Source organism: Pseudomonadota bacterium (assembly GCA_037200975.1).
Lineage (GTDB): Bacteria > Pseudomonadota > Gammaproteobacteria > Steroidobacterales > Steroidobacteraceae > CADEED01.
In genome coordinates this window covers 1,202,509-1,258,267 of the sequence record JBBCGI010000001.1, presented here as the reverse complement: position 1 = coordinate 1,258,267, position 55,759 = coordinate 1,202,509, and the positions used below count along the sequence as shown (strand labels likewise).

The 55,759-nt window shown below is 62.6% G+C and carries 56 protein-coding genes (2 of these 56 running past the window's edge); 25 read left to right on the top strand and 31 right to left on the bottom strand.

Annotated elements, in window-relative coordinates; translation table 11 throughout:
• The 3 genes in view from WDO72_05625 to WDO72_05615 are tightly spaced (at most 42 nt apart) and all read left to right on the top strand, a layout consistent with a single transcriptional unit that may run on beyond the window.
• Positions 1-47, top strand: partial view of an Lrp/AsnC family transcriptional regulator gene (locus WDO72_05625; GenBank protein ID MEJ0085138.1) — the 3' end only. 427 nt of this gene lie to the left of the window's left edge; 47 of the gene's 474 nt are visible here — the last part of the coding sequence; the start codon falls outside the window, past its left edge; the stop codon is at positions 45-47.
• 42 nt (positions 48-89) lie between these two features.
• Complete coding sequence (locus WDO72_05620) at positions 90-857, top strand: TSUP family transporter (GenBank protein ID MEJ0085137.1); 768 nt, start codon at positions 90-92, stop codon at positions 855-857.
• Between the two features lie 37 nt (positions 858-894).
• A complete protein-coding gene (locus WDO72_05615; GenBank protein ID MEJ0085136.1) occupies positions 895-1,497 on the top strand; it encodes a histidine phosphatase family protein in 603 nt (200 codons plus the stop codon).
• Here the strand turns inward: WDO72_05615 and WDO72_05610 are convergent.
• From WDO72_05610 to WDO72_05595, 4 genes are read right to left on the bottom strand one after another with little or no spacing between them, the layout of a single operon-like run.
• Positions 1,494-2,987, bottom strand: coding sequence for an AcvB/VirJ family lysyl-phosphatidylglycerol hydrolase (locus tag WDO72_05610; GenBank protein MEJ0085135.1), 1,494 nt, complete (start codon positions 2,985-2,987; stop codon positions 1,494-1,496). The two genes, WDO72_05615 and WDO72_05610, sit on opposite strands and share 4 nt — an antisense overlap.
• A 13-nt stretch (positions 2,988-3,000) precedes the next feature.
• Complete coding sequence (gene mprF, locus WDO72_05605; protein ID MEJ0085134.1) at positions 3,001-5,559, bottom strand: bifunctional lysylphosphatidylglycerol flippase/synthetase MprF; 2,559 nt, start codon at positions 5,557-5,559, stop codon at positions 3,001-3,003.
• Between the two features lie 21 nt (positions 5,560-5,580).
• Positions 5,581-6,285 carry a hypothetical protein gene (locus tag WDO72_05600; GenBank protein MEJ0085133.1) on the bottom strand — a complete coding sequence of 235 codons (705 nt, stop codon included), beginning with the start codon at positions 6,283-6,285 and terminating at the stop codon, positions 5,581-5,583.
• A 9-nt stretch (positions 6,286-6,294) separates the two neighbouring features.
• Positions 6,295-7,578: an MFS transporter gene (locus WDO72_05595; GenBank protein MEJ0085132.1), complete on the bottom strand. Its 1,284-nt coding sequence runs from the start codon at positions 7,576-7,578 to the stop codon at positions 6,295-6,297.
• Positions 7,579-7,788: 210 nt separating this feature from the next.
• Here WDO72_05595 and WDO72_05590 point away from each other — a divergent pair, with 210 nt between their 5' ends.
• On the top strand, positions 7,789-9,039 hold the full coding sequence (locus WDO72_05590) for a sorbosone dehydrogenase family protein (GenBank protein ID MEJ0085131.1): 1,251 nt from the start codon (positions 7,789-7,791) through the stop codon (positions 9,037-9,039).
• Positions 9,040-9,101: 62 nt separating this feature from the next.
• Here the strand turns inward: WDO72_05590 and WDO72_05585 are convergent, their stop codons facing one another.
• The 5 genes from WDO72_05585 to WDO72_05565 all read right to left on the bottom strand — a co-directional run bounded on the left by WDO72_05585 (position 9,102) and on the right by WDO72_05565 (position 12,801).
• A complete protein-coding gene (locus WDO72_05585) occupies positions 9,102-9,641 on the bottom strand; it encodes a DUF4199 domain-containing protein (protein MEJ0085130.1) in 540 nt (179 codons plus the stop codon).
• A gap of 91 nt (positions 9,642-9,732) precedes the next feature.
• A complete protein-coding gene (locus WDO72_05580) occupies positions 9,733-10,146 on the bottom strand; it encodes a response regulator transcription factor (protein ID MEJ0085129.1) in 414 nt (137 codons plus the stop codon).
• 9 nt (positions 10,147-10,155) lie between these two features.
• Positions 10,156-11,082 carry a polyphosphate kinase 2 gene (ppk2, locus tag WDO72_05575; GenBank protein ID MEJ0085128.1) on the bottom strand — a complete coding sequence of 309 codons (927 nt, stop codon included), beginning with the start codon at positions 11,080-11,082 and terminating at the stop codon, positions 10,156-10,158.
• Between the two features lie 296 nt (positions 11,083-11,378).
• On the bottom strand, positions 11,379-11,720 hold the full coding sequence (locus WDO72_05570; protein MEJ0085127.1) for a UrcA family protein: 342 nt from the start codon (positions 11,718-11,720) through the stop codon (positions 11,379-11,381).
• 115 nt (positions 11,721-11,835) lie between these two features.
• Positions 11,836-12,801 carry an AraC family transcriptional regulator gene (locus tag WDO72_05565; protein MEJ0085126.1) on the bottom strand — a complete coding sequence of 322 codons (966 nt, stop codon included), beginning with the start codon at positions 12,799-12,801 and terminating at the stop codon, positions 11,836-11,838.
• A 141-nt stretch (positions 12,802-12,942) separates the two neighbouring features.
• Between WDO72_05565 and WDO72_05560 the strand changes: the two genes are divergently transcribed.
• Complete coding sequence (locus WDO72_05560) at positions 12,943-13,536, top strand: nickel-binding protein (protein MEJ0085125.1); 594 nt, start codon at positions 12,943-12,945, stop codon at positions 13,534-13,536.
• 101 nt (positions 13,537-13,637) lie between these two features.
• Here the strand turns inward: WDO72_05560 and WDO72_05555 are convergent, their stop codons facing one another.
• From WDO72_05555 to WDO72_05545, 3 genes are read right to left on the bottom strand one after another with little or no spacing between them, the layout of a single operon-like run.
• The gene (locus WDO72_05555) at positions 13,638-14,180 is read right to left on the bottom strand and encodes a DUF6438 domain-containing protein (protein ID MEJ0085124.1); all 543 of its coding nucleotides are present in this window, start codon (positions 14,178-14,180) and stop codon (positions 13,638-13,640) included.
• 9 nt (positions 14,181-14,189) lie between these two features.
• On the bottom strand, positions 14,190-15,575 hold the full coding sequence (locus tag WDO72_05550) for an L-serine ammonia-lyase (GenBank protein MEJ0085123.1): 1,386 nt from the start codon (positions 15,573-15,575) through the stop codon (positions 14,190-14,192).
• 42 nt (positions 15,576-15,617) lie between these two features.
• Positions 15,618-16,199: a DedA family protein gene (locus WDO72_05545; GenBank protein ID MEJ0085122.1), complete on the bottom strand. Its 582-nt coding sequence runs from the start codon at positions 16,197-16,199 to the stop codon at positions 15,618-15,620.
• Between the two features lie 85 nt (positions 16,200-16,284).
• Here WDO72_05545 and WDO72_05540 point away from each other — a divergent pair, with 85 nt between their 5' ends.
• On the top strand, positions 16,285-17,415 hold the full coding sequence (locus tag WDO72_05540; GenBank protein MEJ0085121.1) for a serine hydrolase domain-containing protein: 1,131 nt from the start codon (positions 16,285-16,287) through the stop codon (positions 17,413-17,415).
• Positions 17,416-17,422: 7 nt separating this feature from the next.
• On the opposite strand, the gene WDO72_05535 is transcribed toward WDO72_05540, so the two are convergent.
• Positions 17,423-18,496 carry a hypothetical protein gene (locus tag WDO72_05535; protein MEJ0085120.1) on the bottom strand — a complete coding sequence of 358 codons (1,074 nt, stop codon included), beginning with the start codon at positions 18,494-18,496 and terminating at the stop codon, positions 17,423-17,425.
• 163 nt (positions 18,497-18,659) lie between these two features.
• Here WDO72_05535 and WDO72_05530 point away from each other — a divergent pair, with 163 nt between their 5' ends.
• Entirely contained in the window at positions 18,660-19,394 is a 735-nt protein-coding gene (locus tag WDO72_05530; protein MEJ0085119.1) for an SDR family oxidoreductase, read from the top strand.
• 4 nt (positions 19,395-19,398) lie between these two features.
• Here WDO72_05530 and WDO72_05525 read toward each other — a convergent pair whose 3' ends face one another.
• The 4 genes from WDO72_05525 to WDO72_05510 form a co-directional block, all read right to left on the bottom strand.
• On the bottom strand, positions 19,399-20,034 hold the full coding sequence (locus WDO72_05525; protein MEJ0085118.1) for a YceI family protein: 636 nt from the start codon (positions 20,032-20,034) through the stop codon (positions 19,399-19,401).
• A gap of 65 nt (positions 20,035-20,099) precedes the next feature.
• Positions 20,100-20,744: an aquaporin gene (locus WDO72_05520; protein ID MEJ0085117.1), complete on the bottom strand. Its 645-nt coding sequence runs from the start codon at positions 20,742-20,744 to the stop codon at positions 20,100-20,102.
• Positions 20,744-21,259, bottom strand: a complete 516-nt coding sequence (locus WDO72_05515) for an arsenate reductase ArsC (GenBank protein MEJ0085116.1) — start codon at positions 21,257-21,259, stop codon at positions 20,744-20,746. Before WDO72_05515 ends, WDO72_05520 begins: the two co-directional genes overlap by 1 nt.
• Positions 21,260-21,272: 13 nt before the next feature.
• Positions 21,273-21,593 carry a helix-turn-helix domain-containing protein gene (locus WDO72_05510; protein ID MEJ0085115.1) on the bottom strand — a complete coding sequence of 107 codons (321 nt, stop codon included), beginning with the start codon at positions 21,591-21,593 and terminating at the stop codon, positions 21,273-21,275.
• 90 nt (positions 21,594-21,683) lie between these two features.
• Between WDO72_05510 and WDO72_05505 the strand changes: the two genes are divergently transcribed.
• Complete coding sequence (locus WDO72_05505; GenBank protein MEJ0085114.1) at positions 21,684-23,063, top strand: tryptophanase; 1,380 nt, start codon at positions 21,684-21,686, stop codon at positions 23,061-23,063.
• Between the two features lie 65 nt (positions 23,064-23,128).
• Here WDO72_05505 and WDO72_05500 read toward each other — a convergent pair whose 3' ends face one another.
• Positions 23,129-24,475, bottom strand: a complete 1,347-nt coding sequence (locus WDO72_05500) for a serine hydrolase (protein ID MEJ0085113.1) — start codon at positions 24,473-24,475, stop codon at positions 23,129-23,131.
• Between the two features lie 103 nt (positions 24,476-24,578).
• Between WDO72_05500 and WDO72_05495 the strand changes: the two genes are divergently transcribed.
• The 4 genes from WDO72_05495 to WDO72_05480 all read left to right on the top strand — a co-directional run bounded on the left by WDO72_05495 (position 24,579) and on the right by WDO72_05480 (position 31,561).
• Positions 24,579-26,480, top strand: coding sequence for a TonB-dependent receptor (locus WDO72_05495; protein ID MEJ0085112.1), 1,902 nt, complete (start codon positions 24,579-24,581; stop codon positions 26,478-26,480).
• Between the two features lie 123 nt (positions 26,481-26,603).
• Positions 26,604-26,993 carry a VOC family protein gene (locus tag WDO72_05490; GenBank protein ID MEJ0085111.1) on the top strand — a complete coding sequence of 130 codons (390 nt, stop codon included), beginning with the start codon at positions 26,604-26,606 and terminating at the stop codon, positions 26,991-26,993.
• A 76-nt stretch (positions 26,994-27,069) separates the two neighbouring features.
• The gene (gene pbpG, locus WDO72_05485) at positions 27,070-27,939 is read left to right on the top strand and encodes a D-alanyl-D-alanine endopeptidase (protein MEJ0085110.1); all 870 of its coding nucleotides are present in this window, start codon (positions 27,070-27,072) and stop codon (positions 27,937-27,939) included.
• A 130-nt stretch (positions 27,940-28,069) separates the two neighbouring features.
• On the top strand, positions 28,070-31,561 hold the full coding sequence (locus tag WDO72_05480; protein MEJ0085109.1) for a M12 family metallo-peptidase: 3,492 nt from the start codon (positions 28,070-28,072) through the stop codon (positions 31,559-31,561).
• Here the strand turns inward: WDO72_05480 and WDO72_05475 are convergent.
• A complete protein-coding gene (locus WDO72_05475) occupies positions 31,558-32,724 on the bottom strand; it encodes a benzoate/H(+) symporter BenE family transporter (protein ID MEJ0085108.1) in 1,167 nt (388 codons plus the stop codon). The two genes, WDO72_05480 and WDO72_05475, sit on opposite strands and share 4 nt — an antisense overlap.
• Positions 32,725-33,084: 360 nt before the next feature.
• Positions 33,085-33,840 carry a DUF72 domain-containing protein gene (locus tag WDO72_05470; protein ID MEJ0085107.1) on the bottom strand — a complete coding sequence of 252 codons (756 nt, stop codon included), beginning with the start codon at positions 33,838-33,840 and terminating at the stop codon, positions 33,085-33,087.
• A 193-nt stretch (positions 33,841-34,033) separates the two neighbouring features.
• Here WDO72_05470 and WDO72_05465 point away from each other — a divergent pair, with 193 nt between their 5' ends.
• Positions 34,034-34,378, top strand: a complete 345-nt coding sequence (locus WDO72_05465; GenBank protein ID MEJ0085106.1) for a toxin — start codon at positions 34,034-34,036, stop codon at positions 34,376-34,378.
• A complete protein-coding gene (locus tag WDO72_05460; protein ID MEJ0085105.1) occupies positions 34,375-34,692 on the top strand; it encodes a transcriptional regulator in 318 nt (105 codons plus the stop codon). The genes WDO72_05465 and WDO72_05460 overlap by 4 nt, the downstream gene beginning before the upstream one ends.
• A 66-nt stretch (positions 34,693-34,758) precedes the next feature.
• Here the strand turns inward: WDO72_05460 and WDO72_05455 are convergent, their stop codons facing one another.
• Entirely contained in the window at positions 34,759-35,367 is a 609-nt protein-coding gene (locus WDO72_05455; protein MEJ0085104.1) for an HAD-IA family hydrolase, read from the bottom strand.
• 123 nt (positions 35,368-35,490) lie between these two features.
• The gene (fusA, locus tag WDO72_05450) at positions 35,491-37,653 is read right to left on the bottom strand and encodes an elongation factor G (GenBank protein MEJ0085103.1); all 2,163 of its coding nucleotides are present in this window, start codon (positions 37,651-37,653) and stop codon (positions 35,491-35,493) included.
• Positions 37,654-38,265: 612 nt separating this feature from the next.
• Between fusA and WDO72_05445 the strand changes: the two genes are divergently transcribed.
• Entirely contained in the window at positions 38,266-39,987 is a 1,722-nt protein-coding gene (locus WDO72_05445; GenBank protein MEJ0085102.1) for an AIPR family protein, read from the top strand.
• A gap of 15 nt (positions 39,988-40,002) precedes the next feature.
• Here the strand turns inward: WDO72_05445 and WDO72_05440 are convergent, their stop codons facing one another.
• The 4 genes from WDO72_05440 to WDO72_05425 are packed head-to-tail and all read right to left on the bottom strand — an operon-like array spanning position 40,003 to position 42,442.
• Positions 40,003-41,232, bottom strand: coding sequence for a hypothetical protein (locus WDO72_05440; protein ID MEJ0085101.1), 1,230 nt, complete (start codon positions 41,230-41,232; stop codon positions 40,003-40,005).
• A gap of 7 nt (positions 41,233-41,239) precedes the next feature.
• Positions 41,240-41,530, bottom strand: a complete 291-nt coding sequence (locus tag WDO72_05435; protein ID MEJ0085100.1) for a hypothetical protein — start codon at positions 41,528-41,530, stop codon at positions 41,240-41,242.
• The gene (locus WDO72_05430; protein ID MEJ0085099.1) at positions 41,527-41,892 is read right to left on the bottom strand and encodes a hypothetical protein; all 366 of its coding nucleotides are present in this window, start codon (positions 41,890-41,892) and stop codon (positions 41,527-41,529) included. The genes WDO72_05435 and WDO72_05430 overlap by 4 nt, the downstream gene beginning before the upstream one ends.
• Before the next feature lie 7 nt (positions 41,893-41,899).
• Positions 41,900-42,442 carry a hypothetical protein gene (locus WDO72_05425; GenBank protein MEJ0085098.1) on the bottom strand — a complete coding sequence of 181 codons (543 nt, stop codon included), beginning with the start codon at positions 42,440-42,442 and terminating at the stop codon, positions 41,900-41,902.
• A 921-nt stretch (positions 42,443-43,363) separates the two neighbouring features.
• Between WDO72_05425 and WDO72_05420 the strand changes: the two genes are divergently transcribed.
• Genes WDO72_05420 through WDO72_05410 form a run of 3 tightly spaced genes read left to right on the top strand, consistent with a single transcriptional unit; the run spans position 43,364 to position 45,911 of the window.
• Positions 43,364-43,876, top strand: coding sequence for a hypothetical protein (locus WDO72_05420; protein ID MEJ0085097.1), 513 nt, complete (start codon positions 43,364-43,366; stop codon positions 43,874-43,876).
• Between the two features lie 20 nt (positions 43,877-43,896).
• A complete protein-coding gene (locus WDO72_05415; protein MEJ0085096.1) occupies positions 43,897-45,330 on the top strand; it encodes a hypothetical protein in 1,434 nt (477 codons plus the stop codon).
• A gap of 29 nt (positions 45,331-45,359) precedes the next feature.
• Positions 45,360-45,911 (top strand): hypothetical protein, encoded by a 552-nt coding sequence (locus WDO72_05410; GenBank protein MEJ0085095.1) that lies wholly within the window; start codon positions 45,360-45,362, stop codon positions 45,909-45,911.
• A gap of 49 nt (positions 45,912-45,960) precedes the next feature.
• Here the strand turns inward: WDO72_05410 and WDO72_05405 are convergent, their stop codons facing one another.
• Positions 45,961-48,075: a TonB-dependent receptor gene (locus tag WDO72_05405; protein ID MEJ0085094.1), complete on the bottom strand. Its 2,115-nt coding sequence runs from the start codon at positions 48,073-48,075 to the stop codon at positions 45,961-45,963.
• Between the two features lie 96 nt (positions 48,076-48,171).
• Between WDO72_05405 and WDO72_05400 the strand changes: the two genes are divergently transcribed.
• Positions 48,172-49,161 carry a VOC family protein gene (locus WDO72_05400; protein MEJ0085093.1) on the top strand — a complete coding sequence of 330 codons (990 nt, stop codon included), beginning with the start codon at positions 48,172-48,174 and terminating at the stop codon, positions 49,159-49,161.
• Positions 49,162-49,171: 10 nt separating this feature from the next.
• On the opposite strand, the gene WDO72_05395 is transcribed toward WDO72_05400, so the two are convergent.
• Both WDO72_05395 and asd read right to left on the bottom strand, forming a co-directional pair.
• Positions 49,172-49,927: a hypothetical protein gene (locus tag WDO72_05395; GenBank protein MEJ0085092.1), complete on the bottom strand. Its 756-nt coding sequence runs from the start codon at positions 49,925-49,927 to the stop codon at positions 49,172-49,174.
• Positions 49,924-50,766, bottom strand: coding sequence for an archaetidylserine decarboxylase (gene asd / locus WDO72_05390; protein ID MEJ0085091.1), 843 nt, complete (start codon positions 50,764-50,766; stop codon positions 49,924-49,926). The genes WDO72_05395 and asd overlap by 4 nt, the downstream gene beginning before the upstream one ends.
• A gap of 68 nt (positions 50,767-50,834) precedes the next feature.
• On the opposite strand from asd, the gene WDO72_05385 reads away from it, so the two are divergent.
• The gene (locus tag WDO72_05385) at positions 50,835-52,538 is read left to right on the top strand and encodes an aminotransferase class III-fold pyridoxal phosphate-dependent enzyme (GenBank protein MEJ0085090.1); all 1,704 of its coding nucleotides are present in this window, start codon (positions 50,835-50,837) and stop codon (positions 52,536-52,538) included.
• Here the strand turns inward: WDO72_05385 and WDO72_05380 are convergent.
• Positions 52,426-53,067 carry a hypothetical protein gene (locus tag WDO72_05380; GenBank protein ID MEJ0085089.1) on the bottom strand — a complete coding sequence of 214 codons (642 nt, stop codon included), beginning with the start codon at positions 53,065-53,067 and terminating at the stop codon, positions 52,426-52,428. The genes WDO72_05385 and WDO72_05380 overlap by 113 nt on opposite strands.
• A 146-nt stretch (positions 53,068-53,213) precedes the next feature.
• Here WDO72_05380 and WDO72_05375 point away from each other — a divergent pair, with 146 nt between their 5' ends.
• Both WDO72_05375 and WDO72_05370 read left to right on the top strand, forming a co-directional pair.
• Entirely contained in the window at positions 53,214-54,254 is a 1,041-nt protein-coding gene (locus WDO72_05375) for a glycosyltransferase family 1 protein (GenBank protein ID MEJ0085088.1), read from the top strand.
• Positions 54,251-54,832, top strand: a complete 582-nt coding sequence (locus WDO72_05370) for an rRNA adenine N-6-methyltransferase family protein (GenBank protein MEJ0085087.1) — start codon at positions 54,251-54,253, stop codon at positions 54,830-54,832. Before WDO72_05375 ends, WDO72_05370 begins: the two co-directional genes overlap by 4 nt.
• Here WDO72_05370 and WDO72_05365 read toward each other — a convergent pair.
• The gene (locus WDO72_05365; protein MEJ0085086.1) at positions 54,827-55,087 is read right to left on the bottom strand and encodes a hypothetical protein; all 261 of its coding nucleotides are present in this window, start codon (positions 55,085-55,087) and stop codon (positions 54,827-54,829) included. The genes WDO72_05370 and WDO72_05365 overlap by 6 nt on opposite strands.
• Positions 55,088-55,200: 113 nt before the next feature.
• On the opposite strand from WDO72_05365, the gene WDO72_05360 reads away from it, so the two are divergent.
• The 3 genes from WDO72_05360 to WDO72_05350 form a co-directional block, all read left to right on the top strand.
• Complete coding sequence (locus WDO72_05360; GenBank protein ID MEJ0085085.1) at positions 55,201-55,335, top strand: hypothetical protein; 135 nt, start codon at positions 55,201-55,203, stop codon at positions 55,333-55,335.
• 65 nt (positions 55,336-55,400) lie between these two features.
• Positions 55,401-55,652, top strand: a complete 252-nt coding sequence (locus WDO72_05355) for a hypothetical protein (GenBank protein MEJ0085084.1) — start codon at positions 55,401-55,403, stop codon at positions 55,650-55,652.
• A 64-nt stretch (positions 55,653-55,716) separates the two neighbouring features.
• On the top strand, positions 55,717-55,759 hold the beginning of the coding sequence (locus WDO72_05350) for a type II CAAX endopeptidase family protein (GenBank protein ID MEJ0085083.1). The gene runs 836 nt beyond the window's last position; the window shows 43 of its 879 coding nt (coding positions 1-43); it begins with the start codon at positions 55,717-55,719; its stop codon lies off the right edge, out of view.

Sequence of the window (55,759 nt, the reverse complement as noted above, 5' to 3'; positions counted from 1 at the left end):
TGGTCCTGCGAACCGTCACGCGCGCCGGCGGACTGCCAATCGTTTGAGTCGGCGGGCGCCTGTCATGAGGCGGTGGCAAAGTCGAAAACATGGACACCATCCTCATCTCGATCGCGGCACTGCTCGCCGCGCTGCTGACGTTTTTCACCGGCTTCGGACTGGGGACGCTGCTGCTGCCGGTCTGCGCGCTGTTCATGCCGGTCGAACATGCGGTGGCATTGACCGCCCTGGTGCACCTCGTCAATGGCGTGTTCAAGTTTGCGCTGGTTGCGCCGCACACGTCCTGGCGCATCGTTGCGGCCTTCGGACTGCCCGCGGTGGCGGCGTCCCTGGTGGGGGCGTGGTTGCTGCTGCGTTTTGCGGGAGCGGCACCGCTGGCGCAGTACGAAATCGCGGGTCACGCTTTTCAGATCACGCCGGCCAAACTGGTGGTGGGATTTCTGCTGGCTGCGTTTGCGGTGATCGAGATCCTGCCCGCGCTCCGAAATCTCACCTTTGCGCGGCGCCACTTCTTCATCGGCGGGTTGCTGAGCGGTTTCTTCGGCGGATTGGCGGGAATGCAGGGCGCGCTGCGTTCGGCGTTCCTGGTTCGGGCGGGCCTCACGAAAGAGCAGTTCGTCGGCACGGGAGCGGCCATTGCCTGCCTGATCGATATCACGCGCCTCGGGGTCTATCTTCCGGCGATTCGTTCGGCGCCCCTCGAGCGCGAGTTGCTGGCGGCCGCGGCACTGGCCGCGATCGCCGGAGCATTGCTCGGGTCGAAACTGCTCGGCAAGGTCACGCTGGCCACGGTGCAGGTGATGGTCGCAGTGTTGCTCCTGGTCGTGGCCGCCGGCCTGGTGAGCGGACTGCTGTAGCATCGTCAGCGTGTGCTGACGTGGGAGCGAATATCCGGTGACTGAAACGCAAACTCTTCCCAGGATTTATCTGGTCCGCCACGGTGAGACCGCCTGGAGCCTGAGCCGGCAATACACCGGCCGCGCGGATATTCCGCTGACCGCGCGCGGCGAACGGGATGCGGTCGAGCTGGGCGCGCATCTGAAGGGTCTCGAATTCGCGCAGGTGCTCATGAGCCCCCTGTTACGTGCGCGGCAGACCGCGAACCTGATCGGATTCAGCACCCACGCAATCGTCGAACCCGATCTCATGGAATGGGACTACGGTAGTTATGAGGGCCGGCGCGCGGCCGACGTGCAGGCGGAACGGCCCGGCTGGGATCTGTTCACGGACGGTTGTCCGGGCGGTGAGTCGCTCGCGGATCTCGCGGTGCGCGCGGAGCGGGTGATCGAGAAGCTTCGGGCGGCGAGCGCAGACGTGCTGATCGTCGCGCATCGCGACGTCCTGCGGATCCTGATGGCGCGCTGGGTCGGGCTGCAGCCCATCGACGCGCGCCGTTTTTATCTCGACACCGCCTCGGTCAGCATCATCGGCTATCAACACGCGCTCGACGAGCCGGCGATCCGCCTGCTGAACGCGTCCGGCGAAAATATTCTCTAGTCAGCGGTCTTCAGGATCGCATCGACGATCTGCGGCGCGAGACCGCTGAAATGATGGCCGTCGCCGATCTGGCGCACCGTAAGCCCCGGCGCCGAAAGCCGCGGGCACGAGCTGCCATGTTCTCCTTCCCCCATCACGCACAGCAGCGGCATCGCGGGCATGCGCGCGATCTCGGGCACTACGGGGTCGCCCTTGTCGTCCGCGCCGGGCAACCATTCGCCCACGGTCACTTCCCAGGTTGCCGCGGTTCCGAGGCCGAGCAGGCTGACGGAGGCGACGCGCTCGCGCGTGGCGGGCGGCAGCCGGTTGAACACGAACGGCATCACGTCGGCGCCGAACGAATAACCGATCAGCAGCACGTGTTGTTTGTGCCAGCGGGAGGAATACTGCGTGATGATTCGATTCACGTCCGTGGCGGTGGATTCCGCCGTGCGCGCGTGCCAGAAATACTTGAGCGAGCTCAGGCCGACGACCGGAATGCCGCGCGCGGCGAGCTCCCCGGACACGCTCTGATCGAGGCCGGCCCAGCCGCCATCGCCGGAGATCATCACGGCGAAGAGGTCGGATTCCTTTGCGGTGGCTGGCACTTCGGTGAGTGGCAGATCGCTCAGGGAATCGGAGCCAGCTTCGTCTATCTTGTTAGCCGCCGTCGCGGGCACGGTGGGCGCCGCGGTGTCGGCGGCCAGCATGGCGCGGTAGTCCTGCCGGGCCCGCGGCCACCAGTCGTCGAGCGGCGTGAGATCGTGCGTGGCCTTCGGCAATGCGATGAGCTTCGCTGTCGGAATCCCCGCGACGAACCCGCGAGTTTGTTTGGCGCTGCACACCGTGTCGCGATCGCCGTGCACGATGGTCCAGGGAAACGCCAGCTTCGGGTCGGGCTGCAGCGTGACCTCCGTGGATTTCGCGATGGGCACCGAATGCAGCCCGGCGCCCGGGCACAGCTGCGCGCCGGCGGTGTCCATCTCCGCGCAGAAACTCAGCGACACGCCGCCGGCAAACGTACCGCGCGGCGCCTGCGCCAGCGTCGAGTAGATGACGGAGGCCCCGGCGGAGTATCCGAACAACACCGGCCGCAGATAGTCGGGCAGCTTCTGCGCCCACTGCAGGTGCTGGCTCAGCGCCTCGACGTCGCCGGCCATGAATGTGCAGGCGGGGGTTTTGGCCGATGCGCCGGCGCCCTTTGGCGCGATCGAAGCGATGTAGGTAGTCGTGTCGACACCGCCGACCAGGAAACCTTCCGCGGCCAGCCGCCGCGCGATCTGCGCGACGCCGCTGCTCCAGCCACCGTCGCCCGAGAACAGCAGTGCCACGTTCGACGGCGCGCGAACCGGGCGAAAGACGTGCACGACGCCGAAACGGCCGCCATCGAGCGTGGATTCGATGAATGCCGGGCCGGGCGAGCCCGGTGCGGGTGTTGCGGCGCAGGGCGTCGCGCCAATCGCCAGCAGCGATGCGAGCAGCATGGCAAACAATTTCGCGGGTGTGTCCATCCAGCTCACTCCTTCAGCGCATGAACACGCGGCGGGTTCCGCCGGCGATCAGCGTCGTCACTTCCATCAGCACACGCGGCAATGCCAGCCCGCCCGGGCAGGCGAGATAACGCGGATGCCACTCGGGGTCGAACTTGTTCTTGTAACGGCGCAGCCCGTTGAAATTGTAGAAATGCTCGCCATGGCGGTACAGGAACGCGGCCATGCGGTTCCACACCGGCGCGAATTCGCGGTCCTGCATGCCCGACAGCGGCGCCATGCCGAGGTTGAACCAGCGGTAACCCGCCTGCCTGCCCCACAACATGATCTCGATGAATAGATAGTCCATGAGGTTGCGCGAGGCGGTGTTGGCGTGGCGCATGAGGTCGATCGACAGTTCGGCCTTGCTGCCCGTGGTCCACAGGTTCGCGAATGCGACGATGCGGCCCTCGAGCCACACGGCGGCACACGGAAAATTGGCGAGGTAGGCCGGGTCGAAGCGGCCCAGTGAAAACCCCTTCTCGGCGATGGCCTTGGCGGTCAGCCACTCGTCCGATACCGCACGCAGCGCTTCCATGTGGGCGGCGACTTCACCGGCGGGCAGCACGGAGAAGCTCAGCCCCTCGCGTTGCGCGCGCTTGTGCGTCTGGCGCAGATCCGCGCGTTTCGAGCCTTCCAGTCCGAAGGCGGCGAGATCCACGCGCGCTTCCTCGCCGAGCTTCGACAGCGCGAAACCGGCGTCGAGATACAGCGGCAGGTTTTCCACGCCCACCTGGTAGAACACCGGCCAGGCGGCGAACCGGTCGCAGGCGTCGCGGAATTCCCATACCAGCTGTTCGCGCACGGCCGCGGGGCCCACCGGGTCGCCCATGGCGACCCAGCATTTGCCGACCGGCTGGAACATGACGAAGCCCGCGTCGTCGTTCGCGAACAGCAGCTTCTTGTCGCCTAACAAGGCGAGATTGGCGCTGGTTTCGTCGGAGCGGTCGATGGCGGAGCGCGCGCGCGCCAACATTGCATCGTCCGGCAGCGGCAGCTCGGGCGGTGCGGGGTGGATCAGTTTCCAGGTGGCGAATGCGCCGACCAGCACGATGACCAGCACGCTGGCGCGCAGCACGCGGGGCGTATTCGCGTGAAAGGCGAACTGCCACCACAGCTCCTGCGAGTAGCCGACATTGCGCGCGGAGAACAGCGCCAGCCACAACGATGCCGCGACCGCCAGCGTGATCGCCAGCGCCCACGGCACCGAGAAGCGCTCTTCGAGCAGGGCTGCGCGGCGGGTGAAGCGGCCCTTCGCGGCGCGCAGCGCGACCAGGATGGCGGCCAGCAGCAGCGCCTCTTCGTAGTCGAACCCCTTGAACAGCGACGCGACGATGCCGGCGGCGAGCAGCACGACGGTGACATGCCAGGCTGCGTCCATCCGCTTCTGCAGACCGCGCGCCAGCAATAGCAACGCGACGCCGGCGGCGCTGCCGACGAGGTGCGACAGCTCGAGCAGCGACAGCGGCACGAAGTGGCGCAATACGTGCAGGCGTGCATCGGCGGCGGGCGTCGCGCCGGAGAACAGCAACACGAGTCCGCACAGAAAGACGCCCGCGGCCAGCGCCTGTGGCGTGACGGCGCGCAGCCAGGCGCGTAGCCAGGTGGTGGCGCTCGCGAGCCCGGCGCGGCGCAACCACGCCTCGCGCCCGGCCACGATGACCAGCGCGATCACGAATGGCAGCAGGTAGTAGATGGCGCGATAGGTGAGCAGCGCGGACAATGCCTCGTGCGGCGGCACCCCGGGCAGCAGCAATAGCAGCACGGTTTCGAACACACCGAGTCCGCCCGGCACGTTGCTGACGACGCCGGCCGCCAATGCGATCAGATAGAGCGCGAGGAACGCGGTGAAGCCCTGAGTGGCACCCGCTGGCAGCAGTACGTACAACACCGCCGCCGTGATGCACAGGTCGACACCCGCGACGGCGACCTGCGCCAGCGCCAGCGGCGCGCCCGGCAGCCGGAGCTGCCATTGCCGGATGGACAGGGGCGTGCGCCGCAGCATGTTCAGCAGGAGATAGGCGACGACGGTGCCCGTCGCCAGCGCGCCGCAGGCGTAGACCCAGGGCAGGCCGACATGCAACACCGCGGCGGCGCGCGGCGCTTCGAACAGCAGCGATCCGCCTAACAACAAGGCGGTGCCCAGCACGAAGGTCAGCGAGCAGAAGGCGATCACCTGTGCGATCTGCCGCGCGCCGACACCGGCGCCGGAATACATGCGGTATCGGATCGAGCCGCCGGACAGCGCCGCGAAGCCCACGCTGTGTCCCACGGCGTTGGCCGCGAAGGACGCCGCCGCGGTGGTCGTCCACGGCACCGTGGCGCCGACGTAACGCAAGGCGAGCACGTCGTAGAGGATCAGCAGCAGGTAACTGCCGGCCGTGAACGCCAGTGCGGTGAGGATCGCGCCTGGCGCGATGCCCGCCATGCTGGCCAACACGTCATCCCAGTGGTATTCCCCGAGGACGTGTTCGATCGCCCAGAACGCCGCGACAAACAGCGCCAGGCCGAACGTGGTGGTGGCGATACGGCGGGTGTTGGGCGCAAAAGCCATGGGCTAGCCTAACTCGCTTCTTTAATTAGGCATGTCCCCTTTTTCCGCGTCGTCTTGTTCGGCGCTGCCGCCGAGGCCTATCCCCAGGCCCATGCCGGCGCCGGCGGCCGCGCCGCCACCCAGTCCGCCGCCTTGTTTGCCGCCGCGCTCGCGCTCGGCTTCACCCTTGCCGCCCTTGCCCCCGCCCGCCGCGCCTGGACGCGCAGGGCCTTGCTTCGGAATCGTCACGTCGGCTGGCATCGGATCGAGATCGAGCACGGCGCGGATGAAATTGCGCAGCGACACGACCAGCTCCGCGGTGTGAACGGCGCGCCCGCCCGCCAGCTCGCTCGCCGCCGCGGCCGCGAGCCGCACCTGCTCTTCCGTGCCTAACAAGATGATGTCCGACAGCGCGGCCTCGACCGCATCGCGGATGCGCCGGGACCGGTCGGAGCCTGCGAGCTCGTTTTCCGCCGCGACGATCTCGGGTGATGTCTGGGTGCGCCGCAAATCGCGCAGGTGGGTGGGATCGACGGCGAGATCTCCGGTGAACGATCCGCCCAGCGTCTTGTACGCTGCGATCAGCGTGCGCAGCCGTTCGTTGATCTGCCGGTTCTCGCGCTCGCGGCGCTGCTGCACGGTCTGCATGACCAGCAGCCGGATGCCGACGCCGAGCAGCGTGATGACCGCCAGGCCTAGCAAGGTCGACAGCAAACCCTGCCACGAACTGAAATCGATGTTGCGCATGCGGCGACCCTAACCCAGATCTCTCGAAATCTCTGCCGGCCGTTGCGCCGGACGCGTGTCGGCGCGGCTCAACAGCAGCGTGAACACGAATCCGGCCAGGCTCGTGAGCCCGAAGAACCACAACATCGCCGCATAACCGGCTGGGTTGCCAGCGCTCGCGCCGCTGGCGTCGTTGAGATAGCCGGCGGCCAGGTTGGCGGTCATCACGCCCGCGCTCTGCAACATGGTCATGAGGCCGTAGGCCGTGCCGAGCTGCTGCGGTTCCACGTATTTCGCCACCGCTGGCCACAACACCGCCGGCACGAGAGAGAACGAGATACCTAACAACACGGTGGACAACCACAACGCATGCGCGCCGCTGCCCAGCACCACGAAGCTCAGCGGCAGCAGCGCCGAGCCCAGCAGCATCAACAACGCATGCCGCCCGACGCGGTCGACCAAAAGGCCGAAGGCCGGCGTCGCGAAGATCGCGGCGAGGAACACGTAGCTGTTGAGCGTGCTCGCGGCCTCGAGATCGAGGCCGTGCGCCTGCTGGAAATACTTGATCGAGAAGGTGCTGCGGAACGCGAAGATCACCGCGTAGAACGTGACGCACAGGCCGACGACGTACCAGTAGGCCGCGCGGAATCGCAGCAGGCTGCCCCAGTCGATGCGATCCGGCGGCGGCGCGATCGCCAGGGTGCCGCGCGGCGCTTCGCGACGGTCCACGAAAAAATACAGCAATGCGCCCGCGAAACAGATGGCGCCGAACACCGCGGCCAGCCACAGCGGCGGCTGCCAGCCTTGCGCGTACAGATCGCGCGCGAAACTCGGCGAGCGGTCGGCAAGATACGAGCCCAGCCGCGCGACGCTCAGGTTCAGCGCGAAGAACAGCGCAAAATTGCGGCCGCCGAACCATTGCGCGAGCGCGACCGTGAACGCCACGATCATGGTTTCGGCGCCGAGGCCGAACAGCAATCGTCCCGCCGCCATCACCACGAATGCGCCGCTCAGCGCCGTCAGCACCGTGCCGAGAAAACACAGCAGCGCCGAAACCAGCGCCACCGAGCGGGCATTGAACCGGTCGCACAACACCCCGCCGATGAGCACCATGAAGATGTTAGGCAGACTGTAGATGGCGTTGAGCGTGCCGAGCTGGGTGTCGGAGAAACCGAGCTGCCGCGTCAACATGTCCGCGACCGGCCCGATGGAATCGTAGACGTAGTAGTTGCCGACCATCGCGAGCGCGCAGGCCAGGAACATCAGCGCTTGCGAGCCGGGCGGCGGAGTTTTCCTGGCGGGTTCGATGCTCATGGGGTCCCGATGTGGCGACGCTCTTGTAACACGCCGCGCTGCACCACGGCACCTTCCTACAACGCCGCGCGGGCTTCACCGGCGAACGGGAGCGCGCGCATTTACTATGTTGCACTCATGAAGACCCTGCGTTGGATGGCAGCCGTAGCGGCGGTTGGATTGGTGGCGCTGACCGCCTGCAAAGTCGGTCCCACCGATCGCGGGCCGGAGATGTCGCCGGCATCGAGTGTCGGGCCGAATCCCTCGTTGCCAGAGCCAAACAAGAAGCTCATTCCCGTCGTGCAGATCGCGGAGGCGAAGGGCTGGCCGCCGGGCATGAAGCCGAAGGCTGCAGCAGGTCTGACCGTGAATGCGTTCGCGACCGGCCTCGCACATCCGCGCTGGCTGTACACGCTGCCGAACGGCGATGTGCTGGTGGCGGAGACCAACGCGCCCGAGCGGCCCGAAGAGAGCAAGGGCCTGAAGGCCAAGGTGACGCAGAAGGTGATGTCGAAGGCCGGCGCCGCGGTGCCGTCCGCCAATCGCATCACGCTGCTGCGCGACGCCGACGGTGACGGCGTCGCGGAGCTCAAGACCGTGTTGCTCGATGGGCTCAATTCGCCGTTCGGCATGGCGCTGATCGGCAACGATCTGTATGTCGCGAACACCGATGCGGTGATGAAGTTTTCCTATGTGGCCGGGACGACGCGGATCTCCACGCCGGGCACGAAGCTTGCGGATCTGCCGGGCGGGCCGCGCAACCATCACTGGACCAAGAACATCATCGCGAGCGCGGACGGCACGAGGCTGTATGCGACGGTGGGGTCCAACAGCAATGTCGCGGAAAACGGGATGGCCGCCGAGGCAGGCCGCGCTGCGATCTGGCAGATCGATGTAGTTAGTGGAGAGAAGCGATCGTTCGCCACCGGGCTGCGCAATCCCAATGGCCTGGCGTGGGAGCCGCGGACCGGTGTGTTGTGGACGGTTGCGAACGAACGTGACGAACTCGGTAATGACCTGGTGCCGGATTACCTGACGTCGGTGAAGCAGGGCGCGTTCTACGGCTGGCCGTACAGCTACTACGGCCAGCATGTGGATGCGCGCGTCGAACCGCCGCGCCCCGATCTGGTGGCGAAGGCAGTGCCACCCGACTACGCGCTGGGCGCGCATGTGGCGGCGCTCGGGCTCGTATATGCGGGAGACGCAGCGCTGCCGCCAGGTCTAACTAATGGCATGTTCATCGGCGAGCATGGGTCATGGAACCGCGAAGTGCCGGCCGGATACAAGGTCGTGTTCGTGCCGTTCAAGGACGGCAAACCCGCTGGAATGCCGCTCGATGTGCTGACCGGGTTCGTCAGCGAGAGAGGCGAGGCGTTCGGCCGGCCGGTGGGCGTTGCGCTGGACGGGAATGGCGCGCTGCTGGTAGCCGACGACGTGGGAAACACGATCTGGCGCGCGGTAAAAGGGGACATGCCGAATTAGCTGGGTGAAAAACTATCGCGTGTCGTCTTTCGCCCAGTTAATTAGGCATGTCCCCTTTTTTTCTACGGTGCGGATCGCGCGGGCAGGAACCGGCTGTTGCGCAACAGCGCCGCGGAAATCAGCGAGATCAGCACGCCGACCGGGAACATCTCGATGAACGTCATCGGCATGCGGAACCAGGGCTTCGCGTACATCTGCGTGAAGCTTTCCGCCGCCGCGATCGCCTGCTGCAGCTCCGCCGGGGACGCGTTGCGCGCCTTCGCGGCCGCAATTACGGAGTTCGAGTACCACTTCGAGAAATCGAAATCGCTGTACGCCGTGACGATCTCCCAGCCGATGACGTACAACAAACACGCCACGGTGCTGATGCCCAGCCCGGCACCGAGCGCCGGTAGGAAACGGATCACCCCGCCCAGCTTCCGGTCGCGGTACTGCTTGACGCCGAGGAACACGGTGGTCAGCGCCACGAGCATCGTCGCGTACCCGAGCAGCAGCCCGCCGGGGGGATGCGCGTCACCCTCGAGCGGCAGCCACTGCCACAACATGGGGATGGCGACGATGAGGCCGCCGATGATTCCGTAGCGCAGGATCGTTGCAGTCATGGAGCACCTTTTCGGGTTGAACAAGGGCGCATGAAAGGCCGGCGCGGACCGGGCGGGCAATCATCCGAACGGGTGATTCGGCCCAAATCGTTCACCGGATCATCCCGAGCTCACGCGCGCGGGCGATGGCCTCGGTGCGGCGCGCCACCTCGAGCTTGGCGAACAGGTTCGCCACGTGGGTCTTCACGGTATTCGGCGAGACCGCGAGCCGGTTCGCGATCTGCTTGTTGGATTGCCCGTCCGCGAGCAGGGCCAGCACCTCGAACTCGCGATCGCTGATCCTGAGGCTTTCGCGCACCAGCACATTGGGCGTGAAGGGTTGCGGCGGCGGCGAACGGAACAGTCGCCTGCCCACCCAGATGCCGAGGCCGAGAAACGCCAGCGCGATCAGCGCGGCATAGGTCTCGACCGCGTGGCTGCGCACCAGGAACCGGAACTCCAGCCAGCGCAGGCCGAATGTCCCGGCCGCGAGCAATGCGCCGTAGATGAGAGCCGTCCGCCACATGGCGGCACTTTAGTAGATTTCGGGCACCAGCATCTGGGCGGGGACGGCCTGGCGCGAATAGTGTTCGTGCCGCTCGCGTTCCGGCAGCACGACCGAAGACTTGGGCACTTCGGCATACGGAAACTGCTTGAGCAGGTGATCGATGCAATTGAGGCGCGCGCGTTTCTTGTCCACCGCCTGCACCACCCACCAGCGCGCTTCGGGAATGTGGCTGCGTTCGAGCATCACTTCCTTCGCGCGTGTGTAGTCTTCCCAGCGGCGGCGCGATTCCAGGTCCATCGGCGACAGTTTCCACTGCTTGAGCGGGTCGTGGATGCGGCCGAGGAAGCGCAGATGCTGCTCCTCGTCGGTGATCGAGAACCAGTACTTGAGCAGGCGGATTCCCGAGCGGACCAGCATGCGTTCGAACTCGGGCACCGAGCGGTAGAACTCCTCGTATTCCTCGTCGGTGCAGAAGTTCATCACGTGTTCGACACCGGCGCGGTTGTACCAGCTGCGATCGAACAGCACGATTTCGCCCGCGGCCGGCAGGTGCGTGACGTAGCGCTGGAAATACCACTGCGTACGTTCGCGGTCGTTGGGCGCGGGCAATGCGACCACGCGGCAGACGCGCGGATTCAGTTTCTGCGTGATGCGTTTGATCGCGCCGCCCTTGCCGGCGGCGTCGCGGCCTTCGAACAGGATCACGACTTTCTGTTTGGTGGCGTACACCCAGTCCTGCAGCTTGACCAGCTCGGCCTGCAGGCGGAACAACTGCGAGAAATACTTGTGGCGATAGTCGCGTTCACCCGCCTCGTTGGCGCCGCCGTCGGGCAGCCCGGGCAGCGGGTGGTAATCCTCGACGTCCATCTCCAGCTCTTCGTCCCAGCTGTCGGCCAGGTCGCGGCGGATGCGGGCGATCAATTGCTCGGCGTCGAGTTCGGGCAGGTCGCTCATGCGTATGTCGGTGCCGGGTGAGACTTACGGGAATCAGCTTAGCACCGCGCGGCACGTGCGCAATCCAGCGTCGACCGCTAATTCCCGCAAGTCCCACCCGGCACCAACCCGCGATGCTGGCCGCTTTCTGTTTCAGCGATGTTTCACGCCTTGTGAAACCCCGCCGCGGACAAAACGCCACGGCGGGGTTTTCACGACTCGAAGAATGCCTGCATGGCCACCGGGCTGATCCCGCGCGAGTGCTGGAAAAAACGCTCGCGCGGCAGTGCAGACAATCGGGGCGAACCCCTGGCCGTTCAGTTCCGGTTGGCCGCGAACAGCCCGACCTTGCGATTGCGGTGATAGTTGCTGAGGTTCTCGTTGCCGACCGCGATCACGCCGTCCGTGACCGCACTCGACACGCAGTCGTCGTACCGCTGGCGCAGTCCGAGCGCCCGGCTGTCGATGCCGCTGCAGACCTGCTCCGCGGCGGCGCGCAGCCGCGCATGCAGCTTGACGACGCCAGCCTTGGTATTGAGCGCAAGATCGCCGTATCGAACGACCGTGCTCGGCACTTCGCCCCGAGCGGTGGCGCCGGCGACGCCCGCGATGGCGAGCGCGGCTGCGACGGTAAGTAGTTTGATGAAACGCTTCGACATGATCGGCTCCTTGGTTGGTGTGGAGCGCATCGTGCCGATTCGAGAACACGGCGTGTTCTCAAGTTCTGACCGGATGTTTAGTTTTACTGAATCGAGATTCGCGGCGGCGCGGAACCTAGGCGGCGTTTCCGGTTACGTGGGTGGTGCGCCACTCGCTCGGCGGCGCGCCGACGGCCTTCTTGAACGCGCGGCTGAACGCGGCCTCGGAATCGTACCCGACCCGGTTCGCGACCGAGGCGATGCTCTCGCTGCCATTTCGCAGGTAGTTGGTCGCGAGCTGCATGCGCCAGTTCGCGAGGTACTGCATGGGCGGGTGGCCGACGTACTGATTGAAGCGCTCGGCGAACGCGGAACGCGACAACGCCGCTTCCTGCGCCAGGGATTCGAGCGTCCAGTCGCGCGCCGGATCCGCGTGCAAGGCCATCAGCGCGCGGCCGACGTACGCATCGCGCAGCCCCGACAACCAGTTGGTGCGATCGGCGGGCAGCGATTCCAGGTGCCGGCGGATCACGTCGACGAACATCAGCTCGCTGATGCGCCCCAGCATCGACGCGCCGCCCATGCGTCCCTTCGATTCGGCCAACGCGGCGCGAAAATAAGCCCCCAGCGCGCCGCTCGCATGGTCCTTGATGTGGATGATGCGCGGCAACGCGGTCAGCAGCGGGTTGTAAGGGCGCGAGTCGCAGCCGAGAAAGCCGCACACGAAATGCGCTTCGTCGCCGCCGTCGGTGCCCATCGAGATCGACACCGGCAGCTGGCCGTCGTCCGGAACGCGGTACATCGACATCTCCGGGGTCTTGCGTTTGCCGAGCTCGGTAGTGAGGACGTGGGTATCGCCCTGCGGCAGCACGATGATGTCGCCGGCCGATAGTTTGACCGGCGGCTCGCCCTCGAGCTCGAGCCAGCAGCTGCCGTGCATGATCAGGTGATAACAGACGAGGTGATCGGAGCCGGGGAACATCGCGTCGACGACGGTTTTTCCCTGCGGCGTCTCCGCGACCCACGGGCAGTGCGCCTGCACGTCGAAGAAGAAAGCGCCCGAAAGGCGGACCGCGCGCAACACGTCGGACAAGGCATCCATACAGACCTCGTCAACCCATGTCCGGACGAAAGAGCAAGAAGCCCGGACGGTTGATCATTCGAAACTAGCCACTCTCTCTTTACTCTGTCAGACGTAGGAGATGGATAGCAACCCACGATTACGCTCACGGAGATGAAGTTTATGAAAGATTTTCGCGCCGCGACGGTGCTGATTCTTGCTGCCTCGAGTTTGCCCGCGGCGGCCGCCGATCCCACGCCGGCCACGCACCGCTACCTGATCGAACGCACGTTTCCCGCCGGCGCGCTCGATGGCGTCGATGCGAACGTGAAACAGAAAGTAAATGCCAACAACCAGACGCTGGATGTCACCTGGGAAAAGTCATACGCGAATGCGGACAAGACCAAGACGTACTGCGTGTACACCGGCCCGAGTGAAAACGCGGTGCGCGAAGCGGCCAAACTGAACGGGCTGCCCGTCGACGTGGTGACGGAGATTCCGGGCGACATCAAGGCGGAGCCGCGCGGCGCCGTGCAGAAGATCGCGCCGGGGAAACACCGCTACCTCGTGAAGCGCCCGGGCCTCGCGAAAGTGGCTGAAGATGCCGATCGGAAGTTCGGCGTGAAGCTGCTGACTTCGTATGCCACCGCGGACAAGCGCGGTTCGTACTCCGTGTACGAAGCGCCCAGCTTCAGTGCCGTGGAAGGCGCCGCGAACGCGAGCGGCGCGCCGTTCGAATCGATCGTGGAGATTTCGGAGACGCTGTACCCGCAATGACCCGCTAGTTAGCGCAAAAGGGGACATGCCTATTTCTTGATGAGAGTGGCGGGGAAACCGCTTCCGTATCAATAAATAGGCATGTCCCCTTTTTCTCCGTTTCAGAAGCTCTTCGCGGGGGCGATCCAGGATTCCACTTCGGTGAAATCGATGAACTGTTTCTCGATCTGCTTTGCGATGTCGGCGTGGCCCTCGCAGCCGGTATTCAACACCTGCGTGCGCACGCTCTGGCCGCCCGGCGCCGACCGCATCACCGTCAGCATCGGATGATCCGTCATGCACGGACCGCGCTTGATCGAATCGTCGAGCACGCCGGTGCGCACGATCGTCGCCAGCAGCTCGCCATATACCGATTTGTCGACCTGCTTGCTGAACACGCCGCTCTTCCCGGTGTACTTCTTGCCCAGGAACACCACGCGTCCGTCGTCGAACACATAGATCTCGTAGACAGGGCAGGTGCCGTAACACGCGCCGCCCGCGACGCCGACGAATTTCTCGCCCGGCTTCCACAGCGGGATTCCGCCGGAAGGTGAACCGGCCGCATAGGGTTTATCCACCGGCTTCTGGTTCACGTCGCCGGGAGTCACGCTCATGCACCCGGCCAGCGCCACCGCGCAAACGAAAACAACGAAATTCAGGTTCATGTTTTCACCCTAACATTCGACGATGTTCACGGCGAGCCCGCCGCGCGACGTCTCTTTGTACTTGGTCTTCATGTCCGCGCCCGTCTCGCGCATGGTCTTGATCACCTTGTCGAGCGATACGTAGTGCGTGCCATCGCCGCGCAACGCCATGCGCGCGACGTTGATCGCTTTGGCAGCACCGATGGCATTTCGTTCAATGCACGGGATCTGCACCAGCCCGCCGACCGGATCGCAGGTCAGCCCCAGGTGATGCTCCATCGCGATCTCGGCGGCGTTCTCCACCTGCAGCACCGTGCCGCCTAACACCGCGGTCAGCGCAGCGGCGGCCATGGAACAGGCCACGCCCACCTCGCCCTGGCAGCCCACCTCGGCGCCCGAGATCGACGCGTTCTCCTTATATAAGAAGCCGATGGCGGCGGCGGTCAGCAGGAAATCCACGATCCCCGCGTCGTTCGCGCCATGCACGAAGCGCGCGTAGTAGTGCATCAGCGCGGGCACGATGCCCGCCGCGCCGTTGGTCGGTGCCGTCACCACGCGCCCGCCGGCGGCGTTCTCTTCGTTGACCGCCAGCGCCCACAGGTTCACCCAGTCGAGCGCGATCAGCGGATCGTGCGGCGCCGCCATCGCGGGCTGCGTCAACTGCGCAAACAACCCCGGCGCGCGGCGCTTGACCTTGTACCCGCCGGGCAACACGCCCGGCGTTGCACAGCCACGCTTCACGCAGGCCTGCATCACGTGCCAGATGTGCAGCAATCCTTCGTCGATTTCCGCGTCGCTGCGCCAGCGACGCTCGTTGCGGCGCATGATGCCGGCGATGGACGTCTTCTCGCGCTCGCACAGCGCTAACAACTCATCGCCGCTGCGGAACGGAAACGGTAGCACGGTGAGATCCGGCACGATGCGTTTGCCGGCGCCCGGCGCCGGTTGATCCTCGACCACGAACCCGCCGCCGACGGAGAAATACGTGCCGGTGAGCAGCTCCGCGCCGCCGTCGGCGAACGCGGTGAACCGCATGCCGTTCGAATGCAGCGGCAACGTATCCCGGTGATTGAAGACGAGGTCGGTGCGCTCGTCGAAGGCGATCGCCTGTTTGCCGAGCAGAAAGAGCTCGTGCGATGCACGAATACGTTCCACCGTGGCCGCAATCGAATCCACATCGACGGTATCGGGCTCATTGCCCGAAAGGCCTAACAAGATGGCCTTGTCGGAGCCGTGCCCCTTGCCGGTGGCGCCGAGCGAACCATACAACATGACCGAAATCCGCGCGACACGCCCGAGCAGCCCTGCTTCGTGCAGGCGCACCGCGAACTGCCGGGCGGCACGCATGGGTCCCACGGTGTGCGAGCTCGAAGGCCCGATACCAATCTTGAACAGGTCGAAGACGCTTAATGCCATGCGGCATTGTCCACGCAATGTGCGGCAAATAGAACCGCGGCGTCAGGCGCTCGGCCCATCCGGAGGCTGCGTGCGCCTTGCCCCATGCCAGCGCAGAAACAGGATGAGGCTGCCAAGAAGCAGCAACCCGAGCGCGATCCACTTTTCAACGGAGTGAAAGTTCTCGACGAGGTGCGAAAACAAGCGCCCCGTCCCATAACCCAGCAGCGAGAAACACACCGCCCACACCGCCGCCGAAACGAGATCCAGCAGGAAGTAGCGGCGCGCGCTCATGCCGGTCAATCCCAGCGCAACCGGCAGCGCGATGCGCAGGCCCCACAGGAATCGCATGCTCAATACAACCAGCGTCTGGTGGCTTTCGATTCGCCGCAGCGCCAGGTTCACCTTGTCGCGCAGCCGTGGAAAATGTACCAGCAACCCCTTCGCGTGCCGCCGCCCGAGATGGAAAAACATCTGGTCGCCGCAGACTGCCGCGAGATATGCGGTGAGCATGACTCCGCGCAGGTCGAGAAATCCGCGGTGCGCGAAGATGCCGCCCAGCACCAGCAGCGATTCGCCCTCGGCGAGCGTGCCGAGAAAGATCAGCGCGTATCCGTAGCTGTGCAGCAGCGCTTGAAGATCCATCCTTGCCCCGGGCCGATTGCCCCTCGTTCTTCCGACGCGGTAGATTGTCCACCGCGGACGAAACGAAAATCTACGAGGGGGACAGATGATTTCGAGGCAGACCCTGGCATGCGTGTTGTTCGCGGCGGCTGCGCCCGCGTTTGCGGATGCCCCACTACAGCAATTCGTGGAACAGGCCATCACGCAGACGCGCGACAGCGCCGGTCTGCCGGCCACGGCGGCGCTGGTGCAGATCAAGGGACGTATCGAAGCGCAGGCTGCCTCCGGCAAGCGCGCGCTCAACCAGAAACCGTCCGTGACGACACGGGATCGCTGGCACATCGGCTCCGACACCAAGGCGATGACGGCGACGTTGATTGCGCGGCTGGTCGAGCGAGGCCTGGTCAGCTTCGACTCCACCCTCGCGCAGCTTTTTCCGGGCGTCGCCGCGGGAATGAATTCGCAGCTGCAGGGCGTCACGTTGCGACAGCTGCTGACACACACCGCCGGTCTGCCGGCGCTCGCCGATCCCCGCGAGATCGCGGACTTCGACACGGTCATCGGCACGCGCAAGAGCCTGCGCGCGCAGCGCGCGATGGTGGTGGCCTATTACCTGCGGCAGCCGCCCGCTTCGAAAGTCGGCGAGTTCGCGTACTCGAACCTGGGCTATGTCATCGCGGGCGCGGTGGTCGAATCGCTTACCGGCGATACCTGGGAAGACGCGCTGCGCGCCGAAGTCTGGAAGCCGCTCGGAATCGTCAATGCGAGTTTCGGCGCTCCGGGCAAGCGCAAGAAATACGATCAGCCGCTCGGGCACGTTCCCGCCCGCGGCGGACTCGTCGCCCTCGATGTGGGCGATCCGAAGAGCGACAACCCACCCGCGGTGGGGCCCGCCGGCACGGTCAACATCACGTTGCAGGACTGGATGCTGTTCGCGCAGGACCAGCTCGATGGCCTTCACGGCCACGGCAAACTACTCAAGCCCGAGACCTACAAGCTGCTGCACACGCCGGTCAAGAACCGCTACGCGATGGGTTGGGGAGTGCTCACGGAGCCCAACGGCGATGTGTCGCTGCTGGCGCATACCGGCAGCAATGGGTATTGGGTGGCGGATCTGCGCATCCTGCCGCAGCAGGACGTGATCTCGATCGTCGTCACCAACGCCGGCGGAGAAAAGGCCGAAAAAGCCGTGCGCGATCTCAGCAAATACATCACCGACCGGGTGGCGCCGAACTGAATGCCGCTCAAAAAGTAACCGGGCGCGCGAGGAAATCGTCGGTGCCGAAGAACATCTCGAAGCCGATGCCGACGCCCCACGTGGCCTCGCGCACCTGCCAGGCTTCGTCCTTCGGCCAGGTGAGGCTGGTGCGGATCTCCATGATCAACCAGTCGCGCGAAATGCTCTTGCGATAGGCGAGCTTCATGCCGTAGTTGCCGAGCGGCACGTCCGCGTCCATCTCGCCGCTGGTGAACAGCTCGGCCGCGATCGCGCGGCGGTTCGGCATGCCGTGCACCAGCGACAAGGCGGTGTAACCGCGCACGCCTTCGGATTCCTGCGAGATCGTGCCCGACGCCGTGAATCGCGCCAGCCAGCTGTAGTCGAAAATCTTTTCGATGTCGACGCGGCTGGTGACGCCCACGCCCTCGCTGTTCTGCCAGAACGCCGTCTCACGGAAACTGAACAACACGTTCTCGGAGGAGCCATGGAAGAAGCGGTAGCTGCCCTTCACGAACGGGTCGACGGGGAAATTGAGGCGTACACCCGCGTCGGCGTCGAAGTGCGCGCCCGCCTTGGGCGAGCGGAAGCGCAGGCCTAACAAGGTCTGATCGTCCTCGACCGGGCCGTACTGGCGCGGAAACGCGCCGGATTCGAGATTGCGCTCGGTGACGTATTCGTCGCGGTTGACGCGGCCGATGAACGCGTGGAACCGTTCGTCGAGGTGCGGCAGCGGCAAATTGACGTTGAAACGCAGCTTCGGCTGGAAGCCGTCGAACTCATCCCACAGCAACGCCGGCGCGAGCGAGCCGCTCGCCTCCTGGTAGGCGGATTCGTCGATCTCGGCGCCGAACACCCGGTCGATGCGCATCGCCGCGCGCCACACCGACTGGAACACCCAGCGCTGGGTGCGGTCGAGCAACGGGTCCTTGGATGTGTACCCCATCGGCACTTTCGCGGTGCCCACCCCGATGACCGCCGTGTCGGCGGCCGAGTAGGCGACATAGGTGGGTTCAGCGGTGCCCGCGTCGTCGGCCACGGCGAGATTTTCCGCTGCGCAGAGCACCAGGCAGCAGAAGAGAGATGAGAGACGGGAGACCATAGGCGAAGCCTGGGGCTTTTAGGCCGTTTGCCGCGTCGGAGCATGCCTTCTTCATCCCGACTTCGCGGCAGGCCGGCTTGTCGGACAATACATGGGCCGGGCGTAGGATAAGTGACCCATCTGACGCCCCGTGTAAGCTGGCGTTCAATTCAAGGGAAACGCCATGACCAGCAGCAAGACCGCCATTGTGACAGGAGCATCGCGCGGCATCGGCGCGGCGATCGCGCGCCGGCTCGCGGCGGATGGATTTGCGGTGGTAATCAATTTCGCGGGCCGTGCCGCGGACGCGGAGGCGCTGCGCGAGCAGATTGGCGCCGACGGCGGCAAGGCGGTCGCGGTGCAAGCCGACGTGAGCGATGCGGCGGCGATGCGGCGCTTGTTCGACGCGGCGGAAGCGGAATTCGGCGGGGTCGACGTCCTCGTGAACAACGCCGGCATCATGCAGCTGGCGCGGATCGCCGATGCGGACGATGCGATGTTCGACCGGCACATCGCGGTGAACCTCAAGGGTGTGTTCAACGGCATGCGCGAGGCCGCGAAGCGCCTGCGCGACGGCGGGCGCATCATCAGCTTTTCGTCGAGCGTCGTCGGGCTCTATCAACCCACGTACGGCGTGTATGCGGCGACCAAGGGCGCGGTGGAGGCGCTCACCCACGTGCTCGCGAATGAAATGCGCGGCCGCAACATCACCGTGAACGCGGTTGCGCCGGGGCCGACCGCGACGGAGCTGTTCCTGACCGGCAAGCCGCAGGAGCTGGTAGATAGGATCGCCAAGGCCGCGCCGCTCGAGCGCCTGGGCCAGCCCGAAGACATCGCCGCCGCCGTCGCGTTCCTGGCCGGGCCCGATGGGGCGTGGATCAACGGCCAGGTGCTGCGCGCGAACGGCGGCGTGGTGTGATTGGCTAGTTCTTCGCCAGCGCCGGGCCGGACAGCTCGGTCTCCAGCACTACTTCCACTTCATCGCCGACACCCATGGTCGTGCCGGGCGCCGGGACGCCCACCGTCACGCCGAAATCCGAGCGCTTGAACCTGCCGGTCGCCGAAAAGCCGATGCGCGCGTGCGGGTCCATCGGGTGGCCCGCGTAACCGCCGTTGTATTTCGCCTCGAGTACTACCGGCTTCGTGACACCGTGGAACGTGAGCTCGCCATCGATGCGCACTTTGTTGGCGCCGATGACTTCGACCTTCGTCGAGCGATAGTGCATCGTCGGGAAATCCTGCGCATCGAGCCAGCCTTTGCCAGCGACCATCGCGAGGAAGCCGTCCGGTGCGTTGTCGCTGGCGATCGACGCCGGGTCGATGGTCACGTCGAGCTTCGACGCGCTGAGTTTCGACGGATCGGTCTCGAGCCGCGCATCCACGCCGGTGAAGCGGCCGGTGAAGGTTGAAAAACCCAGGTGATTCACGCGGAAGATCAGGCTGGTGTGCGCCTTGTCGAGTGTGTAGACGCCTTTGGGTACGGAGGGGGTGTTCGCGGGAGTGGATGCCTGCGCCGCAGCGGCGAGGATCCACAAGGCTGACGAGGTTAAAACGCGCATTTCGGTGCTCCTGTATGAGGTTCACCGGTTGGTCGAACGGCTGGCGGCCCGTTCGACATGCGTCATCATCTTTTATCGGTGAAGGCGCGCAACAGCAGCACACCCGTCAACGCGCCCGCAACCTGCGCGGCGATGAAACCTGGGACATCCACGGGACGGATGCCCGCGAATGTATCGCTCAGCGCGCGAGCGATGGTGATGGCCGGATTGGCGAACGAGGTCGAAGCGGTGAACCAATAGGCGGCGCCTATCCACAGCGACACCTGCCAGGCAGCTTCCCGGATCGATTCGGCCCGGGAAGCAATGAACACGAGGCCGGCGGTGGCGACGAACTCGGAGAGCCACTGGCCCGCGCCGGTTCGAGCGTGGCCGGACGCCGCCACGAGAGGCAGCTCGAACATTGCGTTGGCGAGGATCGCACCGGCGCAGCACCCGACGATTTGCGCGAGCACGTACCGCGCCGCCGCGCGCGCCTCGATTCGGCGCGTGAACCATGCGACGCCGCTGATCAAAGGATTGAAGTGCGCGCCGCTGACGGGACCGAACAGCATGATGAGCACGGCCAAACCCGCCACCGTCGCCAGCGTGTTCGCCAGCAGCGCCACCGCGCCGTTCCCGCCTGACAGGCGCTCGGCCATGATTCCGGAACCGACGACGCAGGCCGTGAGCAGCAGGCTGCCCAGCGCCTCGCCGAGCACCCTGCGAAACATCAGGCGAGGGCGTCGGTAGTTTGGTCTGTGCCGATGGCCCGCAATCGTTCCTGCAGCTTCGCCCGATCGAGCGCACGGATCGGAAGACTCGTGAAGGTCTTGATGCGGCTCTCGAGCTCGCGAAAAGCCTGACGGAATGCGAGCCATCGTTCGGTCTCGGATCCTTCGATGGCCGCCGGATCGGCAACGCCCCAATGGGCCGTCATCGGCTGGCCGGGCCAGACGGGACACATCTCTCCCGCGGCGTTGTCGCAGACGGTGAATACGAAGTCGAGCGTCGGAGCGCCGGGCCGCGCGAATTCTTCCCAGCTCTTGGAGCGCATTCCGGCAGTGGACATGTTCATCTGCCGCAGTAGTTCGAGTGCGATGGGATGCACCTTTCCCTTCGGTGAGCTGCCGGCGCTGAAGCCGGCAAACTTGCCACGGCCCCAGTGCGTCACCAGGGCTTCGGCCAGGATGCTGCGTGCGGAGTTGCCCGTACACAGGAACAGGACGTTGAAGGGCCGATCGGTCATCGTGGTCTCCGGCTCAGGCAGCGGATTTTTTACGAACGCAGCTCTGGCCGCTCGCCGCGCAACACTTGTCGGTGAGATACCCCACGAGCTCGTTCATCGCCGTGTAGTCCGCGCTGTAGATCAGTTGCCGGCTGGCGCGCACCTGCGAGATGAGCCCGGCACGGTGCAAGGACTGCAGGTGAAACGTGAGAGAGGAGGGCACGAGGCCGACGCGCTCCGCGATCGCCCCCGCAGAAATTCCCGCCGGACCCTGTTCGACCAGCAGGCGATAGATCGCCAGGCGGTGCGTGTGAGCGAGCGCAGCGAGTGCATCGACGACCTGGCCGGTTTTCATGCGGCGTACGATAGTACGACTATTATCAAAATGTCAAAGGTCCGAACGTCGAGCCGGTACTATCGCGGCCAATCCAATTCGGCACTCCCCATGAAAACCATCATCGAACCGTTTCGCATCAAGTCGGTCGAGCCCATCCGCATGACCACTCTCGCACAGCGCCAGCAGATCCTGCGCGCGGCGCACTACAACCTGTTCGCCGTGCGCTCGCAGGACGTCATCATCGATCTGCTCACCGATTCCGGCACCAGCGCGATGAGCGCCGAGCAATGGGCCGCGTTGATGCGCGGCGATGAGTCGTACGCCGGGTCGCCGTCGTTCGAACGATTCGAAGAGGCGGTACGCGAGCTGATGCCCTTCAAACACGTGATTCCCACGCACCAGGGCCGCGCGGCGGAGGCGATCCTGTTTTCCATCGTCGGCGGCGCGGGGCGGAAGATTCCTTCCAACACGCACTTCGACACCACGCGCGGCAACATCGAGGCCAGCGGCGCGCAGGCATTCGACTTGCTGATCGAGGAGGGCAAGAGCCCGTCGAACCTGCACCCGTTCAAGGGGAACATGGACCTCTCGAAGCTCGAGACCTTTCTCGCGGTGAACGGCGCGCAGGTTCCGTGCGTGATGATCACCGTGACCAACAACGCCGGCGGCGGCCAGCCCGTGAGCCTGGCCAACATCAAGGCGGTCAGCGAGATCGCGCATCGCCACGGCAAGCCGTTTTACATCGACGGCTGCCGTTTCGCCGAGAACGCCTGGTTCATCAAGTCGCGCGAACCCGGGCAGGCGGCGCGCTCGATCCCCGACATCGTGCGCGACATGTTTTCCGCGGCGGACGGCATGACGATGTCCGCCAAGAAGGATGCCTTCGCCAACATCGGCGGCTGGCTGGCCGTGAACGACGACGAGCTGGCGCGCAACGCCAAGAACCGGCTGATCCTCACGGAAGGCTTCACGAGTTACGGCGGCCTGGCCGGGCGCGACCTGGAAGCGATCGCGCAGGGCCTCAAGGAAATCGTCGACGAGGACTATCTACAGTACCGCGTGCGTGCCAACACCTACATCGGCGAGCGGCTGACCGCGGCGGGTATCCCGATCGTGCTGCCGGTGGGAGGCCATGCGGTGTTCATCGATGCCGGTTCGTTGCTGCCGCATATTCCAGCGCTTCAGTACCCGGGCCAGGCGTTGGCCGTAGCGCTATATGAAGCGGGCGGCATCCGCAGCTGCGAGATCGGCACGGTGATGTTCGGCCGGCAAGTGGACGGCAGCGAGAAACCCGCGGCGATGGAGCTGGTGCGACTCGCGATCCCGCGCCGCGTGTATACGCAGTCCCATGCGGACTACCTCGTGGAAGTCATCCTCGACGTGGCCGCCCGCAAGGATTCGCTCCCGGGAATGAAGATCGTCTGGGAACCGCCAGCGCTGCGCCACTTCACCGCCAAGTTCGAAATGGGGACACTCCCCATTTCCTAGCAAAAGGGGACATGCCTCAATTCCCACGCCGACGCGATGCGGCTCTCGCGCGCGGCCGGCCGGCCTCACTCCTTCTTCAGCGCCTTCCCGTTGAATGCTCCCTGGTGCAGGACCAGGTGCGTCACCGCGCCGCTGTCGTCGCGGCCGAACTCGATACGTGCATCGATGCGCTTCGAGAAGAAGTGGTCCTTCGACTCCGCGTACAGCACGTCGGTCGATTGCCCGGTCGGTGAGATCGTGAGCTGACCGTCTTTCACTGCCATGACGAAGTCGAACCCCGGCCTCATCTCGTAGCTGCCGACGTACTGCTTCAGCACCTCGGGCGGCAGCTGCACTTCCTTGCGTTCGCTCGGCAACACCACGGCTTCGCCGTGCACGAGTGCGCCGATCGTGTCGACGATCTGGTCGGCGCCATTGCCGTTGATGTTCGACAACGCCACCACGGTGACCTTGTCGGCTGGGTAATACGCGAGCTTCGAGTTGAAGCCGTTGATGCCTCCGTTGTGTTCGATCACGCGCTGTCCCGCGCGACTACTTATGACGAGACCGAAGGCGTACTCGTTCTTCGCCGGCGTCGTCAGCTTCTGCAGCGACGCGGCCGACAGCAGCTTGTTGCCGAACAGCGCCTGCTCCCAACGCAGCAGGTCCGTGACAGTGGAGTACAGCCCGCCTGCGGCAAACGGCACGGTCATGTCAAGCGGCTGGGCAACTTCGGGTCCGCTCGAGCCGCGTGCATACCCCTGAGCGAGATTCGGGATCGGCGGATTGCTCGTCTCGTAGCCCGAATCTTTCATCTCCAATGGTTTGAAGATGTTTTCATCGAGAAACTTCGCGTACGGCATGCCGCTGGCCTTCTCGACGATGTACCCGAGCAGCACATACCCCGAATTCGAATAGCGCATTTCCGTGCCCGGCGCGAAATCTAGCGGCTTGCCGCGGAAGCGGTCGATGAGCTGCTGCGGTGTATTTGGCTGGCGCGAGAACTCGGCGTACTCCGGAAACGACGTGAAGTTGGGGATGCCCGAAGTGTGCGTGAGCAGGTGCGCGACCGTGATCTGGTTCCACGCGGCGGGCGCGTCGGGCAGATACTTTTTCACGAGATCAGTGGTGGAAAGTTTTCCGCGTTGCTCGAGCACCAGGATCGCCGCGGCCGTGAACTGCTTGGTGAGCGAGCCAATACGAAACCGCGTCTCCAGCGTGTTCGGCGCCGTCTTCCCGACGTTCGCAGCGCCATAAGCGTTGCTGAAGACGATCTGGCCATCGCGGGCGACCAGCACAGTGCCCATGAAGGCGCCGGCCTTCACGTATTCCTGCACCACCTGATCGATGCGCGCGGAGCTGTCGGGAGTCTGAGCGGCGAAAGAAGTCGCGGCGATCAGGATGATCGCGAGCATGACGAGAGTGCGTTTCATGCCGTCATGATAAGCCGAGTGCTCCTTAGGGGCGAGTAGTGAGACGCAGTGCACACTCGGAGGCTTTGCAAAGACACCGTCGAAAGTGAACACTCGCGGGCGAATGATTTCACAGCGTATGCCGGGCCTGTTGTTCGCTCTCGCAGCCGTCGGCCTCGGCGCGGCCACGGCGGCCGAGGGCGCTCCGAACATCGACGCGTTGAAGACCCTGAGCCTCGACGACCTTTCGAATCTCGAAGTGACTTCGGTTTCGAAGCGTCCGCAGAAGCTCAGCGAAACCGCCGCCGCCATCGACGTCATCACCCAGAGCGACATCCACCGCTCCGGCGCCACGAGCGTGCCGGAGGCGCTGCGGCTGGCGGGCAATCTCGAGCTGGCGCAGATCAACGCGGCGCAGTGGATGATCAGCGCGCGCGGTTTCAATGCGCCGCTCAGCAACAAGATGCTGGTGCTGATCGACGGGCGCACGGTGTACACGCCGCTGTTCTCCGGCGTCTTCTGGGAAGTGCAGGACGTGCTGCTCGAGGACATCGAGCGCATCGAGGTCATCAGCGGCCCCGGCGCGACGGTGTGGGGCGCGAATGCCGTCAACGGCGTCATCAACATCATGACGAAAACCGCGCGCGACACGCAGGGCCTGTATCTCGAAGCGGGCGGTGGCGACCGGCTCACCGAGGGCGCGGTGCGTTACGGCGGCGCGATCTCCGAAAACACCCACTTCCGTGCGTACGGGAAATACTCGAGTTTCGACAGCACGCTACTCGCCAGCGGCGCCGACCCGGGCAACGACATGGACCACGCCCAGGGCGGCTTCCGGCTCGATAGCGAGACCTCCGGCGGCGATCTGCTGACCCTGCAAGGCGACTTCTACAAAAACACCATCGACGTGCCGCCCCAGGAAATCGTCTCGCATGGTGCGAACGTGCTCGGGCGCTGGTCGCGCAAGTTGTCCGACGACTCGGATTTCAAGCTGCAGGTCTATGTGGATCGCACGGACGGCGATTCACCGGGTTCCTACAAGGACCAGACCACCACGTACGACGTGGATTTTCAGCACCAACTCGGTGTGGGCGCGCGGCACAACATCGTCTGGGGCGCGGGTTATCGGCAGGTGCGTGACGATTTCACCTCGCGTGCCATCGGCCTGCGGCCAGAGCGCGTGTCGCTCGAAACGTTCAGCGCGTTCGTGCAGGACGAGATCGCGCTGGTGCCGGACAAGCTGCACCTGACGGTCGGAACGAAGCTCGAGAACAACGACTACACCGGCAATGAGTGGCAGCCGGGCGTGCGCCTGGCATGGCAGCTGCGCGACAAACAGTTGTTGTGGTCGGCCGTTTCGCGCGCCGTGCGCACGCCGTCGCGCGTCGACCGCAACTACTACATCCCGCCGATTTCGGTTGGCAGCCCCGATCTGCAGTCGGAGACACTGATCGCCTACGAAGTGGGTTATCGCGTGCAGCCGCACGAACGCGTGTCCGTATCGCTCGCCGGCTACTACAACGACTACGACGACATTCGCAGCGTCGAGCCGGAAAACCCGCCCGCACCGCTGCCGCTGGTGTTTCTCAACGGCCAGAAAGGCGAGGGCTACGGCGCCGAGCTGAACCTGGACTATCGCGTCACCGATGCGTGGCGCCTGCGCGCGAGTGTTTCGGAACTGCGCCTCGATATCCGCCCGAAGCCGGGCAGTCTCGACAACACGTTCGGTCTTGCCGAAGCGGCAGACTCCAAACATCACGCGCTGCTGCGCTCGTCGCTGGATCTGCCGCGCAATCTGCAGCTCGACGCCACGCTGCGTTACGTCAGCCGCATAGAGAATGCGACCGTGGCGGTGCCCGGCTACACCGAGCTCGATCTGCGCCTCGCGTGGCTCGTGACCGACCAATGGGAACTCGCCATCGTCGGCCAGAATCTGCTGCACGACCGCCACCCCGAAGTCGGCGTGGAAGCATCCCGCCAGGAACTCGAGCGCACCGCCTACGCCAAAATTTCCTGGCGTCTCTAGATAGGGACACACTTCGGTTTCTCTCCGTAGGAGGCACCCCACGCGAGTGCCGGTCGCCCTGCGACAGACGTCGAATTGCACGCGGTTCAGCATCGACGACTTCGCCATGAGAGGAAATCGCCCATGCTCGACCACACCGGCATCGTCGTCACCGATCTACCCAAGGCCCGCGCCTTCTACGACGCGGTCGCCAAAGCGCTCGGGCTCGGCATCACGCAGCCTCACAAGGATTTCTTCTTGTTAGGCCGTGGCCCGGGTGAAATTCCCTACCTGTGGATCGGCACGTTGCGTCCGTCGTACTGGATCGAAGGCTCGCGCGCGGGCATCAACCAGATGCACGTCGCGTTCGCGGCGAAGGATCACGCGACGGTCGACGAGTTCCACCGCGCGGCGCTGGCCGCCGGCGGCCGCGACAACGGCAAGCCCGGCCCGCGCCAAGGCGGCGACAAGTACTACGGCGCTTTCGTCCTCGACCCGGACGGCAACAACATCGAGGCCGTCGCCCGCAACTGATCGGAGCAGTGCACACCGCCGGACTTCGGCATACCATCGCGGGCAATCAGGGAACTTCGATCGGAAGGATTGCGCGATGCGCCGAAGCACGGCCGTTTTCGCGAGCTTGCTCGCAGCGTTTTCGATGGCGTCGGGATTTTCGGCGAGCGCCGCTGACAAAAAGACCCCAGGGCCCGGTGTAAAATCCGCCGCTGCGCTGGTGGTCGACGCGAAAAGCGGCGAGGTGATCTTCGAACACGATGCTGGCGTCGTCACGCCCATCGCCTCCGTCACCAAGCTCATGACCGCACTCGTCGTGTTCGACGCGCAGCAGTCCCTCGACGAAGTCATCAAGATCACCGCCGACGACCGCTGGAAAGGCAAGGGCGCGTTCTCGCATCTGCCGAACGGCACGAAGCTCACGCGGCGCGATCTGCTGCGCCTCGCGCTGATGGCGTCCGAGAACCTCGCCGCACGCGTGCTGGCGCGCAACTATCCGGGCGGCATCCCCGCGTTCGTCAAGACGATGAACCTGAAGGCAAAGGTGCTCGGCATGACGCACACGCACTTCGCCGATCCGTCCGGGCTTTCCAGCCTCAACACCTCGACCGCGCGCGACCTGGTGAAGCTCGTCAACGCCGCCGCGCGCCAGGCCGAGATCAAGGAGTTCTCGACGCTGCATTCGCACGAAGTGCGCGCGGGCAAGAGCATGCTGATGTATCGCAACACGAATCTGCTGATCGGCAAGGATGACTGGACCATCCTCGTGCAGAAGACGGGTTTTACCAACGATGCCGGCCAATGCCTGGTGATGCAGACCATCCTCGACGACCGTGTCGTCGACATGGTGTTCCTGAATTCCTTCGGCAAGCTGACGCGCACCGCAGACGCCCGGCGCATTCGCAAGTGGATGGCGGCACAGAAGGCGCCGGAACTGGCGGGCGGCAGCGAGCTCGCGAAGAAGTAGCCGCGCTCGATTCCGTACCGGCTGTGGATAGGGGCCAACTCCTCTGAAACTGTAGTTTGTTCAAGCCCGCCGGATAGCCGTATGATCCGGTGCAAACGAAAACATCGCCGGCAGGCGGGAAGGGGCCGAAATGCGAGCAGTCTTCGCCATCGCGGTTGGGTTAATGTCATGGGTGGTTTCCCCGGGCGTCGCGCGCGCCGCATCGCAGATGCAGATCAAGTTCGCCGAGCCCGTGACGCTGCCTGCGGCCGAAGGCAAAACCCAGTTCGATGCCTATGGACGGCGGTTCGCACTGACACTCGAAAGCAATGCCCGGCTGCTCAAGGCCATTCCGGCCGCGCGCAAGGCAAGTTTTGCCCAGACGCGCGTTCTGCGCGGAAAACTCGACGAGGTGCCGGGCTCGTGGGTGCGGTTGACGCGTGTCGGCACGCGTCTCGAAGGCGCGATCTGGGACGGTAACGACGTCTACGTCGTTGCCAGTTACGGCAGCATCGCCGGCAAACTCACGACGCCTTTCGCGGCGGCGGCGGACCAGACGGTTGTCTACCGCCTCTCGGATACGCTGAACGGGTTGCCGCCGGAATTTTGCGGCCTCGTGGATGGGGGCGGCACGGCCGCTGCCGCCGGAGATTCGGGGCTGCAGCAGTACAAGGGTTTCGTGGCACAGCTGCGCGCCAATGCCGCGACGGCCGCCGTCAACGAAGCACTCGACATATCGTTGATCGCGGACAAGGCCTTTCAGAATTCAGCCGGCGCCGATGCAACCGCGGCGATGCTCGCGCGACTGAACGTCGTCGACGGAATTTTTGCCGAGCAGGTCGGCGTGCTGCTCCTGCCAACCGAGCTGCGTCTCGCGCCCTCGAGTCCCGACCCGTTTACCGCGACAGAAGCCGGCACGCTGCTCGAACAGCTCGCGGACTATCGCGAGTCGATACCGGCGGTGCGCGCGGCGGGTCTCGCACACCTGATGACCGGCAAGAACCTCGATGGCGACACCATCGGCATCGCGTTCGTCGATTCGCTTTGCAAGGCGCACGAGGGCGTGTCGCTGAGCGATTCCGAGCAGGGAGCGTTCTACTCCGCACTCGTCATGGCGCACGAGATCGGCCACAACTTCGGCGCGCGTCACGATGGCGTCGAAGGTGTTTGCGCGAGCACGCCGCAGAACTGGCTCATGTCGCCCACGCTGAACGGCAGCACGGAGTTTTCCGCGTGCAGTTTGAGTTCGATGGCGGCCTCGATCGCTGCCGCCCGCGGCATCTGCATCGGCTCGGCGAACTACGTGGACGTCGCGCTCGTACTGCCGCCCTCACCGTACGAGACGCAAACGACCGGCACATTCTCGCTGCCCATGACGCTGCGTTCGATCGGCAATCGCATCGGCACCCATGTCGAGCTCGAAGTCACATTTCCCTCTTGGTATTCGTTGACTGGCGCGACGCTCGCGGGCGCGAACTGCAGTGTCGCAAGCGGCGTGATCACCTGCGCGCTCGCCGATGTCGCCGTCGGCGAAGAACGGGCGCTGGATTTGCGCGTCACCGGAAGTACGGTCGGCAGTTTTTCCGTTCAGGCGGTGCTCACCGTCGAGGACGATTTCGTCACGGGCAATAACTCGGGTCTCGTGCTGGTGGGGCTCCAGTCGGGTGTGGACCTCGGAGTGACGATCACCCCGAGCGTTTCGACGGCGTTTGTAAACGACGTAGTCGACTACACCGTCGACGTCTTGTCCCGCGGAACGCAGGACTCGCACGGCGGCCGGGTCTTGATCAACCTCGGCGGCATACCGATCGAGTCGTTCAACGGTGGGCCCCACACCTGCGTCATCGAAGTGTCTTCTGACGGGATACTGAATTGCCAGCTCGCCGACATCGCCGTCGGGACATCGACGCGCATCACGCTGCGCGGCCGCGCGAACATCGCCCGCATCGCGAACGGGAGCGCGACTCTGAACGTGCCTAACGATTCGAACGCCGGCAACGACCAAGCCAGGGCTCGCGTCGACGTGAGCGCGGAGCGCGAAGTGCGCATCAGCGTCTCCACCGAAGAGCTGCGCGCCGTCATCGGTACCTCGTACGAGCTTACGTACACACTGGACGTGGTCGGCCGGCTTCCCTCGCAGAATGCGCGCTTCTTGCTGCAACTGCCGTATCAGGGTGTGGTCGAGTCCGTGACGACACCGTCGATCACCTGCGCACCAGTGCCGGACTTCATCGCCTGCGACTTCGGCACGCTGAATCCGGGCGACGTCCGAACCGTCGTGGTGCGGTTCCACATGATCGCTGACGCCACGTCGACCCTCTATGCAAGCGCGCGCTGGGCCAACGGAGCGGACATCGCGTATTCGGGCGTGTTCACCTGGGTGTATGCGAGCCTCGCCGTCGACGTCGCCGCGGTCGTGGGGAATTCCTTCGGAGTTGTAGAAGGCGCGATCGCAAGCTCCGCGTTCCAGGTCGTAAGCGAGGGCGTGAATCCGGCCCAGAACGTGACCGCGACCATCGAACTCGCGGCACCTCTGCGCCTGTTGACTCTCGGGTTCAACAATGGCCCCTCGGGGTGGACGTGTGCGCTGCTCACGTCGCAGCGCGGGCGCTGCACCGGATCATTTCCTGGCGGCGCTCTGTCAAACCAGATAAGCGCCACCATGGGCTTCACCTTCGTCTCCGACACGGCCGTCGACGGGGACGCGACGATCACAGTGACCGCCACCGACGACGGTGATCCGACCAACAATGTCGCGCACGCCACGCTGCAAGTGCGGCCCATCGTGGATATCGGAATAAGCGGGCCCCTCGCGGCACGAATGCTGCTGACCGGCCAAACTACTACCGTCGATGCCACCATCACCACCGGCAGGAATCCGGTGGTGGGAGCCAGGTTGGTTCCGGGTGTAGCCGATGCCTCGGTGGCGCTCGATTCCCTGAGCATCGGCGGCGTGGATTGCCCGCAGGCGCAGATCGGCATGCCGTGCGAGCTCGGAACCCTGCCCGCGAATTCCGTGATCCCCGTCAGGGCCGTGTTCCGCGCCGTCACCGGCGGGAGAAACACGATTTCTGTGCTCGACGTCTACCCGGATCGCGATTCAAATCAGCTCAACAACAGCCTCGTGGTAACCATCCTCACGGCCGACGCGACCGACATCCAGCTGTCGGTCGCACAGACCAGCGTGACCGCGAACAACGGTGCCGCGCTGCGTTTTCCGCTGATCACGATAACCAACGGTGCCGCGCTCTCGCTCGACATCACCGTGGATATCCCGTTGCCGCCGTTCGTCACGGTGAACGCCATATCGTCAAGCGAAATCCTGTGCAGCGGCACCACGACCCTGCAATGCACGTTGCTCTCCCTCTCACCGAACACCTCGCGCAACATCGACATCGCCATGACCGCGACGGCGACCGGCACTTTCACTAGCAATGTCGTGCTGCGCGGCTTCAACGATTCAACGCCCGGCAACAACGCTGTCTCCGCGGTTTTCACCGTGAACGCAGCGCCGTCTTCCGGAGGCGGTGGTGGTGGAAGTGCCGGCGGCAGCGGAGGAGGGGGCGGCGGCCGCATCGAGTGGCTGCTTCTCGTCCTGCTAACCACCCTCGCGATGCGCCGCGGGAAATCGGCGCGCGGCTAGCGGCTGGGCCAGATCTTCTTCGCCGCCAGCGCGAGGAACCCGATCATCAGGCCCCAGAACGCCGAGCCGAGCCCGAACAGCGCGAGCCCCGAGCCGGTGGCGAGGAAGGTCAGGATCGCGGCGTCGCGCTCGTCTTTCACCGCCAGCATGTTCTCGAGGCCGCTCATCAGCGCCGGGATCAGCGCGAGCCCGGTGAGCACCGCGATCACCGCATGCGGCAGCGCCAGGAACAGCCGCACCAGCGCGGGCGCGAAGATCGCCAGCAGTAGATAGAGGCTAGCGTAGATCACCGCGACCATCCAGCGCTTCGTGCGGTCGGGATGCGCGTCGTCGCTCGTGACCAGCGCCGCGGTGATCGCGGCGAGGTTGACCGCGTGTGCGCCGAACGGCGCGAGCACCAGCGACAACGTGCCGGTGCTTACGATCAGCGGCCCCGCCTTCGGTTCGTATCCGGCATTGCGCAACACCATCAATCCCGGCAGGTTTTGCGATACCAGCGTCACCAGGAACAGCGGCAAGGCGAGGCCGATGATCGTGCGCCATTCGCCCGCGGGCATGGTGGGCAGCAATTGGCCGAACACCGCTCCGGGCGGCAGCGCCCCGGCGTCGCCGCGGATCAGCGTGATCGCGATCGCGGTGACCAGCACGAGCAGCAGCGCGTACAGCGGTACGCGCCGCCGCGCGACGATGAAGACGCCCACCAGCAAGGCGACGAGCAGCCAGTCTTCGGCTGCGAGGCGGAAGGCCGTGAGGCAGAACGGCAGCAGGACGCCGCCGAGCATGGCCGACGCGACGGAGCTCGGGATGCGCGCCGCGAGCCGGCCTAGTGCTGGCACCAGGCCTAACACGATCATCAGCAGTGCAGCGACCAGGAAGATGGCGATGGCGGTGGGCCAAGTCGTGCCGGGTGGGGAGGCCGCCAGCAGCGCCGCGCCGGGTGTGGACCAGGCGAGCACGATCGGGATGCGCATCTTGAGCGACAACGCGGCGCCACCGACAGCGAAGCCGAGACAGAGCGCGGTCACGGCCGATCCTGTTTGCTCGACCGTCGCGCCGAGCGTGCGGAACGCCTGGACCAGCAATGCGATCGTCCCGCCGAAGCCGACGACGGTGGCGATCAGCGCGGAGGACCACGAATGCAGCGGCGGAAGTTGTTTGAGCATGGGCCGTAGAGTGCCAGAGTTGAAGCGGGCAGATAATTCCACTGCGGTTCCCACGCCGGCTCCCACGCTGAGCTTTCATGCTGGTCCTTCATTCATGAGGAGCAGAGGCATGTTTTTGATTCGAAAAACCCGCGATCGTGTGATCGGGCTTGTAGCCGCCTACGCGGTTTTAGTCGCGGGCGTCGTTGTCAGTGCAGGATCGGAACGCGCGCCCGCAAAAGGTGCGTCTGCGCAGATACTCGTGCAGCCGAAAGACGCTACGAACGCGGGGCTCGACCGGGCGAAGACAGAGAGCGCGGAGGACTGCTCGTTCGCTCTTCGATGCCGATCTGAGAAGGTTTGTTAGAGAAGAGGCGTCTCTTACGCCTCGAGTGCCGCGATCAGCGCGCGCGCCGCCTGTGGATTGCGCTCCTTCGCCCCGCTGATGAAGTACAGGAACACGTTTCCGTCGCCTGCAAGGGTTTGGGCGTGTTCCCGCCAGCGCGCGAGGGCGGTGGGCGCGTAGCCCTGCGGCGCGCTGGCCTTCGTGCCCATCACGCGCAGGTAACTGAACGGCGCGGTGCGCGCCTGGATGCGGGGGTACTCCGAGTCGCCGGCTTCAACGACGGCGACCTCATGCTCGCGCACGAGTGCGACGAACTCCTCGCAGTCGAAGCTCGTGTCGCGCACTTCGAGGGCATGACGAAGCGCGCGGCCTTCGAGCTTGCGCGGCAGCAGCGCGAGAAATCCTGCCAGCTCCTGCGCGTCGAAGGGTTTGCCCGGGGCGAGCTGCCAGTTGATAGGACCGAGCTTGTCGCCGAGCTCCAGCACTCCGCTCTCGAGGAAGCGGTCGACACTAGACGCGGCGGTGTCGAGGCGATTGCGGTTCGTCACGAACCTCGGTGCCTTGACGCTGAACACGAATCCGTCGGGCGTCTCGTCGTGCCACTTCTTGAACGTCGCCGGTTTCTGCAAACCATAGAACGTTGAGTTGATCTCGATCGAAGTGATCTCGCGGCTTGCGTAGTGCAGCTCCTTCGTCTGCACCAGGCCCTTCGGATAAAAGCTGCCGCGCCATGGCGCGAAGTTCCAGCCGCCAATGCCGACGAAGATCTTGCCCGCTTTACGTGTGGCCATGGCGCGAGCTTAGCGTTTAGGGTGCCGGGTGGGGAAAGTGGGGAGAGGACTCCCCACTTTCCCCACCCGGCACCCTCCGAAGGGACTTCGATTGAGCCACTCGGAGACGTTCCCAAATTCCACCGGCGAATCCAGCAGCGATTGCAAGAAATGCAGCTATAAGATATATACGTAACCTACGTATATTGACTGAATGCAAGGATGCTTCATCGAGCTGCCAGCGTTCGAACGAACCCGCGAGCAGTATCTGGATGACGACGCTTACGCGAGTTTGCAAAGCCTGATGCTTCTCGCGCCAGAAGCTGGCGACTTGATCGAGGGCTCAGGCGGGCTTCGGAAGCTCCGCTTTCGTGACGCGAGGCGCGGCAAAGGCAAGCGCGGAGGCTTGCGAGTGATCTACTTCTACTGGGGCGGGCACGCGGAATTTTGGCTGTTCGCGCTGTATGCCAAAGGCGAGGTCGATGACCTGTCTCCGAGGCAACTGGCCGCGCTCCGCGAACACCTCAAGTCGGAATTGAAAGCGAGGAATTTCAATTGAAGAAGAAGCGGGACCTATTCGCTGAAATCGTCGAGGGTTTTGAGGCGCTGGCGGATCAGCGGGCTGGCAAGCGCACGCTTCGGACTCACGCCGTCAAGACAAAACCGGCGCCGAGGATCACCGCGCGCGAACTTGCAAGGCTGCGCAAGGATATGAACATCTCCCGCGGTTTGTTGGCGGGCTATCTACGGACGAACGTTCGGACACTCGAGAACTGGGAGCAGGGAAGGGCGAAACCGAATGCACAAGCCGCGCTGCTCATCAGATTGGTGCAGCGATATCCCGATACGATGCAGCGGCTGTCCGAAATCTGAAGGGATTCGGACGGTGCCGGGTGGGGAAAGTGGGGAGTCCTCTCCCCACTTTCCCCACCCGGCACCCTAACCGCCGCCGTAGTTCGCCAGAGCGAAATTCCCTTCAGCCTCCGGAACCAGCCCACCAACAATCGCCACCTGAGCGCCCGCGGCTTTCGCCGCAGCAACACCCGCCGGCGAATCCTCAAACACCAGGCACTCGCCGATGCTCACGCGCAGCCGCTCGGCGCCCAGCAAAAATCCCTGCGGATCCGGCTTGCCGCGCTGCACGTTTTCAGCAGTGATCATCACGTCCGGAATCGGCAGATGCACAGCCCGCAGCCGGACTTCGGCCAAGGCGCGCGGCGCGGACGTAACAATGGCCCACGTGCCGGGATCCAGTGCTTCGATGAAAGAATGGATTCCCTCCACCGCGACAACGCCGTCGACATCCGCGACTTCAGCATCGAGTATCCACTGCGCCTCCTTGGCAACATCCACCGTCGCCCCAGCGAACCGCCGGACCGTATCTTCCGCGCGCACTCCATGGACATTCGCCATCAACGCCACAGCGTCAACCCCATGCCGCTTCGCCCAAGCCCCCCACACCCGATCAACAACCGCGGATGAGTCCAACAACGTCCCGTCCATATCGAACAAGAACGCCGCGTAAGAATGGTTTCTGAATACAGGCATCGATCTACTCACCTCAAGAAAAAGGGCGAGTGATCGCTCACCCGCCCTCGATTCTGGTCGGGTGCCGGGTGGGGAAAGTGGGGAGTCCTCTCCCCACTTTCCCCACCCGGCACCATCTCCCAACTACGCGTTCAGCGCAGCGCGACGCTTCGCCACTTCCGCAATCACTTCGTCGGCAACGTTCTTCGGCACCGGATCATAGTGCGAGAACTCCATCGTGAACGAAGCGCGCCCCGAGCTCATCGAACGCAACTGCCCGATGTACCCGAACATCTCGCTCAGCGGGATCGTCGCCACGACAGCCGTGTTGGTGCCACGCTCAACCTGCTCGAGAATCGTCCCGCGGCGCCGGTTCATGTCACCGATCACGTCACCCAGGTAATCGCCCGGAGACACCGTCTCCACCTTCATCACCGGCTCCAGCAACTGCGGCCCCGCCTTGCGAATACCCTCGCGGAAGCAAGCCTTCGCCGCGATTTCGAACGTCAGCGCGTTCGAGTCAACGTCGTGGTACGACCCGTCATGCAGCGTCGCCTTGAAGTCCACCGTGGGGAAGTGCGCCAGCACGCCATCTTCCTTCTGAATCTTCAAACCCTTTTCAACGGCCGGGACGAACTCGCGCGGCACCGAACCGCCGGTCGTCGCGTCTTCGAACACAAAGCCTTCGCCACGCGCGAGCGGCTCGAACTTGATCCACACTTCGGCGAACTGACCCGATCCACCAGTCTGCTTCTTGTGCACGTAGTGCTCGTCGATCGCCTTCGTGAAGCTCTCGCGATAGGCCACCTGCGGCTCGCCCATCACGCCTTCCACGCCGAACTCCGTCCGCATGCGATCCAGCGTCACTTCCAGGTGAAGCTCACCCATCCCGCGCAGAATCGTCTCGTTCGTCTCGCGATCCGTCTCCAGATGCAGCGAAGGATCGGCACGAACCATCTTGCCCAGCGCCGCGCCGAACTTCTCCGCTTCGGCCTTCGTCTTCGCCTTCACCGACACCGAGATCACGGGATCCGGGAAGCGCATGCGCTCCAGCACCACCTGGTGATCCGTATCCGCCAGCGTGTCGCCCGTATCCGTCTCCGCCAACGAGACCAGCGCGATGATGTCGCCCGCGCGCGCTTCTTCGATCGGGTTCTGCTTGTCCGCGAACATCTCGACCATGCGGCCGATTTTTTCCCGTTTACCACGAGTCGTATTAGTTACCGACATGCCCTTCGTGAGCACGCCCGAATACACGCGCACGAACGTCAGCGCGCCGTACGTGTCGTTGATCACCTTGAACGCCAGGCCCGAGAACGGCTCGTCGTCCGACGTGGCACGCGTGCCGATCGGGTTACCGTCCGCGTCCACCGTCGCGATCGCGTCGACGTCCGTCGGCGCCGGCATGTAGTCGACGACCGCGTCGAGCACCTGCTGCACACCTTTATTCTTGTACGAGCTGCCGCAGAGCACCGGCGTGAAGTGGCTCTTGATCACACCCTTGCGGATGCAGGAGCGCAGCACATCGGCCGTCGGCGGCACGTTGTCCGTGAGGTATTTTTCCATCGCCTCGTCGTCCATCTCGAGCGCCGTGTCCACCAGCTCATTGCGGTACTTCGAGTAGTCGTCGAGGATCTTGCGATCCGACGGCACCGTGATGCCCAACTTGTCGGCCAGGCCCTTGCCGTCGCCGACCGGGATCACGGCCCACTTCGCGTCCTTGTCGTCCGAGTCCCAGACGAGCGCGTTCTCTTCGACCAGGTCGATCATGCCCTTGAAGTGATCTTCCGAGCCGATCGGCAGCTGCACCACCAGCGGACGCGCGCCCAGGCGGTTCTTGATCATGTCCACGCAGCGCACGAAGTTCGCGCCGCTGCGGTCCATCTTGTTCACGTAGCAGACGCGCGGCACGTTGTAGTTGTTAGCCAGGCGCCAGTTCGTCTCCGACTGCGGCTCCACGCCCGCCACGCCGTCGAACACCACCACCGCGCCGTCGAGCACGCGCAGGGAACGGTTCACTTCGATGGTGAAGTCCACGTGCCCGGGGGTGTCGATGACGTTGATCTTCTTCTTGCGCCAGAAGGTCGAGACCGCCGCGGACTGGATCGTGATGCCGCGCTTCTGCTCCTGCTCCAGGTAGTCAGTCGTCGTCGTGGTCTTCAGATCCTTGGTTTCGTGGATCTCGACGATCGTGTGCTTCTTGCCGGTGTAATAAAGGATGCGCTCGGTGGTCGTCGTCTTTCCGGCGTCGACGTGGGCGATGATTCCGATGTTGCGGATGTCAGCAAGAGGCGTAGTGCGGGCCATGGCAAGTTCCGTTGAAATTCAATGAATTGGGGCGGGAAAAGACCCGGCCCGGGGCGTTTTTAGAGCGGCGAATGGTAGAGAAAAACGGGGCGATTTGCTTGGGAGAGTTCGGAGACAGCGCCGCGCGCAAAAAGACCAGCAAATCCGCGGACTTGTCGAGCGCAGGCGCCGTGGAGGCAGTCTTGAAAGGGCCGCAAGCTCGCGGCTTCTCACCACAATTCAAAAGTTTTCGACCCTGCTTCCACCACGCCGGCAACGCCGCGGCAATCCGAGCGGAGACTGGCAGTCGGCAGAAATCGACGCCACCTCGAGTTCATTTACCCGTGCCTTGGATTGAATGCGCGGCGCGTGCCAAGCAGCCGAATCTGAACTGGCATTGGTTCCTTGTTCCATGACGCTTCGCACATTCTGACTAGCAACTCGGGCTGTACTGCTTAGCAGATCAGTGCCATTCTTATAGTTAGCTAGTCTCTCTATCTATAATAGATTTCAGATCACGTAATAGTGCCAGAGAAGATTGAGAAGCCAATCAAGCTACTCTCGTGTCCCTGATTGCTTGCGAGGCTAACTGTTCACGAGATTCTCTGTGGAGATCCACAACACTGGGGTGTTATGAAGGACCAGATCCTCGAAAGCTATGTAAATGATTTCTCCGATGCGGAGGGATTCAAAGAACTCTCAGAGTCCGATCAGTTCGAGCGATTCGTTAACTACTGCGTCGTTTCGAAACAGTATCCTCGAGAATTCGACATCGAGAGCCTCTCAGTTGGAGGCGGCGATGACATTGGATCCGATGGCGTGGCAATCACCGTGAACGGAAATATCGTTCAGAGTGAAGAGGAGATCGAGTACCTGCTTCAAAAGAACGGATACATTGACGCGTCCTTTGCGTTCATTCAGTCCAAATCATCACCAAAGTTTAAGGGCGATCAAGTCGGAACATTGATCTTCGGAATAAAGTCATTCTTTGATAGTGCGCCCGCAATTCCGGAGAACGAAGACATCAAGAATCTAAGGTCCCTCAAAGACAAGATCTACAAGCATTCGATTAACTTCGACGATCCTCCGGAGCTAAGAATCTATTTTGTGACTACTGGCGAATGGAAGGAGCCGGAACAAATTACTGGAAGAGTGGAGCGCGAACTCGCCGACATTAAGGCGAGGCGAATGTTTCGAGCAGTGACGTTTACGTTCTATGACGCAAATCGTCTTAAGGAAACATATCGAGAACTCCGTCGGAAAACTATCAAAGAAGTCGATTTCCCTAACCACGTTGCCTTGCCGGTGATTCCCGGCGTGCGGCAATCTTTCGTAGGAAGCCTCTCTGCGACTGAGTACGTGCGACTAATCTCTGACTCCGACGGAAATCTTCAGAAAAGCCTCTTTGAAGACAATGTTCGCGACTTCCAGGGAACAACGAAGGTCAATGCGGACATCAAAGCAACCCTAACTGACACGGCGACTCAGGCGGCGCTGGCAATTCTAAACAATGGCATAACGATCATCGCTAAGAAGATTGATCCGGTTGGCGCGAAGCTAAAATTGACAGATTTCCAGATCGTGAATGGTTGCCAGTCATCTCACGTTCTTTTCGAACAGCGAGCTAAACTTAAAGCTGGAACTCACGTCATCGTGAAGTTCATAGAAACCACCGATCAAGATCTTTCGGGAAGAGTGATTCGAGCGACCAACAAGCAAACGCACGTTACGGACGAGGCATTCGAGTCCCTTGCCCCTTTCCACAAAGATCTAGAAGAATTCTACAACGCGCACTCTAGGAAGATCGGTAACCCCATTTTTTATGAGCGCCGATCGCGCCAGTACGATGGCTCGCCGAACATTAAGCCATCTCAGGTAGTGACATTGGCGGCGCAAACCAATGCGTACGTTGCTACAACATTGGCGCAGCCCCATAGCACCCATCGGTACTACGGAGAGCTATTGGAGGCTAATAGAAGCAAGCTCTTTCGTGCCGATGACAACAAAGAGCCGTACTTTCTTGCCAGCCTCATGCTGAATCGCCTTGATCGCGCATTCAAGTCAGGAAAGCTGCCGAAGAATCTCCAGAGATTTCGCTTTCAGATTTTGTACATGGCCCATTCGTACAACGAAGTGGTGAGACAGAAGAAGAAGGGGCACTCCTTCGACGAAACCCTCCAACTGTATGACATCAACGGAGATTGCTTCATGGTCTTCAAAGCCTGTGGCGATTTGGTAGAGCATTCTCTTCGTAAGAGCAAGCTTCAGTTGAAGGAGGCTGTTAGGAGTAGGGACTTCTCGAATGAACTTCGGACTGCTTTCGAAGCCGAAATTAGACGTAAGGGAATTGCTTGATTTACTCCGTCTTTATTAACTAGCCTCTGCGCCACGTAGTTTGCGAAGTTCAGTGAGCCGCGACTCCAATATACTTTCGCCATGCTTGCGATCCACTTCCTCCAGCATTTGTTTGATTGAGCCGCGAAGCTTTCCGCCACGAGCGCGAATACTGTGAATCGCCGCTAAATTGTCCAATGCAAATCGCTGAAAAAGATCCCTAACTTTGAATTGGGCAATGCTACGTTGTTGAAAGTCCTGCAAGCGCTTTGGATTGGCAAGGACATTTGTCGAGAAGCGCAGCAACTCCAACAGATTTCCTCCGTTCGCTTTCTCGTCCCAAATGGGGTTTCGACGATAGCGGGTATCCCTTATTCCAGCTGCCGTCGATGCTAGTCGCCGCACAATGCAACCATAGCAAGTACCGTCGTGGTCCCCGAAGCGCTGGCTGATACAGGAATGCGTCTTCCACAACCCATTCGGGTCGGGGCATTTCAGCATTACTTCTGCTTTAGTTAGGTTTGCGTGTGGTGTAGCCAACAAAATGGATCGCATGAGCAAAATGCCGAGACACTCGCGCGCCAGACGAAGCACCTCAGGATGAGTTGTCATGGTGATCGAATCTAGGAGCGAAAAGCGGGGTTGAAACATAGTCGGTCCACACTCCGTCACAAGCAAAGTCGAGGCACGCGACTGAGAAAGCACCGTCCCCGCGCTGACTACATAAAGAAATCCTCGTAGTTGTATATAGCCGCGCGCGCCTAAGGGGGGCACCCGGAGCTCGATTAAAGTTTGTAAGCCATGATCTCGAAGGCGAGGCTCTTGGCGGCGAACGATCTCGATCATTCGTGACTGATCGCTATGTGCGCAAAAGACGCCGACAAGTGAGCGGTGACTTGTCACGGCCTGAAGAATTCCTGAATAGGAGTCAATGCCACCTGAATAGAGGCATACAGCATCGGCTTGTGGCTGATCTTGATCGACGATTAGTGACTCTTGAATTGGGCGCGATCGAAACCGAACTTCAACGCGGCGTACCAAAACGTATAGGAACAACTCTTCAAGTAGAGCCGCCAACTTCTTTTCGTCGTAATCGAGAGTCGACGGACCATACAGAGGGATTTCTACTATATCTATTGCGTCGTCCCTTCCGCGCTTCTCTACCTCAACAGCAGCAGAAGCAATCAATCGGCAGTTCAGGCCGATCGCTTGTTCCCTATTGGAGGCGGCCGCCGGGGCGTGCTGAATATCGTGTAGGTAGCGCACGCGGAAGTCAGCCGTTCAACGCGTGGTTAAACGCCTCAACCTTGAGCTTTTCCGTATCATCTTTGGTAAGCGGCGTGGGGGCATTCTTCACCCAATACTCCGCCGCCCTCCGAGCGAGCACGCGAATTTGAGCGTCCGTTGAACTGGCAATGCGATCGCGCACTACTACGTAGCGCGCTTCGAGGTTCTCCGCTTGCAGCAACCCCTTCATTTGACTCAAGAGCAATTCCTGAATGAAGACTACCGAGGCTTCCTCAACCTCGGGTTTTATCGAGCGACGTTTCTTTGGCCGCTTCATTTCTTCTTTCGCGCGATGGCACGCGTGGCGGCGGATACAATTGCTTGCGTCGCGATCGAGTCGTCAGGAAGTCCCTCACGAGCCTTTACGCGGCTCCACTCTTCGCGAGCAAGCGACTCCCGTTCATTGTGCGAAAGATCTTTTCCAGACTCGACAGTGCGTCGGATGAACTCCGACATTTGAGTCGCGTAATAGAGGATGTCCGTACTTTTTGAGCCGGTCGCGACCAGATCCGCCGCGGCGCGGGCGACCTTCTCCGGGTCTTCGGACGTAAGTGCTTTTCCGAGTTTCCGGCTGAGCGGAGCGAGACGAGGATTTGAGCCTACGATCTCGGAAATCGACGATGCGCGACGACCACCCATGTAGTGTCTATACTTTCTCGGCGATTTTCTTCAGAACGACATTGAGCTTTTGCTCAAGTCGACCGGCGGACACAACGATCCACAACAGGATAACCACCAATATGCCAGGTGGCAAGGTGACCGAGACGAGTAGATAGACGCCAATGGAAAATATGGCTGCAACTGTGCCACTGCAAAATAGAACGAGCGTCAGCGCGATAGTAAACCAGTACTTCTGCGACTGTTTGTTTTGCAGGTTTGCGCCAAGCGCTCGCCACTCATTAAATAGTGGGAGCAATTGAATCTGCGATGCGCTGGTCAAGTTGCCTGACGCCATTAGATTAGTGAACGCCACCAGCCGATCGTCATCGGTCTCTGCGTCCAACACAGAGTTGAGTTGACTCTTAGAAATATCCGTCAGTTCGAGGAAGTCTCGCTCGAGGTCGCGCGTATCACGTGTGATTGCTCGGATTTGCTCTCCCCATGCTAAGAGCGCAATTAAGAGTGCAACGCCGCTTCCTAAGAGGAATGTCGAGACGTCAGGTAGCTTGGCGGGTTCGGCAGTCGACATCGAATCATTCGGTTGACACTTCAAATCACAAATCTGAGGTGATGGTTTCAAAATTGGAGCGGCTTTTGGCGGCGCGGATGAGAGGTCCGACGATTTTGCCGGCGAGCTTGTCGGTGGCAGCGCGGCGACGGGCTGCGTAGGCGCAAGTTCCCTTGAGGGTAGTTCTGCCAACGCAGGTCCACCCACAGTGGCGAGCGCACAGATGGCAATGAGGGAGTGAGCCATCGACAGAACAATTCCGGTGGCAACCGACTTAGCCGAAACACCCTTCGTGAGTAATAGGGGCTTTGGTCTCTTGGTTGTCATTTCTTGAATGCTGGGACTATTGATTCGCAGACGCGATCCGGAAACCGGTCGATTAAGGACTCAACCACAGACGTAAGCTCGCCTAGCTGTTTCGCATGTGAGGTTGTATACAAAGCGCGGGCGCACGATATTCATGGAGTCGTCAGTTCCGATCTTGCCGTAATTGCCACGTGTGCGATCCGCGAGTCAATCGGCGGTAGTCAGAGAGTATCTTCAAAAAGTTAGAGATACTATCTTCTGTCGCGAGAAAGAGGTGCGCCGGTCACTATGAGGTTAGTCAGAATCTGTAAAAAAATAGCGCCAATTTAAGCTAGAGGTCCATTTACCTCGACATTCACCCGGGCGCGGTTGCGCGCACGCACGCGCCAGTTGAGCGCGGCCTTGGCCTTATTGCTCAACGTCGATCGTAGTTAGTGAATGTTCTAGCAAGTCCTCTGCAATCATGAGGTTGCGGTCGTAGTTCGTCACCGCTTCCCGTTGCAGGAAATCAGCTGCGCTCATGAGGTGAGAGAAATCCCCGTGTCGCGACACTATAGATAAGACGTCCTTCAAGAAGACGAAACCTTGCCGGCCGGCAGGAAGACGAATATCGAGTTCAGATGTAAGGGAAACAACATGAAAATCATCGCGTTTGTTCTCAGCACTTGTTTTTGCAGCATTGCTTTCGCAGGTGATGCGCCGCCGCAAACTCCGACGGATCCTTGCAAAACGGGATTTCCTTGGGTGCTTCCCAAAGTCGAGCCGTTGCTTGACGTGTCTGAGCAGTATCTTCTGCTTGGCGCCAGGGCGCCGCTCCAGTTGACCATTTGCAATTGCACGCCAACGACCGCAGGCAAGCCCGCGCCTTATGTATGGGTCAACGTGACTTTTAAAGTCGAGAAAGAGACGCAGCAGGAAGCTGGTAATCCGCCAGTGGCGCAGAAGGCTTTGACACCGCAAGGTCTCGATAAGGCGTGGAAGGAAGCAAAGGGAAGAACTCAATTCGAGTTTTTGAGTCCGTCGGGCAATGGAGTGGTAGTTAGTCGTCTAACAGCGCCGGCGTGCATGACGGCGGTTGGACTATCAGTGCTCGTAATGCATTCGAGCAAGGAACAGGAACAAACGGGAACTTTCGTGGTGACCAAGTAGGTCTCGATTCGGGAGGGAACATGGGCATCCAACTGTCTCGCCGATACGTCGTCGCGATGTCGTTGATCGTCATCGGATCTATTTCATCGGCAATGGCGCAATCCCCATTTGCCATCGACTTCAAGAGATGCCCACTCGAGCGCGCTCAGCTTGAGCTTCCCATTCAAAAGATTCCTGTCGGTTGCGAGGTAGTTGACTGTTGTCCCGGCTGCCCGGGTCCCGGCCCCATCGATATGCGCATTCGGTTCACTGCGCCGGAGGGCACTGTCGCCAGGTTGCAGGTGAAAGGCGTTCGGGCTGAGATGCTCAAGGCGCTGAAGATTACCGGCAACGCCAAATTGGAAGCAGATACGCTGTTGGTTTCTCCGGGGCAGGCGTCGATTTCAGGTTGGTCCAGCGATGCGAGAGGCGTACCAATCCTCACGCCGCAGATCCAGCTGCCCGAAAAGTTGATCAAGGCATTTACGGCGGATGAGATTGCCGACAAGGCGGACGCCTCTACAAACGAAGAAATCACCTTCACGGCGACTCAGTACCTGGGGGATTTCACCGTCCGAGATTTCGGGATGCGGTATCAGTTCCCCTTCTGTCGAAAACCTCCCAGGTTCGATTTAATCCGCATCACTAACAACACATCCGGAAGTCAGGCGCTCTCGTTGCTCGACGCGCGCAGAATCAGCGGTTGCGTCAATGACGAGCCGGAGCGGGGCAATCCGGTCATCATAAAAGGAAGCGTGTTATCCAACCAAAACTGTCGTTCGGAAGTCGGCATCTTCTCGCTCGACAACGCGGTTAAGCTCAAAGAGAACGTGAATACCTGGACAGACAATCGGGGCGACGTCACGCCTGTCGCTATGTCTGCTCTGGTCACCGAACCCGTGACTTTCTGGGTGATTCAAGGCCCGTTCAGCTCTACCCAAACGCGTATCACGACCGATGTTGCACGCGCCAATCAGCTGTACAACCAACAGGAGGGCGGAATTCGCATCACGACGACCGCCGTACACGATGCTACAGCCGACCCCGATGCACCTGGGCTCCTCAATTCGGATTGCGACAGCGTGGCGGCGCTCACCGGTGATATTGGCTTCACCGCCGGGGAGCTGAATGTGTACTACAACGACACGTCCGGCGCTCGCGGCTGGTGGTGTGGTGGAAGTAACGGCGACGTGTTGATCATCAGCTCCGCCGCAGACAATGAGTCGCTTGCGCACGAGATTGGCCATGCCTTCTCGCTGCGGCACTCGAACACCGTCGCAGGCATGCCCGCGACCAACATCATGATTACTGGAGGCACGGGCCGGAATTCGTTTTCGATTGGGCAGATGTTTCGAACCAGCATCAATTCGAATTCGCGTCTCAACGTTCATGGCCGCCGGCCTGGCGAGCCAACGAGAAGCTGCCCGGATGCGACCGCCAACGATGCCTGCCCCAGTCTCGCGATCGATCCCTGAAGACATCGCGACTATGGAGGTTCACCGTCATGAAAATCCGACCAATGTTGTTAGTGGCTTCAGTGAGTGTCTTGATCGCCTGCGCATCATGCAGTAAGCAAGACACTTCTACCGAGGCGCAGCTGGCTCCAAAGCCCGTGTCCTTCAAACCCGAAGATTCCACCAAGGCTCGAACTGCGCTCGTCGCGTGGTTCGAATGCGATGAATGCACGGATGGCGAGCTGGAGAACATCGTGCACTACGGCGACGCGATCGTTCCATCGCTATCCAGCACACTCGTCGCGGGGCTGGCGCCATCCAAGCGTGAAGAGGCGCGCGAAAAGCTGATCGTTGCGTATCAGGAGCTTTCCTTGTACGCCGAAAAGCGCGGCAAGGAAGACGGGCCCGCAATGTCTCAGCAACAGTACGTAGACATCTACTTGGGCAATCTCGAATCGCTGTATCGCGTTCGTTCTGCCGTTGCGCTCGAGCGAATCGGCACGCCAACTGCGCGAGCGGCACTTGAGCGTGGAATGAAGACTGCGGAGATGCGCCCGGAAGTGCGTCATCGGATCGATGTCGAGCTAGGTCACAGAAAGTAGACGCGATACCTGGCTCTGAGGCGGTGTGTCGATCACCGTCCCTGGGCTCCTACTTCTCGTACTCGAAACTCTCCGCGTTCTTTTCCGCCGCCAACGTCCACGACACACCAACAAACACGATCCTCCCCGGCTGCCGCACCGTCTCCGCGCCCGTAATCGCGAGCGTGTCCAGCACCATCGAATTTCGACGGCTCGCGAACACATCGGACGCCGTCACCAACACCGCAAAATTCGGCCGCACCTGAAACCGGTATCCCACGTCCACCGCCGCGCTGCCGCGTCTATACCCCTGCGGCGTGAGCTCCTTGCCCTTCGCCTCGACATTCACCTGCGCGCGGTTGCGCGCACTTACACGCCAGTTGAGCGCGGCCTTGCCTTCATAGCTGATCGTCGATCGTGTGCCGTCAAACCCGAGGTTGCTCGCGTCGATTTCCTTGTAATAAGCGTTGCCGCTCAACGTGGCATCGAGTCCGGCCACGATGCGCCCCGACGCAATGAGCTCGAGTCCGCCGGACTGGCTCTGCCCGAGGTTCACTGGTTGAACCACCAACACATCGTCGTCGTTTACGGTATTCACGTCCGTAAACTCATCGTGCGTGCGCCGCGTGTACACCGTCGCACTCAATGACGAACGGCCGTCCTCCCACGACCATCCCGCTTCGAGCGAATCCATTTCGCTGGGCTTGAGATCGGGATTGCCAGCGTACAGCGTATGCTCATCGAGGCGCCACACGTCTGGATAGAGCGATCGCCAGTACGGCCGCTCCACCTGGCGCGAATAGCTGAACGTCAGCGTGTTGTGTTCGTCGAGCTTGTCCGCGACGTGCAGGGTGGGATATGCGCGGAAGTAGTCGCTCGCCGCGGCGATGTCGGCCTGCTCGAGCCGAAGTCCGGCCAGCACGGTCCACGCGTTTAACGGTTGCTCGAACGACGCATACAGCGCGTGAATCGTCTGTTCATGCGCGAATTGCCACGATGCGTCGTCGTCGACCACGGTGGGCTCACCGACCAATGTCGGAACGGTCTGGACCAGATCGTATCTGCCTTGCAGGCGTACCGCGTCGTAGCCCGCGATGAACCGCGCCTTCGACTCGAAATTCTTCGTGTGCTCGATCGAAAGCTCGGTCGTCACTTCGGCCTCGTACGTCTTCTGGTCCCGCAACCGATCGGGCTCAGCCGGTACCAGGCTCGACTCCGTGAATCGCCAAGGCTCGACTTCTCGACCGTCCACGCGCTCCAAGCTCACGTCCAGCCCGTCACCGTCGGCCACACCGGCGTGGTGCCACCGCAAGGCCGCGACGCTCCAATAGGTGTAGTCGTCCGACCTGCGCGTCCGCGACGTCTCGCTCGACGTGGTGCCGGTGCCATCGAGGAGGAGCGAGTCCTCGGTGAAGCGGCTTGCCGTGTCACGGCGCCAGAAGTTGCCCTCGGCGGTCACGCGGTCGCTTTCGCTCGCGTCGTAGTCCGCGACGAAGTTGACCGACTTTCCGACGCGGTCGTCATCGCTTCGGCGGAGGTACTGTAGATCGCTGTCGACTGCGCCATTCGCATCGCGCAGGATTCGGAATTCTTCAGAATCCTCGACCCGGATGTTGTGGCGCACCTGCGCGGAAGCCCGCAGGTTCAGTTTGCCCGTTTGCACGCCCTGGGTCATTCCGGCGGCATATCGCCCCGCGGTGCCCACGCTCGCACGCGCGGAAGCCGACCGCGACTTGCGTGAATGCTTGAGCACGATGTTGATGATCCCCGCTGTCCCTTCGCGCTTGAAGTTAGCCGGCGGGTTGGTGATGACCTCGATGCGATCGATCTCGTCGGCGGACAGCTGCTCGAGCGCCGCGCCGCGGTTCGCGCCGTTGAACGCCGGGGCAGGGTGGCCATCGATGAAGATCTGAACGCTCGAGTCGCCGCGCAGGCTCGGATTGCCCTCGATGTCGACACTCACGGACGGCACGTTGCGCAGCACGTCGGTGGCGCTGCCGATCGCGGCCTGCAAATCTCGCGATACCGCGTACACCTTTCTATCGACGCGCGTTTCGACGGCCGGTCTCTCGCCGGTGACGACGATTTCGGTAACGACGGGGGCGGGCGCGGGAGTCGGCGTTTGCGCATGCACGCCTGTCACGCTGGTCGCCACCAACAGCATCCATGCAGCCGCTTTCTTCATGCGGGGGTAGTATGAGCCACGACGTTCCCGCTGGAACGTATAACTATTGGAGTGCGGATGGCCCCGTTTCGCCGGCAATGCGGTACGATTCTCCCCATGCCTAACACGCGCATAGTCTCGCTGGTTGCGGTACTCACCCTAAGCGCACTCGCGCAAGCCCCCGCATCCGCCGCCGATGCCACATGGCGCACCGACGGCCTCGACCACATCATGCTGTGGACCGCCGACATCGACCGCGCCACTGCGGTGTTCGCGGTGAAGCTCGGCTTCCAGGTGCGGCCGGGCGGCGATTTCGGTGACGGCGTCGCGAACCGGATGGTCCGCCTTGGTGAGCAAAGCTACATCGAGCTGCTCTACACGACCAAGCCACGCGCCGAGCTGGACGACAACACTCGCGAAGACCTCGACGCGCTGCACAGCGACCGGGGAGCGAGAACCTTCGCGATCCATCCGCTCGATTTCGACGCGCTGGATGGCTATCTACGTAAGCGCGGCTTCGATCTCGATCTGCCATCGCCGCTTACCTTCGATCCCGATGGCGAGGGGCCACGGCCGCCGGTCACGGCAGATTGGCGCATCGCAAGTTTTGCGAAGTCGCCGGTGACGTTCGGCGATTTGTTCTTCATCAGTTATGCCGAGTCGAATCCCACCGCGATTCAGAGCGCGGATCGCGCGATCACGAGCATACATCCCAATGGTACCCAGAGCTGGTCGAGCATCTGGGTGCTGTCGAAGGACATTGCCGCGGACCGGAAAGCGCTCGAGAAGATGGGCTTTGTCGATCGCGGAGAAGTCGAGATGACACGGCTCAACGCGCGCGGCGTTCGGCTCGAGGCGGGACCTGACTCGATCGTCTTGCTAGTGCCGAAGGGCGAGGGCATCGCGGCGCAAGCGCTCGCGAAGCGCGGCACGCACGTGCTGGGCCTGAGTCTTGCGGTAAAGGATCTCGCGCGGACCCAGCGAATGATCGAACGCGGGTACGGTTTGAAGCTCGAGCAATACGCAGGGTTGGAAGGAGATTCAATCCTTGCGCCCACGTACGACGACGTCGGGCTGCTGTTCGAGTTTCATGGGTTGAGCCGCTAGAGCAAGGACGTCAATTGGAAGGCGTCGCAAAAATAAGCGAAAGACTCACCCACACGCCGACGCTGAAGTAGAGCGTCATCCAGACAACTTCGCTGCGCCAAACTTCCCACCGGAACGATGTTTGACTGCGCCGGGACGCGTCGGCTACTCCCTGTGTGAGGCTGAGGTACTTCCGTCCCTGCGCCTCGTCCGACTTCCATCGTGACCAATACATGGGAACGTCGACGATGAAAATGTACGCGATATACATCGCGCCTCCCACCACCCACGTGGCAAGCAGAGGCGTGCGGCTTGCCGGCCACTGGTACGCAGTTGCAAGAAGCCCCACGACGATCAGCGCGGCGGAAACTCCCCACAGCGAGTTCTCGAATACGTGCCCCAGATTCCTTGTCGTGAGCACCGCATGCCAGCAGCAAATCTGCGCAATGGTGATGAGTGGCACGATCAAGAGCGACACCACGCGCAAACTTTCCAGCTCGCTGGCATGCAGATACACCGCCCATTGCGCAGCGAACGCGAGTTCGGCGACCGTCGCGACGGAGCGGCCGACGATAACGGTGGACGCCCACGTGTTCACCAGACACAGCCGCGGGATGTCGTAGATGGGCAAGAACGATCGAAACGCGCAGCCGAAAACGTAGAGACCCGACAACACGAGCTGCGCGCTGGCTGGGTCGCGATCGTCCGCCCCGGCGGCAAGGCACCACAACACGATGTTGATCGCCGCCACCGCGCTCAATAACACCCACCACGCGACGACTTTCATCTCGCTTCGCAAAACAGCGGCTCCCCCATGCGGATCCGTTTTCCTTCGCTGACCCCTTCACTCAACTCCACACCCTTCGGCACCAGCGCGATGATCGTGGACCCATGCTGAAACCACCCCATCTCCTGTCCCTTCTCATACCTCGCGTTACAAGGTATTTCGTTAGGCCCGGCATACTTGAGATGCAACAACACATCCGCGCAATGCAACCGGATGCTGGCGACAAGAATGGCCGCAACAGGCACCAACGCGATCGGCGTCCCGCTCGAAGTCAGCCGGCACCGCAGGATGGCGCGCTCGTTGCGGCAAAACAGCCGCGGAACGCGGCTTAACGCGATCGGATACACGTTCCACGTATCGCCGGTCACATAAGTAACGTGCTGCACTTCGAGATCATGCGGCGCGTGGAAGCGGTGATACATCGTCGGCGTAATGCGCAGAGTGACGTACTGCCCGCCCTCGTAAACCTCCGCGAGCGCGTCATCACCCAGTAGCTCGGTCAACGTGTACGGAAATCCCTTCGCCTGGAGCACAGTGCCGCGCTCGATCAACCCGCACGCACCGACGATCCCGTCGCACGGACTCACGAGCGTCGCGGGGTCCTGGGCGATAGGCCGCGCGCCGGGCTTCAGCTCGCGAACGAAGCAATCCTGCAGGCTGGTGAACCGGCTCTTCCGGGCTTCGCTCAGGTCGAGATCGGAAAACATCTTCCACAGCCCGATGGCGGCGGGGGTCAGGATCGGCACCTCGAGCGGGCTCAAACGGCCCATCAGGCGCGTCAACCAACGGCGCGGAACGCGGTTGGTCACCAGAAAACTCAATTCCTCACGCAAACTCATGGCAAATGTCACTTCATTGAAAGCTGGCGGCAATAAGGTTGTGAGCCATGAACATCACGCCTGCCGGCATGGCTCTCATCGTCCTCGCGCTCCTCGCAACACTGTGGCTGTCCTGGAAGCTGCAGCTGCGTCTCGAGCTGTCGAGCGCCAAACACCGCTCGCTCGCGGGCCACGCGCGCTGGTCGCGACGGTTCGCGAAGCTGTTGCCGTTCTACGAATTCGACGAGGCGCAATTCTTCAGCGCCGACGACGCGCCGCGTGAGGTCGCCCAGACCCGGCGCGGCGCATTCATGCGCCTCGCGGATCTGTACACGCAGCGTTTCCCCAAGACGGTGGCGGCGTCCGCGGAGATCGAGCGCGGTGTGTCCGACGTGCAGTTCACCGCGCGGTATCGCGTGCCGTTCCCGTTCAGTTCTTATGCGCGGCGGCACCTCAAGGCCGGCAACTTCCTGCAGTCTTCGAGCGGCGCGGAAGTCACGGATCTCGACGGCAACCGGCTCTACGACCTCACGGGTTCGTACGGCGTGAATGTCTTCGGCTACGATTTCTACAAGGGCTGCATCGAACGCGGCGCGCGCCTGGTTGCCGATCTCGGCCCGGTGCTCGGCGGCTATCACCCGGTAATGACGTACAACGTGAAGCGCCTGCGCGAGATTTCCGGGCTCGATGAAGTGTCCTTTCACATGTCGGGCACGGAGGCGGTGATGCAGGCGGTGCGGCTGGCGCGTTACCACACGCGCCGCACGCATCTCGTCCGGTTCTGCGGCGCCTATCACGGCTGGTGGGGCGACGTGCAGCCGGGCGTAGGCAATCCCATTACCGCGCGCGAAACCTACACGCTCGCGGACATGAGTGACGCATCGCTGCGTGTGCTGCGCAAGCGCCGCGACATCGCCTGCGTACTGGTCAATCCGCTGCAGGCCATGCATCCGAATTCCAACGCACCGAGCGACTCGATGCTGCTCGACAGCGGCCGCAGCGCGCACTTCGACCGCGCCGCGTATCGCGAGTGGTTGCTCAAGCTGCGCGACGTGTGCACCGAACGCGGCATCGTGCTGATCTTCGACGAAGTCTTCATGGGTTTTCGCCTGGCGGCCGGCGGCGCGCAGGAATACTTCGGTATCTGCGCGGACATGGTCACGTATGGCAAGACCCTGGGCGGTGGTCTGCCGGTCGGCGTGCTCTGCGGCCGCAAGGACCTCATGAAGCGTTTTCGGGAAGATAGGCCCGCAGACGTCTGCTTCGCGCGCGGCACATTCAATTCGCACCCATACGTCATGGGCGCGATGCATGAATTCCTCGTGGCGCTGGAAAGCGAGGAGTTCCTTTCCAAGTACAGAGGCCTTGACGACCTGTGGGACCGGCGCGCGGCTAACCTCAACGCGCAGTTGACCGCGGCGGGCGTGCCGTCGCGCGTCGAGCATTTCTCGACGGTCTGGTCGTTCATCTTCACGCAGCCATCGCGCTACAACTGGATGCTGCAGTTCTACCTGCGCGCCGAAGGCCTGGCCTTGAGCTGGGTCGGCACCGGAAGGCTGATCTTCCGCATCGATCTGCCGGAAGAGGACTTCGCCAAAATCGTGACACGCATCGTCACCGCAGCCGTCGCGATGCATCGCGACGGCTGGTGGTGGAGCGCGCCGGAACTTACGAATCAAACTATCCGGCGTCGCGTGCGGTCTGAAACCCTTCGCGCTCTGGGTGTTTTCCGTGCATCGGGTCGATCAACTCCCCACGCATCAAATACAGAGGCGCCTTCCAGTACGTCTTGATGTCCTGAAACGGGTCGGTGACGATCTTCGTGATCCACACGAGGCCGGTCTGCACGTCACGCAGGAAGAACAGGTGCACGGTGCGGAACAACAGGGCGCCGAGGCCTACCCACAGCCAGATTTCACCGACCTGGTAAATCGCCACTTCCGTTGAAGTGATCGGCGGGAACAGACCGAACACGGTCGGCTTGATCCACAAGATCGCGGGTGACAGCGCCCAAACGGAATGCAAGATGATCTTGCGCTTGAGGTTGTAGCCCACTTTGATCTCTTCCTTGTGCTCATGGGAAGCCTGGTTCACCTCGTCGTAGCCCTTCGGCTCGAAGAAGAAGTGCCCGCTCTGGCGGCTGACCATCGCCACCAGCCAGGCAACCAGCGCGGCTGCGGCGGGGTTGATAAAGAGCAACACATACGCCGCCAGGAAGCTGAACGCGCTCAATAGATGCAGGCTCTGGTTGATCCGGCTGTGGTGGTAAAAGCGGTGGTCATCCCATCGCTGTGTCCGCAGTGCATCCAGGAAGTTGTGCATGAAGTTTCCTTGTCAGGGCAACGAGAGTTGAAAGCTGGTGAACGAAATATCTCATTCGTGTGGCAGCCAGATGACGCAACGAAACCTTCGTCTCGTGTTCACGCCAGTGTCATGCGAAAAAGTCAACGTGGGGAATGCGAATAGCGATGGTTACGGACGCCTGGTCGCCACAGACCAACGGCGTCGTCCGCACGTTGCGACAAACTACTGAGTGTCTGGAGCAGCTGGGGCACGAGATCCTGCACGTGACGCCCAGCCTGTTTCGCTCCATTCCGTGCCCCACCTACCCGGAGATACGGCTCGCGCTGTTTCCGTACCGGAAGCTGTCGGCGCTGATTTCCGGGTTTGCCCCGGATGCAATCCACATCGCGACCGAGGGGTCGCTGGGATTCGCAGCGCGCCGTTATTGCCTGCGCAATGGCTTGAGTTTCACCACCTCGTATCACACGCAGTTTCCGCAGTACCTGCGCTCGCGTTATCCGATTCCGGTGTCGGCTTCCTATCGCGCGCTGCGTTGGTTCCACGGCGCGGCCACGCATTGCATGGTGAGCACGCAGACCGTACGCAATCAGCTGGCCGAGCGCGGTTTTCGCAATCTGGTTACCTGGCAACGCGGTGTGGATACGCAGTTGTTCAAGCCCGCCGCGAAGGATTTTCTGCAGCTGCCGCGCCCGATCGCGACCTACGTCGGGCGCGTGGCGATCGAGAAGAACATCGACGCATTCCTGCGTATGCCCTGGAAAGGCAGCAAACTCGTCGTCGGTGATGGACCGGAGCTGCCGCGATTGAAGGCGCAGTTCCCCGATGCCGTCTATGCGGGGTTCCGCTTCGGCGAAGACCTCGCGCGGCATCTGGCGGCCTCGGACGTGTTCGTGTTCCCGAGTCTCACGGACACCTTCGGTCTCGTGAACCTCGAGGCGATGGCGTGCGGCGTGCCGGTGGCTGCCTACCCGGTGGCAGGGCCCATCGACGTCGTGGAGGACGGAGTCACCGGCGCGCTCGACGAAGATCTCGCGCGTGCGGCGCTGCGTGCGCTGGCGATCGATCCGCAGAAATGCCGCGACCGCGCATTGCGCTCGGGTTGGGAGTTGTGCTCGCGCGAGTTCGAAACGAACCTGGTTCCGGCCGGCGGGCAGCGCTCGACGCGCGCGGTGCGGGTCGTACCCACCTTTCGTCAGCCGGTTTGAAAGCCACGCGCGCGAGCGAAGCGCGTCTCTTCGCCAGCAACTTCCTGCGTGACCCCTACATGCTCGGGTCGATCGTCCCGAGCTCGCGTTTCCTCGTGAATGCCGTACTCGCATCCGTGGACTGGTCGCACGCGCGTGTCATCGTGGAATACGGGCCGGGCGTCGGCACGTTCACCGCGGAGATCCTTCGGCGCATGCGCGCCGATGCCACGCTGGTTGTCATCGAGACGAACCGCGATTTTGTGAAACTGCTCGCCGACGGAATGGCAGACCCTCGGCTCGTCGTGGAGCACGACTCGGCGGAAAACGTGCAGGAGATTCTCGAACGTCGCGGTCTGCCGAGCGCCGACTACATCTTGTCGGGTGTGCCGCTCGGCAGCATGCCGAAGTGGCTGCAATCGGCGATTGCGGTTGCGAGCAAGGAGGCGCTCGACACCCGCGGCGAATTCCTCGTCTATCAATTCACGAGCCGCGTGTTGCCGGTGCTGCGCGGCACGTTTCAGAACGTGCGGCGCGGGTTTGAGTTCCGGAACCTGCCTCCGGCGCAGTTTTTTGTTTGTTCGGGCGCTGCGCTATAACCGGTCGATCTTCCGAATCGAATCATCGAGCGGCATGTGCATCATGTTCGTCAGGCGCGTGATGAGCGTGAAGACCTGGTCGGTGGCGCTCTTTCCGCCTTCGACGAAAGCATGCACGATGGTTTCCAGGGCCAACTCGTACTGAGCGTCGTCCAGGAGCTCCTGAACTTCGCTCATCTCGGCGGCGTTCATATACGGCTTCGCCGCCGCCATGAGCTCGACAAACAATCCGTCAATGATCGTGGGATCAGTCATTCGCGTTGGACCTCGTTTTGCTCCATGCGTAGCTTACTCGTCGGCTTGTTGAGCAGGCCCTGACGTTCCAGCGGGAACGTTTCGGGTGATTCGCGAGATGCAGGATCAAGAGAGTGGGCACGCCAGTCGACATCGTTCCAGCCGACATTCTCTCGCGCATCGTCAGCGTTCGTGGCCAGCGCGTGCTTTTCGACGCAGACTTGCAGATTTCATTTTTTATCTTGATGCTCAAGAGCTTACAAACTTGATGTTGCAATTTGCAACATCAAGTTCAGGCGACCGTGCACACGGGGGTTTACGCAAACCGCCTCGAATGTTCACCGAGCACGGCGCGATCATGGCGGCGACGGTCCTCAATAGCCCCCGCGCAGTCCAGATGAGCGTTTACGTCGTGCGAGCGTTCGTGAAGCTGCGAGAGGCACTGGCGTCGAACTCAACGCTCGCTCGGCGACTCGAATCGCTGGAGCGGTCGGTCGCAGCCCTCGACTCAGGCACGCGTAAGCAGTTCGATCAGGTTTACGAGGCCATCCTCGGCCTCATGGGTTCCGGGCCGCGACGAAACTAGATTCCTGCTCCATGCGCGCGGCCTGGTGGCCCGATCGCCGATGGAAGTGTAGCGTGCTCGCCTCATGAAACCCTTCCTGAAATCCCTGTTCCTCAACACCAACCAAC

Excerpts from the sequence above, each read along its gene's own strand:
- WDO72_05550 (MEJ0085123.1), bottom strand. The coding sequence starts at position 15,575 with ATGGCATTAAGCGTCTTCGACCTGTTCAAGATTGGTATCGGGCCTTCG.
- WDO72_05470 (MEJ0085107.1), bottom strand. The coding sequence starts at position 33,840 with ATGGCCACACGTAAAGCGGGCAAGATCTTCGTCGGCATTGGCGGCTGG.
- WDO72_05595 (MEJ0085132.1), bottom strand. The coding sequence starts at position 7,578 with ATGAGCATCGAACCCGCCAGGAAAACTCCGCCGCCCGGCTCGCAAGCG.
- WDO72_05480 (MEJ0085109.1), top strand. The coding sequence starts at position 28,070 with ATGCGAGCAGTCTTCGCCATCGCGGTTGGGTTAATGTCATGGGTGGTT.
- WDO72_05515 (MEJ0085116.1), bottom strand. The coding sequence starts at position 21,259 with ATGACCGATCGGCCCTTCAACGTCCTGTTCCTGTGTACGGGCAACTCC.
- WDO72_05535 (MEJ0085120.1), bottom strand. The coding sequence starts at position 18,496 with ATGGTCTCCCGTCTCTCATCTCTCTTCTGCTGCCTGGTGCTCTGCGCA.
- WDO72_05530 (MEJ0085119.1), top strand. The coding sequence starts at position 18,660 with ATGACCAGCAGCAAGACCGCCATTGTGACAGGAGCATCGCGCGGCATC.
- WDO72_05455 (MEJ0085104.1), bottom strand. The coding sequence starts at position 35,367 with ATGCCTGTATTCAGAAACCATTCTTACGCGGCGTTCTTGTTCGATATG.
- WDO72_05540 (MEJ0085121.1), top strand. The coding sequence starts at position 16,285 with ATGATTTCGAGGCAGACCCTGGCATGCGTGTTGTTCGCGGCGGCTGCG.
- fusA (MEJ0085103.1), bottom strand. The coding sequence starts at position 37,653 with ATGGCCCGCACTACGCCTCTTGCTGACATCCGCAACATCGGAATCATC.
- WDO72_05555 (MEJ0085124.1), bottom strand. The coding sequence starts at position 14,180 with ATGAACCTGAATTTCGTTGTTTTCGTTTGCGCGGTGGCGCTGGCCGGG.
- WDO72_05505 (MEJ0085114.1), top strand. The coding sequence starts at position 21,684 with ATGAAAACCATCATCGAACCGTTTCGCATCAAGTCGGTCGAGCCCATC.
- WDO72_05375 (MEJ0085088.1), top strand. The coding sequence starts at position 53,214 with ATGGTTACGGACGCCTGGTCGCCACAGACCAACGGCGTCGTCCGCACG.
- WDO72_05405 (MEJ0085094.1), bottom strand. The coding sequence starts at position 48,075 with ATGAAGAAAGCGGCTGCATGGATGCTGTTGGTGGCGACCAGCGTGACA.
- WDO72_05490 (MEJ0085111.1), top strand. The coding sequence starts at position 26,604 with ATGCTCGACCACACCGGCATCGTCGTCACCGATCTACCCAAGGCCCGC.
- WDO72_05520 (MEJ0085117.1), bottom strand. The coding sequence starts at position 20,744 with ATGTTTCGCAGGGTGCTCGGCGAGGCGCTGGGCAGCCTGCTGCTCACG.
- WDO72_05590 (MEJ0085131.1), top strand. The coding sequence starts at position 7,789 with ATGTCGCCGGCATCGAGTGTCGGGCCGAATCCCTCGTTGCCAGAGCCA.
- WDO72_05580 (MEJ0085129.1), bottom strand. The coding sequence starts at position 10,146 with ATGTGGCGGACGGCTCTCATCTACGGCGCATTGCTCGCGGCCGGGACA.
- WDO72_05355 (MEJ0085084.1), top strand. The coding sequence starts at position 55,401 with ATGTTCACCGAGCACGGCGCGATCATGGCGGCGACGGTCCTCAATAGC.
- WDO72_05415 (MEJ0085096.1), top strand. The coding sequence starts at position 43,897 with ATGGGCATCCAACTGTCTCGCCGATACGTCGTCGCGATGTCGTTGATC.
- WDO72_05385 (MEJ0085090.1), top strand. The coding sequence starts at position 50,835 with ATGGCTCTCATCGTCCTCGCGCTCCTCGCAACACTGTGGCTGTCCTGG.
- WDO72_05400 (MEJ0085093.1), top strand. The coding sequence starts at position 48,172 with ATGCCTAACACGCGCATAGTCTCGCTGGTTGCGGTACTCACCCTAAGC.
- WDO72_05475 (MEJ0085108.1), bottom strand. The coding sequence starts at position 32,724 with ATGCTCAAACAACTTCCGCCGCTGCATTCGTGGTCCTCCGCGCTGATC.
- WDO72_05420 (MEJ0085097.1), top strand. The coding sequence starts at position 43,364 with ATGAAAATCATCGCGTTTGTTCTCAGCACTTGTTTTTGCAGCATTGCT.
- WDO72_05620 (MEJ0085137.1), top strand. The coding sequence starts at position 90 with ATGGACACCATCCTCATCTCGATCGCGGCACTGCTCGCCGCGCTGCTG.
- mprF (MEJ0085134.1), bottom strand. The coding sequence starts at position 5,559 with ATGGCTTTTGCGCCCAACACCCGCCGTATCGCCACCACCACGTTCGGC.
- WDO72_05435 (MEJ0085100.1), bottom strand. The coding sequence starts at position 41,530 with ATGAAGCGGCCAAAGAAACGTCGCTCGATAAAACCCGAGGTTGAGGAA.
- asd (MEJ0085091.1), bottom strand. The coding sequence starts at position 50,766 with ATGAGTTTGCGTGAGGAATTGAGTTTTCTGGTGACCAACCGCGTTCCG.
- WDO72_05570 (MEJ0085127.1), bottom strand. The coding sequence starts at position 11,720 with ATGTCGAAGCGTTTCATCAAACTACTTACCGTCGCAGCCGCGCTCGCC.
- WDO72_05600 (MEJ0085133.1), bottom strand. The coding sequence starts at position 6,285 with ATGCGCAACATCGATTTCAGTTCGTGGCAGGGTTTGCTGTCGACCTTG.
- WDO72_05610 (MEJ0085135.1), bottom strand. The coding sequence starts at position 2,987 with ATGGACACACCCGCGAAATTGTTTGCCATGCTGCTCGCATCGCTGCTG.
- WDO72_05410 (MEJ0085095.1), top strand. The coding sequence starts at position 45,360 with ATGAAAATCCGACCAATGTTGTTAGTGGCTTCAGTGAGTGTCTTGATC.
- pbpG (MEJ0085110.1), top strand. The coding sequence starts at position 27,070 with ATGCGCCGAAGCACGGCCGTTTTCGCGAGCTTGCTCGCAGCGTTTTCG.
- WDO72_05365 (MEJ0085086.1), bottom strand. The coding sequence starts at position 55,087 with ATGACTGATCCCACGATCATTGACGGATTGTTTGTCGAGCTCATGGCG.
- WDO72_05500 (MEJ0085113.1), bottom strand. The coding sequence starts at position 24,475 with ATGAAACGCACTCTCGTCATGCTCGCGATCATCCTGATCGCCGCGACT.
- WDO72_05465 (MEJ0085106.1), top strand. The coding sequence starts at position 34,034 with ATGCAAGGATGCTTCATCGAGCTGCCAGCGTTCGAACGAACCCGCGAG.
- WDO72_05430 (MEJ0085099.1), bottom strand. The coding sequence starts at position 41,892 with ATGGGTGGTCGTCGCGCATCGTCGATTTCCGAGATCGTAGGCTCAAAT.
- WDO72_05545 (MEJ0085122.1), bottom strand. The coding sequence starts at position 16,199 with ATGGATCTTCAAGCGCTGCTGCACAGCTACGGATACGCGCTGATCTTT.
- WDO72_05425 (MEJ0085098.1), bottom strand. The coding sequence starts at position 42,442 with ATGTCGACTGCCGAACCCGCCAAGCTACCTGACGTCTCGACATTCCTC.
- WDO72_05495 (MEJ0085112.1), top strand. The coding sequence starts at position 24,579 with ATGATTTCACAGCGTATGCCGGGCCTGTTGTTCGCTCTCGCAGCCGTC.
- WDO72_05445 (MEJ0085102.1), top strand. The coding sequence starts at position 38,266 with ATGAAGGACCAGATCCTCGAAAGCTATGTAAATGATTTCTCCGATGCG.
- ppk2 (MEJ0085128.1), bottom strand. The coding sequence starts at position 11,082 with ATGAGCGACCTGCCCGAACTCGACGCCGAGCAATTGATCGCCCGCATC.
- WDO72_05525 (MEJ0085118.1), bottom strand. The coding sequence starts at position 20,034 with ATGCGCGTTTTAACCTCGTCAGCCTTGTGGATCCTCGCCGCTGCGGCG.
- WDO72_05380 (MEJ0085089.1), bottom strand. The coding sequence starts at position 53,067 with ATGCACAACTTCCTGGATGCACTGCGGACACAGCGATGGGATGACCAC.
- WDO72_05565 (MEJ0085126.1), bottom strand. The coding sequence starts at position 12,801 with ATGGATGCCTTGTCCGACGTGTTGCGCGCGGTCCGCCTTTCGGGCGCT.
- WDO72_05585 (MEJ0085130.1), bottom strand. The coding sequence starts at position 9,641 with ATGACTGCAACGATCCTGCGCTACGGAATCATCGGCGGCCTCATCGTC.
- WDO72_05510 (MEJ0085115.1), bottom strand. The coding sequence starts at position 21,593 with ATGAAAACCGGCCAGGTCGTCGATGCACTCGCTGCGCTCGCTCACACG.
- WDO72_05395 (MEJ0085092.1), bottom strand. The coding sequence starts at position 49,927 with ATGAAAGTCGTCGCGTGGTGGGTGTTATTGAGCGCGGTGGCGGCGATC.
- WDO72_05560 (MEJ0085125.1), top strand. The coding sequence starts at position 12,943 with ATGAAAGATTTTCGCGCCGCGACGGTGCTGATTCTTGCTGCCTCGAGT.